This window comes from Streptomyces sp. NPDC051320, from assembly GCF_040682175.1.
Taxonomy (GTDB): Bacteria; Actinomycetota; Actinomycetes; order Streptomycetales; family Streptomycetaceae; genus Streptomyces.
In genome coordinates, this window is sequence record NZ_JBFBAL010000005.1 from 341458 (window position 1) to 399128 (window position 57671).

General features: G+C 68.7%; 40 protein-coding genes and 1 pseudogene (1 of these 41 running past the window's edge). 18 read left to right on the forward strand and 23 right to left on the reverse strand.

Annotated features, from left to right (window positions below; genetic code table 11):
- Positions 1 to 680 (forward strand): annotated as a pseudogene (locus AB0M87_RS14255) (glycosyl hydrolase); the annotation flags it as partial.
- 83 nt (positions 681 to 763) lie between these two features.
- On the opposite strand, the gene AB0M87_RS14260 reads toward AB0M87_RS14255, so the two are convergent.
- The 6 genes from AB0M87_RS14260 to rhaI all read right to left on the reverse strand — a co-directional run bounded on the left by AB0M87_RS14260 (position 764) and on the right by rhaI (position 8655).
- Positions 764 to 1489, reverse strand: coding sequence for a lactate utilization protein C (locus tag AB0M87_RS14260; RefSeq protein WP_365852459.1), 726 nt, complete (start codon positions 1487 to 1489; stop codon positions 764 to 766).
- Positions 1486 to 2910, reverse strand: a complete 1425-nt coding sequence (locus AB0M87_RS14265) for a LutB/LldF family L-lactate oxidation iron-sulfur protein (RefSeq protein ID WP_365852461.1) — start codon at positions 2908 to 2910, stop codon at positions 1486 to 1488. The genes AB0M87_RS14260 and AB0M87_RS14265 overlap by 4 nt, the downstream gene beginning before the upstream one ends.
- Positions 2907 to 3650, reverse strand: coding sequence for a (Fe-S)-binding protein (locus AB0M87_RS14270; RefSeq protein WP_365852463.1), 744 nt, complete (start codon positions 3648 to 3650; stop codon positions 2907 to 2909). Before AB0M87_RS14270 ends, AB0M87_RS14265 begins: the two co-directional genes overlap by 4 nt.
- The gene (locus AB0M87_RS14275) at positions 3650 to 5155 is read right to left on the reverse strand and encodes a rhamnulokinase family protein (protein WP_365852466.1); all 1506 of its coding nucleotides are present in this window, start codon (positions 5153 to 5155) and stop codon (positions 3650 to 3652) included. Before AB0M87_RS14275 ends, AB0M87_RS14270 begins: the two co-directional genes overlap by 1 nt.
- 232 nt (positions 5156 to 5387) lie before the next feature.
- Complete coding sequence (locus AB0M87_RS14280; protein WP_365852468.1) at positions 5388 to 7430, reverse strand: bifunctional aldolase/short-chain dehydrogenase; 2043 nt, start codon at positions 7428 to 7430, stop codon at positions 5388 to 5390.
- Positions 7431 to 7488: 58 nt separating this feature from the next.
- Positions 7489 to 8655 (reverse strand): L-rhamnose isomerase, encoded by a 1167-nt coding sequence (gene rhaI / locus AB0M87_RS14285; RefSeq protein ID WP_365852470.1) that lies wholly within the window; start codon positions 8653 to 8655, stop codon positions 7489 to 7491.
- 405 nt (positions 8656 to 9060) lie between these two features.
- On the opposite strand from rhaI, the gene AB0M87_RS14290 reads away from it, so the two are divergent.
- The 6 genes from AB0M87_RS14290 (at position 9061) to AB0M87_RS14315 (ending at position 15260) form a co-directional block, all read left to right on the forward strand.
- Entirely contained in the window at positions 9061 to 10590 is a 1530-nt protein-coding gene (locus AB0M87_RS14290; RefSeq protein ID WP_365852472.1) for a sugar ABC transporter ATP-binding protein, read from the forward strand.
- Positions 10587 to 11642, forward strand: coding sequence for an ABC transporter permease (locus tag AB0M87_RS14295; RefSeq protein WP_365852474.1), 1056 nt, complete (start codon positions 10587 to 10589; stop codon positions 11640 to 11642). The genes AB0M87_RS14290 and AB0M87_RS14295 overlap by 4 nt, the downstream gene beginning before the upstream one ends.
- The gene (locus AB0M87_RS14300) at positions 11635 to 12669 is read left to right on the forward strand and encodes an ABC transporter permease (protein ID WP_365852476.1); all 1035 of its coding nucleotides are present in this window, start codon (positions 11635 to 11637) and stop codon (positions 12667 to 12669) included. Before AB0M87_RS14295 ends, AB0M87_RS14300 begins: the two co-directional genes overlap by 8 nt.
- A 46-nt stretch (positions 12670 to 12715) precedes the next feature.
- The gene (rhaS, locus tag AB0M87_RS14305) at positions 12716 to 13795 is read left to right on the forward strand and encodes a rhamnose ABC transporter substrate-binding protein (protein ID WP_365852690.1); all 1080 of its coding nucleotides are present in this window, start codon (positions 12716 to 12718) and stop codon (positions 13793 to 13795) included.
- A 17-nt stretch (positions 13796 to 13812) separates the two neighbouring features.
- Positions 13813 to 14133 (forward strand): L-rhamnose mutarotase, encoded by a 321-nt coding sequence (locus AB0M87_RS14310; protein ID WP_365852478.1) that lies wholly within the window; start codon positions 13813 to 13815, stop codon positions 14131 to 14133.
- Positions 14134 to 14234: 101 nt separating this feature from the next.
- Positions 14235 to 15260: a LacI family DNA-binding transcriptional regulator gene (locus AB0M87_RS14315; protein WP_365852480.1), complete on the forward strand. Its 1026-nt coding sequence runs from the start codon at positions 14235 to 14237 to the stop codon at positions 15258 to 15260.
- A gap of 165 nt (positions 15261 to 15425) precedes the next feature.
- Here the strand turns inward: AB0M87_RS14315 and AB0M87_RS14320 are convergent, their stop codons facing one another.
- Positions 15426 to 18446 carry a glycosyl hydrolase gene (locus AB0M87_RS14320; protein WP_365852482.1) on the reverse strand — a complete coding sequence of 1007 codons (3021 nt, stop codon included), beginning with the start codon at positions 18444 to 18446 and terminating at the stop codon, positions 15426 to 15428.
- A 524-nt stretch (positions 18447 to 18970) separates the two neighbouring features.
- Between AB0M87_RS14320 and AB0M87_RS14325 the strand changes: the two genes are divergently transcribed.
- Positions 18971 to 21379, forward strand: coding sequence for a trehalase family glycosidase (locus AB0M87_RS14325; protein WP_365852484.1), 2409 nt, complete (start codon positions 18971 to 18973; stop codon positions 21377 to 21379).
- Positions 21380 to 21412: 33 nt separating this feature from the next.
- Complete coding sequence (locus AB0M87_RS14330) at positions 21413 to 23482, forward strand: galactosylceramidase (protein ID WP_365852486.1); 2070 nt, start codon at positions 21413 to 21415, stop codon at positions 23480 to 23482.
- Positions 23483 to 23580: 98 nt separating this feature from the next.
- On the opposite strand, the gene AB0M87_RS14335 is transcribed toward AB0M87_RS14330, so the two are convergent.
- The 3 genes from AB0M87_RS14335 to AB0M87_RS14345 form a co-directional block, all read right to left on the reverse strand.
- Positions 23581 to 26844 carry a family 78 glycoside hydrolase catalytic domain gene (locus AB0M87_RS14335; protein ID WP_365852488.1) on the reverse strand — a complete coding sequence of 1088 codons (3264 nt, stop codon included), beginning with the start codon at positions 26842 to 26844 and terminating at the stop codon, positions 23581 to 23583.
- 50 nt (positions 26845 to 26894) lie between these two features.
- Positions 26895 to 29465: a beta-L-arabinofuranosidase domain-containing protein gene (locus AB0M87_RS14340; protein WP_365852490.1), complete on the reverse strand. Its 2571-nt coding sequence runs from the start codon at positions 29463 to 29465 to the stop codon at positions 26895 to 26897.
- Positions 29466 to 29649: 184 nt separating this feature from the next.
- Complete coding sequence (locus AB0M87_RS14345) at positions 29650 to 31716, reverse strand: alpha-L-rhamnosidase C-terminal domain-containing protein (protein WP_365852492.1); 2067 nt, start codon at positions 31714 to 31716, stop codon at positions 29650 to 29652.
- Between the two features lie 562 nt (positions 31717 to 32278).
- Here AB0M87_RS14345 and AB0M87_RS14350 point away from each other — a divergent pair.
- Positions 32279 to 32449: a hypothetical protein gene (locus tag AB0M87_RS14350; RefSeq protein ID WP_365852494.1), complete on the forward strand. Its 171-nt coding sequence runs from the start codon at positions 32279 to 32281 to the stop codon at positions 32447 to 32449.
- Between the two features lie 60 nt (positions 32450 to 32509).
- On the opposite strand, the gene AB0M87_RS14355 is transcribed toward AB0M87_RS14350, so the two are convergent.
- On the reverse strand, positions 32510 to 33577 hold the full coding sequence (locus AB0M87_RS14355) for an aldose 1-epimerase family protein (protein ID WP_365852496.1): 1068 nt from the start codon (positions 33575 to 33577) through the stop codon (positions 32510 to 32512).
- Positions 33574 to 34320 carry an SDR family oxidoreductase gene (locus AB0M87_RS14360; protein WP_365852498.1) on the reverse strand — a complete coding sequence of 249 codons (747 nt, stop codon included), beginning with the start codon at positions 34318 to 34320 and terminating at the stop codon, positions 33574 to 33576. Before AB0M87_RS14360 ends, AB0M87_RS14355 begins: the two co-directional genes overlap by 4 nt.
- A 208-nt stretch (positions 34321 to 34528) precedes the next feature.
- On the opposite strand from AB0M87_RS14360, the gene AB0M87_RS14365 reads away from it, so the two are divergent.
- The 6 genes from AB0M87_RS14365 to AB0M87_RS14390 all read left to right on the forward strand — a co-directional run bounded on the left by AB0M87_RS14365 (position 34529) and on the right by AB0M87_RS14390 (position 41185).
- Entirely contained in the window at positions 34529 to 35737 is a 1209-nt protein-coding gene (locus AB0M87_RS14365; protein ID WP_365852500.1) for a CoA transferase, read from the forward strand.
- Positions 35734 to 36828, forward strand: coding sequence for an extracellular solute-binding protein (locus AB0M87_RS14370; RefSeq protein ID WP_365852502.1), 1095 nt, complete (start codon positions 35734 to 35736; stop codon positions 36826 to 36828). The genes AB0M87_RS14365 and AB0M87_RS14370 overlap by 4 nt, the downstream gene beginning before the upstream one ends.
- A complete protein-coding gene (locus AB0M87_RS14375) occupies positions 36825 to 37628 on the forward strand; it encodes an enoyl-CoA hydratase/isomerase family protein (RefSeq protein ID WP_365852503.1) in 804 nt (267 codons plus the stop codon). Before AB0M87_RS14370 ends, AB0M87_RS14375 begins: the two co-directional genes overlap by 4 nt.
- Positions 37629 to 37638: 10 nt before the next feature.
- Complete coding sequence (locus AB0M87_RS14380) at positions 37639 to 38811, forward strand: fumarylacetoacetate hydrolase family protein (protein WP_365852505.1); 1173 nt, start codon at positions 37639 to 37641, stop codon at positions 38809 to 38811.
- 74 nt (positions 38812 to 38885) lie between these two features.
- Positions 38886 to 39926: a LacI family DNA-binding transcriptional regulator gene (locus AB0M87_RS14385; RefSeq protein ID WP_365852507.1), complete on the forward strand. Its 1041-nt coding sequence runs from the start codon at positions 38886 to 38888 to the stop codon at positions 39924 to 39926.
- Positions 39927 to 40435: 509 nt separating this feature from the next.
- Positions 40436 to 41185, forward strand: coding sequence for an FCD domain-containing protein (locus AB0M87_RS14390; RefSeq protein WP_365852509.1), 750 nt, complete (start codon positions 40436 to 40438; stop codon positions 41183 to 41185).
- A gap of 85 nt (positions 41186 to 41270) precedes the next feature.
- On the opposite strand, the gene AB0M87_RS14395 is transcribed toward AB0M87_RS14390, so the two are convergent.
- The 11 genes from AB0M87_RS14395 to AB0M87_RS14445 form a co-directional block, all read right to left on the reverse strand.
- Positions 41271 to 41612 carry an L-rhamnose mutarotase gene (locus tag AB0M87_RS14395; RefSeq protein WP_365852511.1) on the reverse strand — a complete coding sequence of 114 codons (342 nt, stop codon included), beginning with the start codon at positions 41610 to 41612 and terminating at the stop codon, positions 41271 to 41273.
- A 73-nt stretch (positions 41613 to 41685) separates the two neighbouring features.
- Entirely contained in the window at positions 41686 to 42528 is an 843-nt protein-coding gene (locus AB0M87_RS14400; RefSeq protein ID WP_365852513.1) for a carbohydrate ABC transporter permease, read from the reverse strand.
- Positions 42525 to 43436 (reverse strand): sugar ABC transporter permease, encoded by a 912-nt coding sequence (locus AB0M87_RS14405; RefSeq protein ID WP_365852515.1) that lies wholly within the window; start codon positions 43434 to 43436, stop codon positions 42525 to 42527. Before AB0M87_RS14405 ends, AB0M87_RS14400 begins: the two co-directional genes overlap by 4 nt.
- A gap of 2 nt (positions 43437 to 43438) precedes the next feature.
- Positions 43439 to 44713: an ABC transporter substrate-binding protein gene (locus AB0M87_RS14410; RefSeq protein WP_365852517.1), complete on the reverse strand. Its 1275-nt coding sequence runs from the start codon at positions 44711 to 44713 to the stop codon at positions 43439 to 43441.
- 75 nt (positions 44714 to 44788) lie between these two features.
- Entirely contained in the window at positions 44789 to 46234 is a 1446-nt protein-coding gene (locus AB0M87_RS14415) for a hypothetical protein (RefSeq protein WP_365852519.1), read from the reverse strand.
- Positions 46235 to 46254: 20 nt separating this feature from the next.
- Positions 46255 to 47139, reverse strand: coding sequence for an amidohydrolase family protein (locus tag AB0M87_RS14420; protein WP_365852521.1), 885 nt, complete (start codon positions 47137 to 47139; stop codon positions 46255 to 46257).
- Positions 47136 to 48137 carry an aldo/keto reductase gene (locus tag AB0M87_RS14425; RefSeq protein ID WP_365852523.1) on the reverse strand — a complete coding sequence of 334 codons (1002 nt, stop codon included), beginning with the start codon at positions 48135 to 48137 and terminating at the stop codon, positions 47136 to 47138. The genes AB0M87_RS14420 and AB0M87_RS14425 overlap by 4 nt, the downstream gene beginning before the upstream one ends.
- Before the next feature lie 5 nt (positions 48138 to 48142).
- Complete coding sequence (locus tag AB0M87_RS14430; RefSeq protein WP_365852525.1) at positions 48143 to 49165, reverse strand: hydroxyacid dehydrogenase; 1023 nt, start codon at positions 49163 to 49165, stop codon at positions 48143 to 48145.
- Positions 49162 to 50391, reverse strand: coding sequence for a mandelate racemase/muconate lactonizing enzyme family protein (locus tag AB0M87_RS14435; RefSeq protein WP_365852527.1), 1230 nt, complete (start codon positions 50389 to 50391; stop codon positions 49162 to 49164). The genes AB0M87_RS14430 and AB0M87_RS14435 overlap by 4 nt, the downstream gene beginning before the upstream one ends.
- A 269-nt stretch (positions 50392 to 50660) precedes the next feature.
- Positions 50661 to 52091: a glycoside hydrolase family 28 protein gene (locus AB0M87_RS14440; RefSeq protein WP_365852529.1), complete on the reverse strand. Its 1431-nt coding sequence runs from the start codon at positions 52089 to 52091 to the stop codon at positions 50661 to 50663.
- Positions 52092 to 52134: 43 nt separating this feature from the next.
- Positions 52135 to 53298, reverse strand: coding sequence for an FCD domain-containing protein (locus tag AB0M87_RS14445; RefSeq protein WP_365852531.1), 1164 nt, complete (start codon positions 53296 to 53298; stop codon positions 52135 to 52137).
- Positions 53299 to 53885: 587 nt separating this feature from the next.
- On the opposite strand from AB0M87_RS14445, the gene AB0M87_RS14450 reads away from it, so the two are divergent.
- The gene (locus AB0M87_RS14450; RefSeq protein WP_365852533.1) at positions 53886 to 55772 is read left to right on the forward strand and encodes a right-handed parallel beta-helix repeat-containing protein; all 1887 of its coding nucleotides are present in this window, start codon (positions 53886 to 53888) and stop codon (positions 55770 to 55772) included.
- A 355-nt stretch (positions 55773 to 56127) separates the two neighbouring features.
- Positions 56128 to 57671 carry the 5' portion of a glycoside hydrolase family 95 protein gene (locus AB0M87_RS14455; RefSeq protein ID WP_365852535.1) on the forward strand. Its footprint extends 889 nt past the window's final position, so the window shows 1544 of its 2433 coding nt (coding positions 1–1544); the start codon lies at positions 56128 to 56130; its stop codon lies beyond the right edge, outside the window.

Here is a 57671-nt window from a genome sequence, read left to right on the forward strand (position 1 = left end):
CGCCGGTGCAGGTGAGCGGGGTGGGTCAGCACACGCTGGCGTATCGGGCGACGGATAAGGCGGGTAATACGTCGGCGGTGCGGACGGTGGACTTCACGGTGGTCGCGGCGCCGCCGCAGGACACGACTGCGCCGGATACGTCGGCCTCCGTCTCCGGCACGAAGAACACCTCCGGCGCCTACGTGGGCAGCGCCACGGTCACGGTGACGGCTTCGGACGCGGGGTCGGGAGTAGCCGGGATCGAGTACTCCCTCGACGGCGGCCCCTATCTGCCGTACTCCGCACCGGTGGCAGTGAACAGAGCAGGGAGCCACACCTTCCTGTACCGGGCCACCGACAAGGCCGGCAATGCCTCCACGGCGCTGTCGCTGTCCCTCACCATCGTCGACAGCAAGCCACCCACGAACTGCTCTGAGCAGGACGGCCGTTCGACGGTGTTTGTCGGCTCGATCAACACCGGCATCCCGAACCTCGTCACGACGAGCGGCTGCACGATCAACGAGCTGATCGAGGATCACCGGGCCTGGAGCAGCCACGGTGCGTTCGTCTCGCACGTCGAGAAGATCATCACCACCCTTCGGCGTGAGGGCGTCATCGACCAGCGGGAAGCAGGACGGATCAAGCAGGCCGCCGGCCGTTCCGACGTCGGTAAGCCGCACGCCGCTCGTACGGAACGGTGAGGTAACGGCAGGGGCGGGGGCGCCCCGCCCCACTCCCACGCGGGGGGCCGGTCGGCGACCGGCCCCCCGTAGCCCGTCACCTCCTACGCCTCACGCGGAAACCGGCGGCCGGTGACCAGTGGCCCCTGCCGCATCGACGCTTTGCTCTCCGTGAGCAGGACCACCTCCAATGTGCGTGGGCCGTGCACGCCTTCGACGCGGTCCAGTTCGATATCGCTGGTGGCCGAGGGACCTGAAATCCAGGTGAGCGGCCGTACCGGATCGAGTCTTGGCATGGCCTGCGGAACGGACGCAACGACCTGTTCCGGTGCCCGTACGACACAGATGTGGAGGTCGGGTACGAGGGTCAGCGCGCGCCGGCCCTGGCCGGCGCCGGTGTCGAGGACGATCGTTCCGGTCTCGGCGATGGCCAGGGCACACCCGGTGACGACGGCGTCGATGGTGTCGAGCTCCCCCGGAGACAGCCGGCAGCGGAAGCTGTCATGGCGCTGTTCGACGTGTGCCATGGAAAGCCAGGGCGCGGGCAGACCATCAGGGACGGCGACGCTGCGGACAGCGTGTCGTCCGAGCAGCTCGGCGATCACACCTGGAAGCTCGGTGTCGGCGCAGCGCCGGACGACGGCCCGATAGTCGACAAGGTTCTCGTGCAGCAGGTCGAGCACGGCGGCTGGGTCGTCAGGTGTGTGGGACGTGAGGTAGTTGCGTTCGATGTCGGCGGCGGCAGAAGCGTTGTGGGCGTCGGCGGTGTGAGCGAGCGCGCTGCGGACCCGGGCGAGGATGCGTTCGCGGGAATCGGGCTCGGTCGTCATGTTCGGTTCTTCCTCCACCAGTCGCGGAAGGGCTCGGCCGGCATGGGCGGCAGGTCACGGCTGTTCGTCCACTGACCGGCACCCGGCCCGGGTAGTTTCTTGGGGTGGAACCTGCGTGTCTTTGCGGCGATGCGTTCACCTGTGGCGAGGGCGGCCGGATGGTTGAGAACCCATCCGGCTGCTTTCATCGCCGCCTTTTCCAGACGGTGCCCCCGACCGCCCTCATCGGCTACTCGTTCCCGCAGATGGACCAGCACCTCGGGGATGTCGATGGCGACCGGACACACCTCGTAGCAGGCTCCGCACAGGGACGACGCGTAGGGCAGGGAGGCATCGATCTCGCTTGCCGTGCCCCGCAGTTGCGGACTCAGGATGGCGCCGATCGGCCCCGGATAGACCGACCCGTAGGCATGTCCGCCGGCCCGTTCGTACACCGGGCAGACGTTCAGGCAGGCCGAGCAGCGGATGCAGCGCAGGGCCTGGCGGCCGACCTCGTCGGCGAGAGTGTCGGTGCGGCCGTTGTCCAGCAGGACGAGGTGGAAGGCGCGCGGGCCGTCCTCGTCGGTGGTGCCGGTCCAGGTGGAGGTGTAGGGGTTCATGCGCTCGGCTGTCGAAGAGCGGGGGAGGGTCTGCAGGAACACCTCCAGGTCCCGCCAGCCCGGCACGATCTTCTCGATGCCCACGACCGAGATCAGGGTCTCGGGCAGGGTGAGGCACATCCGCCCGTTGCCCTCGGACTCCACCACCACCAGTGTGCCGGTCTCGGCGACCACGAAGTTGGCGCCCGAGATGCCGACCTTGGCGCGCAGGAACTTCTCCCGAAGGTGCAGCCGCGCCGCCTCCGCGAGCTCGGCGGGCGTGTCGGTCAGACCGTCGGGCGCCGGCCGCCCCCACTCGCCCATCTCGGCACGGAAGATGTCCCGGATCTCGCCCCGGTTGCGGTGGATCGCCGGCACCAGGATGTGCGACGGCCGGTCCTTGCCCAACTGCACGATCAGCTCGGCGAGATCGGTCTCATAGGCGGTGATACCCTCCGCTTCGAGGGCTTCGTTGAGACCGATCTCCTGCGTGGCCATCGACTTGACCTTGACGACCTCCGACTCGCCGGTCTCCTTCACCAGCCGCGCCACGATTCGGTTGGCCTCGTCCGCGTCGGCGGCCCAGTGGACGACGCCACCCGCCGCCGTGACGGTCTCCTCCACTTGTACGAGATAGCGGTCGAGATGCCGCAGCGTGTGGTCTTTGATCTGCTTGCCGGCCTCGCGCAGCGCCGCCCAGTCGGAGAGCTCCGAGACTGCCTTCTCCCGCTTGGCACGAATGGTGTGCGTGGCGTGGCGCAGATTGCTACGCAGCGTCGCGTCGTGGACGGCCTCTCGGGCGGCCTGCGGAAAGGCAGGCATGCCGACGAATGTTCCACTCATACCAGGGGCTCCTCTTGCGTGCTGGCCAGGATCTCCGCGATATGAAAGGTGCGCTGCGGAGCGTCTTGGCGGCGGAGGATGCCGCCGATGTGCATCAGACAGGAATTGTCCGCGCCGCATAGCACGCTTGCGCCGGTGGACCGCGCATTGTGTACCTTGTCCGCGCCCATCGCCGCGGAGACATCGGGATTCTTCACGGCGAAGGTGCCGCCGAAGCCGCAGCATTCGTCGGCCCCGGGCAGCTCCACAAGCTCCAGCCCCTTGACGTTGTGCAGCAACTGGTAGGGCCTGTCGCCCAGGGCCAGCATGCGCAGACCGTGACAGGACGGGTGGTAGGTCACCTTGTGCGGATAGTAGGCGCCGACGTCTGTCACACCTAGCACGTCCACCAGGAATTCGGTCAGCTCGTACGTTCTCGGGACCAGCGACTGTGCAGCTCGGGTCAGATCCTCATGCCCGCTGCTGCGCGCGACGCGCGGATAATTGTCCCGCACCATTGCCACACAGGACCCCGAGGGGGTCACTATGTAGTCGTATCCCTCAAAGGCTCGGCCCATGCGGCGCACCAGGGGTTCAGTTTCGCGGCGGTAGCCCGTGTTGAACTGCGGCTGTCCGCAGCACGTCTGGGCGGCGGGGAATTCCACGCTCACTCCAAGGCGTTCGAGTACCTTCACCGTGGCGATGGCCGTGGACGGGTAGATCGCGTCGTTGACGCAGGTGGCGAACAGGGCTACACGCATCACATCTCCCCTCCGGGCCGGACGATACGAGCTTCTGCCGCATCCCAGGACGCCTTGTTCCCGCGGGGCGTGTAGTGGCGGAGTTCCTGCGTGCGGGCGACGAGCTGACGCATGTCATGCAGGTCGCCGACACGGTGTGCGGTGCGGGCCTGGACGAGGATGTTGCCCAGAGCGGTGGCCTCAGTGGGACCGGCGATCACGCGCAATCCGGTGGCGTCTGCAGTGAACTGGCACAGCAGTTCGTTGCGGGAGCCACCGCCGACGAGGTGGACCTGACTGATCTCGCGGTCGGCGAGCTTCGCAGCTTGGCGCAGGGTACGCCGGTGAGCCAGGGACAGGCTTTCCAGGATGCAGCGGACCATGGGGCCCTGACCGCGGGGGACGGGCTGTCCCGTGCGGCGGCAGTACGCCGCGATTCGTTCCGGCATGTCACCGGGCGGCAGGAATTCCGGGGCGTCGGGGTCGATGATGCAGGCGAATGCTTGAGCCCGGGCGGCGTCGGCGAGCAGCTCCGGGAGGTGCGCCGGCCGGCCTTGCGCTGCCCACGTGCGCCGGCACTCCTCCAACAGCCACATTCCCATGACGTTGCGCAGGTAGCGGATGGTCCCGTCGATACCTCGCTCGTTGGTGAAGTTCGCCTCGCGGGACGCCTCGTTGACTACGGGCGTTTCCAGTTCGAGCCCGGCCAGCGACCAGGTGCCGCACGAGATGTATGCGAAGTGAGGCTCGGTGGCGGGGACTGCCGCGACGGCGGAGGCCGTGTCGTGGGAAGCAACCGTCGTCACCGGGGTGGCGGGGTCCAGGCCGGTGTCCGCGGCTACGTGGGGCAGCAGGGTTCCGGCCGGATCGCCGGGGGAGCGCAGCGGCAGCAGCAGTGAGCGGTCGAGAGACAGGGCGTTGAGAACGTCGTCGGACCAGGTCCCGGTGTGAACGTCGAAGAGCCCGGTGGTGGAGGCATTGGTCTCCTCGGTGCCCAGGGACCCGGTAAGCCAGTACGTGAGCAGGTCAGGGATGAGCAGCAGCGTGCGTGCGGTGTGGAGCTGAGCACTGCCTGCCGCAGAGGCAAGCTGGAAGACGGTGTTGAAGGGGAGATGCTGCAGCCCGGTGATCCGGTACAGCTCCTCCGGCCCGATCTTGGGCCAGACACTTTCGGCTCCGGTGTGGGTACGGCTGTCCCGGTAGTGGTAAGGGGGGCCGGACAGGGCGCCGTCGGCGTCGAGAAGTCCGTAGTCCACGGCCCAGCTGTCCACACCGATCGAGGTCAGGCACCCGTCAGTGGCGCGGGAGGCTGCGCGCAGGCCGTCGACCACGCCCTGATACAGGGCGAGCGTGTCCCAGTGCAACCCGTCGGGGAGCCGCACCGGTGTGTTCTCGAATCGGTTCATCTCAGTGAGCTGGAGGCGACCCGGTGAGAGATCACCGAGGAAGACCCGCCCGCTGGTAGCGCCCAGATCGGCCGCGGCGAAGTAGGCGGGGGGCGCGAAGCCGGGTGAGTCGATGGACATGTGGTGGCTCCTGCGCGGATGCGGTGGTGAGGTCGGAAGGAGGGAGAAGGAGCGAGACGGAGCGAGACGTGCGATCGTTCGCGGGCGGACAATGCTCGTGCGCCGGCCATCTCGCGGGGTCGTCCGCCGTCGCACCCTGGGGCCGGCGCCCGTGGCAGCCGGCCCCAGGGGCGTTGTGAGGGAGCCTCGCCCGGCGGGGACGAGAAGGAGAGGAGACGTCCCGCCGGGGGCGTCAGCGGAGGAAGGCGGCCGCGACGCCGGCGTCGACCGGGACGTGCAGGCCCGTGGTGTGGGTCAGCTCCCCGCCGGTCAGCGCGAATACGGCGTTGGCGACGTGCTCCGGCAGCACCTCCCGCTTGAGCAGGGTCCGCTGGGCGTAGAACTCGCCGAGATTCTCCTCATCGATGCCGTACGTCGCGGCGCGCTGGGCGCCCCAGCCGCCCGCGAAGATTCCCGAGCCGCGCACCACTCCGTCCGGGTTGACCCCGTTGACCCGAATGCCGTGCGTGCCCAACTCAGCTGCCAACAGCCGCACCTGGTGGGCCTGGTCCGCCTTGGTAGCGGAGTAGGCGATGTTGTTCGGGCCGGCGAAGACGGCGTTCTTCGAGGCGATGTAGATGATGTCGCCGCCCAGCCCCTGCGCGGTCATCACCCGCGCCGCCTCACGCGAGACGAGGAAGGAGCCGCGGGCCATGATGTCGTGCTGGAGATCCCAGTCCTTGGCGGAGGTCTCCAGCAGCGGTTTGGAGATGGAGATGCCGGCATTGTTGACGACGAGGTCGACGCCGCCGAAGGCGAGCACGGCGGCCCTGAAGGCGATCGCGATCTGTTCCTCGGACGTCACATCGACCGTGACGGCGACGGCCTGGTCGGACCCGCCGAGCTCCTCGGCCACGGCGGTGGCGTTCTCGGCGTTCAGGTCGGCGACGACGACACACGCGCCCTCGGCAACCAGGCGCCGGGCGATGGCCTTGCCGATTCCGCTGCCCGCGCCGGTCACCAGGGCCACCCGCGTCGCCAGCGGCTTGGGATCGGGCATCCGCTGGAGCTTGGCCTCCTCCAGCGCCCAGTACTCGATGCGGAACTTCTCCGACTCCTCGATCGGCGCGTACGCCGACACGGCTTCCGCGCCGCGCATGACGTTGATGGCGTTGATGTAGAAATCGCCGGCCACCCGGGCCGTCTGCTTGTCCTTGCCGAAGGAGAACATGCCCACGCCGGGTACGAGCACGATCGCCGGGTCCGCGCCGCGCATGGCAGGCGAGTCCGCGTCGGCATGCCGATGGTAGTAAGCGGCGTAGTCCTCGCGGTAGGCGGTGTGCAGTTCCTTCAGCCGGGCCACAGCCTCCTCCACCGTGGACGTCGGCGGCAGGTCGAGGACGAGAGGCCGGACCTTGGTGCGCAGGAAGTGGTCGGGGCAGGAGGTGCCGAGCGCGGCGAGCCGCGGGTGTTCGGTGCGGGCGAGGAAGTCCAGGACGGTGTCCGAGCTGATGAAGTGGCCCACCTGCGGCCGGTCCTGGGAGGCGATCGCACGGACGTACGGCGCCAGAGCCGCCGCCCGCTCCTGTCGCTCTGCCTCGGGCAGCGCACCGTACCCCTCGATTACCGGACCGAACGGCTCGGGCCTGCCGCGCTCGGTGAGGAATTCCTGGGCCGTGCGGATGATGTGCAGCGAGTTGCGTTCGCACTCCTGGGCGGTGGCGCCCCAGGCGGTGATTCCGTGGCCACCCAGGACGCACCCGATGGCCTGCGGGTTGGCCTCCTTGATCGCGGCGATGTCGAGTCCGAGCTGGAATCCGGGCCGCCGCCACGGCACCCACACCACGCTGTTGCCGAAGCACTCGTCGGTCAGCTTCTCCCCGTCAGCGGCGCAGGCGAGCGCGATCCCGGAGTCGGGGTGCAGGTGGTCCACGTGCGGGGCGTCGACCAGGGCGTGCATCGCCGTGTCGATGGAAGGCGCGGCACCGCCCTTGCCGTGCAGGCAGTAGTCGAACGCCGCTACCATCTCGTCCTCGCGCTCGACGCCTGGATACACGTCGACCAGTGCCCGCAGCCGGTCCAGCCGCAGGACGGCGAGCCCGGCCTCGGTGAGCGTCCCGAGGTCACCGCCGGACCCCTTCACCCACATCAGCTCGGCCTGCCCGCCGGTCACGGGATCACTACCGGAGCCCTTCGCAGACGTGTTACCGCCGGCGTAGTTGGTGTTGCGGGGATCGGATCCGAGGCGGTTGGAGCGCTCCAGGAGCGCGGAGACTTCGGGATGGGCGCTGGCCATGTCGGTGTTCCTTCGGCTGAGGGGCGGTTGTGCTGATCGGAAGGTGTGCGTGGGGAAGTCAGGCTCCCCAGCCGGCCTGTTCGCCGCCCACACGCTCGGCCGCGATCCGCTCCTGCCAGCCGGAGGCCCGGTAGGCGGCGACGGGGTCCGGGTGCAGGCCCTGCTCCTCGCGCAGATCGCGGAGCAGGGGACGCACATCGGTGTTGTACGCGTCCATCAGGACGGCGTTCGAAGCGAGCACATCCCCGGTGCGTTGGGCCGCGGCGAGTGCATCGAGGTCGACCAGCAGTGCCTTGGCGGTGGCCTCCTGGACGTTCATCACCGAGCGGATGACTGCCGGGATCTTCGCCTCGATGTTGTGGCACTGGTCGAGCATGAACGCCACGTTCGTCTCCTTCTCGAAGCCGCCGTTCTTGGCTACCTCGTGCAGGATCCGGAAGAGCTGGAAAGGGTCCGCGGAGCCCACCATCAGGTCGTCGTCCGCGTAGAAGCGCGAGTTGAAGTCGAAACCGCCCAGCTTCCCCTCCCGCAGCAGGAGGGCGACGATGAACTCGATGTTCGTGCCCGGCGCATGATGACCGGTGTCCACGACGACCTGCGCCTTGTCGCCCAGCTTCAGACACTGCACGTATGAGGTGCCCCAGTCCGGAACATCAGTGGCGTAGAAGGCCGGCTCGAAGAACTTGTATTCCAGCAGCATCCGCTGGTCGTCGCTCAGCCGCTGGTACACGGTGGCGAGGGACTCCGCCAGGCGGTCCTGACGGGCCACGATGTCGTCCTGACCGGGATAATTGGTGCCGTCGGCGAACCAGAGCTTCAGATCCTTCGACCCGGTCGCGTCCATGATGTCGACACACTCGAGCAGGTGCTCGACGGCCTTGCGCCGCACCTTGGGGTCCGGATGACAGACGCTGCCCAGCTTGTAGTCGTCGTCCTGGAAGGTGTTGGAGTTGACGGCTCCCAGTTCCAGGCCGCGCTCCTTGGCGTGCGTGGCCAGAGCCGCGTAGTCCTCGACCTTGTCCCAGGGGATGTGCAACGAGACCTTGGGCGCAATGCCGGTGAACTCGTGCACCCGTGCCGCATCGTCCAACTTCTCGAACGGTGTACGGGGCACGCCTGCCTGAGCGAAGACCTTGAATCGGGTGCCGGAGTTGCCGTAGCCCCAGGACGGCGTCTCGATCCGCTGGTCGGTGAGTGCGGCCTTCACCGCGGCGATGTCAGGCATGTCAACCTCAAGTTGCGTGTGCAGCCCGCGGATGAGGGCTGACTGGGGAAGCTCGAAGAAAGGATGAATCGATTCACTATCTCTTTCGAAGGTAGTCACAGGCTACGGCGACGTCAAGAGTCGGCGGGGCGCTTCGTACGCCTTATGCAATCGTGCTCCACTCGGGAGGGGGAAGGGTTGTGTGCAACGTCTGAGCACTTCAAGGTGGTTGTCATGAGCGTCCGACCTTCCGAGACCAGTGCCACCGACCGGATTCCGCTTCAACCTCTTGACCTGTGCGGCGGATGGGGCTAGCTTCCGGGCAACTCGTTGAATCAATTCACATGTGGCGGTCGGAGTACACCGGCCGCGGCCCCGAACCTCTCTTGTCGAGCACACCATTCGGCACACCCATGGAGCCATGCAATGACGCACCCTGAACCGGAGACGACTCCGGTGCTCGCGCTGGAGGGGGTGAGCAAGTCCTTCGGTGCGGTCCGGGCCCTCCGGGGAGTCAGCCTGCAGCTGTACGCCGGCGAAGCGCATGCCCTGGCCGGCGAGAACGGCGCGGGCAAGTCGACCCTGATCAAGACACTTGCCGGCGTGCACCGGCCCGACACGGGCACCGTCCTTCTCGACGACGATCCGGTCGAGTTCCACGGTCCCGCCGATGCTCGGGACGCCGGCGTCGCCGTGATCTATCAGGAGCCGACGCTCTTCCCCGATCTGTCCGTCGCCGAGAACATCTTCGTGGGCCGACAGCTGTCCCGCTCGTTCGGCCGGGTCGACCACCGGGCGGTCAAGAACGCCGCCGCGGACCTGTTCACCCGTCTTGGAGTGGACCTCGATCCCGATCAGCCGGCTCGCGGCCTGTCCATCGCCGATCAGCAACTGGTCGAGATCGCCAAGGCACTGTCCTTCGACGCCCGGGTCCTGATCATGGACGAGCCGACCGCGGCACTCACCGGCAGTGAGGTCGCCCGTCTCTTCGGCGTGGTCAAGACGCTGCGCGAACAAGGCGCGGCGGTACTGTTCATCTCCCACCGCTTGGAGGAGATTTTCGAGCTGTGCCAGCGGGTCACCACCCTGCGCGACGGCGCCTGGATCAGCAGCGAGCCGCTGGAGGGACTCACCGAGGACGACCTGGTGCGCCGGATGGTCGGCCGGGACCTCGACGAGCTGTACCCCAAGCAGGCCACCGACATCGGGGAGGTGGCACTCACCGTGCGACGGCTGACCCGGGAAGGCGTCTTCACCGACGTCTCCTTCGAGGTACGGCGCGGCGAGATCGTCGGCCTGGCCGGCCTGGTCGGTGCGGGACGCAGTGAGGTGGCGCGCGCGGTCTTCGGCGTCGACCGGTTCGACGGCGGCGAGGTCGAGGTGCTCGGCAGGAAGCTGAAGCCCGGGGCGCCCAGTCTCGCGATGGGCGCGGGCCTCGCCCTCGTCCCGGAGGACCGCAGGGCCCAGGGGCTGGTGATGGACATGTCCATCGAGCGGAACATCGGGCTCACAGGCTTCGCCGACACGACGCGTGGCGGCCTGATGAACCGCACGGCCGAGCGCAGTCGAGCCGTCGACTGGGCGGTGAAGCTCCAGGTCAAGTACGCACGCCTGGCCGATGTCGTCGGCACGCTTTCCGGCGGCAATCAGCAGAAGGTGGTCCTTGCCAAGTGGCTCGCGACCGCACCACAGGTGCTGATCGTCGACGAGCCGACACGCGGCATCGACGTCGGCACCAAGGCCGAGGTGCACCGGCTGCTGTCCTCGCTCGCCGCCCAGGGCGTGGCCGTACTGATGATCTCCTCCGACCTGCCCGAGATTCTCGGCATGGCCGACCGTGTGCTCGTCATGTACGAGGGCCGTCTGGCCGCCGACATCCCCCGGGCCGAGGCCACCGAGGAAACCGTGATGGCGGCGGCCACCGGCCGTGTGACACGAGGAAGGAACGCGGCATGACCGTGACCGCTACGCCGGTGCGCGAAGGGACCGCGCCCAGCCCCGCAGCGGGACGCCGACTGATCGACAAGGTGTTCAAGGCCCGTGAACTGGCCGTGGCCGCCGTACTCGTGATGATGCTCGTTGTCACACAGCTGTCGAACACCGAGTTCCTGTCTTCGCAGGGCATCAAGGATTTGCTGCTCAATGCCACGATGCTGGTACTGGTCGCGACCGGCCAGGCCGTCGTGGTGATCACCCGTAACGTCGACCTGTCCGTCGGCTCCGTACTCGGCATCAGCGCCTTCGCCGCCGGCAACTACCTGCAGGGCGGAGGCAGTCCACTTGCCGCGGTGATCGTCGCGGTCGCCCTCGGCGCCCTCTTCGGCCTGCTCAACGGTGCCTTGGTCAGCTTCGGGAAGGTCCCCGCACTCGTCGTCACGCTCGGCACGCTCTACATCGTCCGGGGCATCGACTCCATCTGGGTCGGCTCCCGGCAGATCACCGCCGACGCCCTGCCCGACGGCTTCATCGGCTTCGGCCACAACGGCATCCAGGTGGTGCCCTATCTCGCCCTGCTCGCTGTCGCGGTCCTGCTCGTCGTCGGTTACTACCTGCGCAGCTACCGCAGCGGACGCGACATGTACGCCCTCGGCTCCAGTCCCGAGGCCGCCTCCCTCGCGGGCATCCCCGTCCGCAAGCGGGTCATGACGGCCTACGTCGTATGCGGCGCCCTCGCGGGCCTGGCCGGAGCCCTGTACCTCGCCCGTTTCGGCAACGTCGATTCCGCTACGGGCAACGGCTACGAACTCACCGTCGTCAGCGCGGTCGTGGTCGGTGGGGTCGCCTTTACCGGCGGCTCGGGCAGCGTCTACGGCGCCGCACTCGGCGCACTGTTGCTGACCTCCATCAACAGCGTCCTGCCCGCGCTCGGCGTCAGTTCCGTCTGGGTCACCGCGATCAACGGCATTCTGCTGCTTCTCGCCATCGCCGTTGACCGGATACTGGCACTGCGAGTCGCCTCAGTGCTTCGCAAGCAGGCAGCACAGATGAGGAGCGCCCGCCATGCCTGACGTCAACACGAAGACATCCCCCTGGGCCCGGTTCGGCGGCGCAGTCCGCTGGGACACCATGGTCGGTGGGCTGTTGCTCACCCTGCTGATCTGCTCGTTCTCGTTCGTCGGCAACTTCGGGAACACGCTGAACATCTCCTTCCTGATCGGCAATACCCTCCCCATCGCACTGATCGCCCTGCCGATGACCATGCTGGTCGTCTCCGGTGAGGTGGACCTGTCCGTCGGTTCCACCGCCGGGCTGTCCGGGGCGGTGATGGGCGCCCTGTGGAACCAGGGCATGGCGATCGAGACGATCATTCCGGTGTGTCTGCTGCTCGGGATGGTGTGCGGCCTGGTCAACGGTCTGCTCGTCACCCGACTCGGTCTGCCTTCTCTCGCCGTCACCATCGGCACCATGGCGGCCTACCGTGGCATCGCCCAGATCGTGCTGGGTTCCGATTCCGTCACGGACTTCCCCACGCAGTACTTGGACTTCGGCGCTGGCCGCATCGGTGACACGTTCATCCCCTACGCGGCCATCCCCTTCGCCGTGCTGCTCGTGATCGCCGTCGTGGTACTGCACGCCACTCCCGTCGGCCGCTCCCTGTTCGCCATCGGAGCGAGCGAAGAGGCCGCGCGGTTCGCCGGCCTCCGGGTCAAGACGCTGAAACTGTCGATGTTCGTCACCACGGGTTTGCTCTCCGCGCTCACCGGGGTCTTCTGGGCGTTGCACTACGCCAGCGCCCGCTATGACAACGCCACCGGGCTCGAGCTCTCCGTCATCGCCGCGGTGCTGCTCGGCGGCATCGATTTCGACGGCGGCAAGGGAACCCTGGGCGGCGCGATCGCGGGTGTCTTCCTGCTCGGCGCGCTGCAGAACGTGATGAGCCTGCTCAACGTCTCCGCCCAGTCGCAGATCGTCGTCACCGGAGTCCTGCTCGTCGTCTCGGTCCTCGCCCCGCGCGTCAGCCGTGAAATCGCCCGGGCCAGAGCTCGCAAGAGGGCGGTGGTCGCGTCCCTCGCAGCATCGACTGCCGTCTCCTGAACCACGCACCGTCCCGCACACACCCCGAAAAGGAACCACCGTGTCTCTGCTCACCACCAGAACTCGTCGGCTGACTGTGGCCGTTTCCGTGACGGCCGCCCTCGCCCTCGGTGCCACCGCTTGTGGGGGCACCACCAAGAGCGACGCCCAGAAGGAAGGCGGGGCTGTCTCGGCAGGCAAGGCGGACCCGAGCGCCGCGACGAAGAAGGGCCTGACCGTCGGCTTCCTGCCCAAGCAGGTCAACAACCCCTACTTCACCTCCGCCGACAACGGCGGCAAAAAGGTCCTGGCGGAGTTGGGCGAGAAGTACAAGGAGGTGGGCCCGTCCAGCGGTACGGACACTTCCGGCCAGGTCTCCTACGTCAACACCCTCACCCAGCAGCAGGTGAACGCGATGGCTGTGTCCGCGCAGGATCCGGGCGCTCTGTGCACCGCGTTGAAACAGGCCATGCAGAACGGCATCAAGGTCGTCACCTACGACTCCGACACCAAGGCCGACTGCCGCAACGCTTTCGTCTCGCAGGCATCCGCCGAGGACCTCGGCCGCACCCAGGTGCAACTGCTTGCCCAGCAGATCGGCTACAAGGGCGAGATCGCGATCCTGTCCGCCGCGCAGACCGCGACGAACCAGAACACCTGGATCGACTACATGAAGGAGGAGTTGAAGGACCCGAAGTACAAGGACGTCAAGCTGGTCAAGGTCGCCTACGGCAACGACGACGCCCAGCAGTCCTTCCAGCAGACCCAGGGCCTCCTCCAGGAGTACCCGGGCCTGAAGGGGATCATCTCCCCGACCACGGTCGGTATCAAGGCCGCCGCCCAGTACCTGTCCGGTTCCAAGTACAAGGGCAAGGTCAAGCTGTCCGGCCTTGGTACCCCCAACGACATGCGCAAGTACGTCAAGAACGGCACCGTCGAAGCCTTCGAGCTGTGGGACCCGGCCAAGCTGGGCGAGCTCGCCGCACGCACCGCCGTCGCACTGTCCTCCGGGCAGATCAGCGGCAAGGAGGGCGAGACCTTCAAGGCCGGCGCGATGGGGGCGTACACGATAGGCAAGGACGGGGTGATCAACCTCGGCAAGCCGACGGTCTTCAACGCCAAGAACATCGACCAGTTCAACTTCTAGTCCGGGAGCGGTACTGCATGCAGCGCGTCTGTTTCGTCCTTCAGGTCCGCGAGGACCGGAGCGCCGAGTACCGCGAACGTCACGCCGCCGTGTGGCCCGAGATGCGTGCCGCGCTCTCGGCCGCCGGCTGGCACCACTACTCGCTCTTCCTGCGCGACGACGGCCTGCTCGTCGGCAATCTGGAGACCGAGGACTTCGAGGCCGTCAAGGCAGCCATGGAGGCCACCGACGTCAACTCCCGCTGGCAGGCCGAGATGGCGCCGTTCTTCGAAGCACTGGACGGCGCCCGGCCCGACGAGGGGATGAAGCCCCTGACCGAGGTGTTCCACCTTGCCTGACCCCGACAGCCCCGTGTGAGGAGATGTGCCGTGGCGATCCCCCGCGCTGAAGTTGAGATCAGGCTTTCCGCTGTCCCGCATCGATCAGGAGGATCCGTCTGATGGCCCAGTCGGTGGGGATCAAGGACGTCGCCCGCGCCGCCAAAGTCTCGGTCGGGACGGTCTCGAACGTGATCAACCGTCCGGATACGGTCGCCGCCGACACCCGGGCGCGGGTGCTGTCCACGATCGACCGGCTCGGCTACGTCCGTAGCGAGTCCGCCCGCCAACTGCGTGCGGGCCGCAGCCGGATCATGGGACTGCTCGTCCTCGACATGGGCAACCCCTTCTTCGTCGATGTCGCCCGCGGCGCCGAGCGGGCCGCACGCGAGGCCGGGCTCGGCGTGATGGTCTGCAACAGCGCTCAGAACCCGAACGATGAATCCGAGTACCTCTCCCTCTTCGCCGAGCAGCGGGTGCGCGGTGTCCTGCTCACTCCGGCCGACGCCACCGGCCGCAGCATTGAAGCGTTCCGCCGCCATGACATCCCCTTCGTACTGGTCGACCGGGTCGCGGACGGATCGGCAGGATGCTCGGTCTCCGTCGACGACGTCGCGGGCGGTGCCCTGGCGGTCCGCCACCTGGTGGACGCCGGGCACCGCTCCATCGCGTATGTCACCGGCCCGCCCGGCCTGAACCAGATCCTCGACCGCCGCGCGGGCGCCCTGATGGCTCTGGCCGAGGCCGGTCTCGGCTCCGACGCCCTGCGCGAACTGCCTACCGAGCGCCTCGACGTGGCCGCCGGCCGGGACGCCGGCGCCCGCCTGCTCGGCCTCGCCGACCGCCCGACCGCCGTCTTCTGCGCCAACGACCTCCTCGCCCTCGGCCTCCTGCAGTCCATGTACGCCGCGGGGGTCAGCGTTCCCGGAGACCTCGCCATCGTCGGCTACGACGACATCGAGTTCGCCGCTGCTGCTGCCGTGCCCCTCACCTCCGTCCGCCAGCCGGCCGCCACCATGGGTGCCCTGGCGGCCGAACTCCTCCTGGAGGAAACCGAGCAACGGGCCGGCGCGACGATCCACCAGCACCGCCAGGTGGTATTGCAGCCCGAGTTGGTGGTTCGGCACTCCAGCCTGCGGACCCGCTGACCGAAGCGTCGGCCTGTCGGCTCACCTCCGCCACGGAACAGGAAGCGCGGTCTGTTCCGCGCCCAACCCACTCGCTCACGGGCAACGCATTACGAACCCACCGCCGGGGACGCGGACAGCCCGAGGACGCACTCGCCCGGCTGACCGCATCTCCCGGGCGGAGCCTCAGCCGACGCGGGCCTGGCCGTACGGCACGAGCCGGACCGGGCCGGTCAGTCCGTACTGCTGACGAGCGAGCCCGCCGTAGACATCGGGATCGGTCACCCGCAGCCGGTTGGCGAGGGCGGTTGCCACCTCGACCTCGATCGTGTTGTCACCCCGCTTCAGCCACGGGCCGACGTCCACCACCGGGTTGATCTGGTCGACGGCGTCGAGCCGGTTGCCGTTGACGGTCACCCGGCAGGTGCCGTTCAGCGGGCCCAATTCCAGGTAGGCGCCATATCCACCGGTCCACGACCGTTCCAGGGTGACGGTGGTGCGGTAACGGCCCACTCCGGAGACGTCCTCCAGGCCATCCAGCTGTGACCACGGTGCAAGAGCGTCCAGCAACAGGTCGTGCCCTGTCACGGTCGTGGTGGTCAGGGCACCTCCCGGTCGCCAGTCCTCCACATGCAGCTGCCAGGCCGACAGCACCCTGGGGTCGGGCACCTCACCGATCGTGGTGCGGACGGTTCGGCCCTGGGACAGTACGGTGTCGACGGTGCGTGCGGCCGAGTGGCGGACCGTCAGTTCACCGTCCACGAACTCCACGGATTCGGCCTGGCTGCTCACGGCGTGCGGCCGCTTGCCGGCTCGGTCGCCGAACAGGCCCGGCCGGCCGATGGCCACGAGGGCGGTCTCGGCGGGCTGGAGGGTCACGCGCAGCCGGATGGAGTCGTCGTCCTCCACATACCGGCCGATACGCCGGGCCCTGCCGGTCCACAGGTCGAGCAGATAGGGGACGCCCTCGGGTCCGGTCCGGCGCAGAGTCACCTCGTGGTCAATGGGGGCGACCGGTGGCTTTACGTTCTCGGCGTGCTTGCCGTTACACAGGTAGTAATAGTCGACGCCGTCGGCGACGCGATGGGCGTTGAGCAGGGTGGAAGCAGTCGCGTACCGGACGGCCGGCTGCACACCCAGATCGGCCAGCGCCGCCCCGACATCGGCCTTGTCCGACACCCTGCGCACCCGGGGCTGGGCGAGCAGCTTGCTGACGACCGTCCGCAGTCGCTCGTTCTCGCCGTCAGCGGGCACACCGGGCACCGTCGCGGTGTCCCAGGCGCCCAGCATGACGATGGGAAGACCGGCCATGGTGAAGTCCAGCAGCCGTTCGGCGTCCGCTACCCGGAGCGTGCAGGTGGAACCCGAGAAGAAGTCACCCTCGATGAACAGCGCCTTATAGGCGGGGCCGTCCGGAGCGAGCCGACCGCCCGAGACCTTCGCATGGGGCAGTTCCAGTAGCGGGCCGCTGATGAACTGGTGGGTCCAGCCGAGCGGAATGCCGCTTGCGGTGAACCATGACGCTCCGATCCCGGTCGCGGTGTACCCGGTCTGGCGAAACACCGCGACGTCGGCCCGGGTGGTGCCGGACTGCAGAACCTGGTGGATACGGCTGAGATAACCTGATACGTCCGGGATATGCTGCCAGGTCGGCTGCCGGGGCCCCCAGGACTCCCCGTAGCCGACCTTGCCGTGGTATGGGGTGAACGCCGCGTAGCCCGGCCACTTTACGCCGGGCACCGTGGCGTACGAGAAACCGTGCACCACGGTCTGGTTCACTCCGGCCGCGTAGGCCCCGCCCATCGTGGTCAGGAACTTCTGCCATGTCGTGTTGTAGGCGCCTCCCGTGTAGGCGCCCGACTCGCAGGACAGGATGGTCCGGCCGGCCATGTCGCGTGCGCCTGCCAGGCACCGGTAGTCGTCGAGGTTCTTGAACCCCAGTGATTCTCCTTCGGGTATGTCCAGGATCGAAGCGGTGGCGATCGCGTCGGTCTGCAGTCCGTACGGCTGCATCCGGAGCTTCAGACCGAGGGAGCGCGCCCACTTCTTCAACACGGTGACATGGTGGTCGTTGAACAGTCGGGAGACCGTGTTCCAGAAGTCGTGCCGGACCTGGCGGGTCAGCGCGGCGTCGAAGGCGAAGACCTGGTTGCTCTTGCTGAGGATCACCGCGGGCAGGTAGGGCTCCAGCGCGTAACCGCAGTACTTCTCGAAGGCAGCGGGCAGGCCGGACGTCCACTGGAGCGCGTCGGTCTCGATCTCCAGTGAGTCCTCGAACAGGGCGCCGCCGGCCTTCTTGAGCAGCCTCCGTACCGGGGCGGTCAGGATGTGCGCTTCCCAGAAGTCGATGACCGCCTGGATGCCGGCCTCGCTGAAGTGGTCGACGACGTACGCGGCGGGGGAGGTATGGGGACCCGACTCCGGGGTCTGACCTGAGCCGCGCATCCAGTAGGCGATGAGGACCCATTCGCCGTCCGACGGCGCGGTCCAGTTGATGGTTCCTTCGGCGACCTGGTCGGTCAGATCGCGCACCGAAGAGAAGCTGAGCCCGGTCTCCTTGCGCGTGGAGTTGGCGGTGTCGATCTGCGCAGCCTGCACGAGCACCAACTGCTGCCGGGTGACACCCGAGGCGGCAGCTACCACGGGCGCCGGAACCGGGCCCGTGTAGGTCGTTCCGCCCGCCACCTGCACTGCACCGTGAGCGAGTTCCTTGACGGCTGCTTCGCTGTCCGCAGTGATGGAGGGGACTGCCGTCGGCCAACTCGGGCCGACGGTGAGGTCAACGGTGATTCCACGCTTGGCGGCCTGGTCCAGGGCGGCCTCGACACGGGCCGTCCACGCCGGGGTGCCCCAGCCGTTCTCGGCCACGTGGAGCACCGTCTTGTCGTCCAGGCTGTGGGTGACCGCGGCGATCTCCACGCCGCCGAACCCGGCGTCGGCGATCTGGTTCACCTCACGTCTGATCTCGCGCGGGTCCACCAGAGCGTCCGGCCACCACCAGCGGAACTTCGGCTGCACCGGCCGTCCGGGATGCGCGAGCCAGCCCGCATCGCCGGTGCGAGCCGCCGGGGGCCCGGGAGATGCGGCCAGCGCGGTGCCGGCCGGGGCGCCCCAGGCCAGGGCGGTACCGGCCCCGGCGACGGCCGCGGTTCGCAGTAGCAGTCGGCGCGTGAACCCGTACTCATCCCGGGCATCGGCATCACTCATGGTGGTCTGTCTCCTTGCTGCACGTGCCACGCCGACGAGCCGGGCACTCGCATGAGCGAAGCCGCTGGAGAGGGACCGTCGGTGCTTTCCGGTGAACGTTATGAATCGTTTTAACTCTGCAGGACGCTAAGGCGACGTGGCTTGGGAAGCAAGGGTTCTGCGACCGGCCGTCGGAACTTTCGGGTTACTTGCTGGTAGAAAGCTCGCGCCTCGGTAGCCGACCCGGCACTCCCCGTTGACTCTCTCGCCAGAGGGTGTTGAGAATGAGTCCGTCAGTGAAACATTTCACACAGGCCTTGTCAGGTCGCCGTCCTGCGCACCCCGCGCCCTGCGGGTGCTTTCCCATGCCCGGACGCCGGCCTGTACTTGAGGAAGCAAGAGGCGAAATGACGCACGGTCACCTTCCCAGACGCAACTTTCTCCGGACGGTGGGCGCCACCGGTCTCGGCGCATCGGCGGCGGCCCTGGCGGCCGGCTCGGGCATAGCCCAAGCTGCCCCGCCCTACTCGGCACCAGGAGAGCGCATGGCCCACGGCCACCGGACGGCGTTGCCGTATCCCACGATGCAGCGACCGTTCGCCATGCCGGGCATCAAGGACCAGGACTGGACCGGGGCACTCTTCGTCGGTGAGGGCGAATCCAGATTCGCGCTCCGCATCGGCCTGCTCACCGAGTCCGGCAAGGTCATCCGCGAGAAGATGACGAACAACCTCTGGCGGATCGGGCCGATGGCACCCGACGGTGCCTACAAAGAGGTCCAGGTCAGCACCGACGACCGCAAGCTCACACCGGCGCATCTCCAGGCCCTGCGCGAGGTGATGGCGCACCCGGAGCAGTGGTCCGCCGATGAGGTCTCCGACGCGACCGCGAAACTGCCGTCGCTGCAGCAGCAGTACGACGACGCGCAGCGTCAGAAGCACACCATCCGGGTCCGCTACGCCCGCACCGACGACGGCGGTTCCGTCATCGGAGCCGTTACCGCACTCGACCACGACACGACCATATTCCTCGAGGTCACGACGCCCTGGGGCGAGGCTGCGGCCTTCGCACTTGACGGTCAGGATGTCACCGGCAGCGCGCCGGGACTGCTGGAGACGTCCCGCACCGGCCACTTCCGGCTGGCCCCCACCGACCCCGCCGACAGCAGCGGCTGCTACGCGTCGATCGCCGATATGACCGCCGCCATGACCGGCGCCACCGGCGTACCCGGCACCACGGCGGCCGCCCTGCGATACCGGCTGAGCAAGGGCCAGACCCTCACCTTCGCCGCCGCTGTCGGCGGGCGGCCGCCCCGGCTGGATCCGCCGGAGCCTCATGATGCGGAGCAGATACTGGCCACCGCCGAGGCATCGGTCCGGAAGGACAACCTGACGGGGTCCGGTCCGGCGGGGCGGGCAGCGGACGCGGTGCGGGACGCACTGTCCCTCAACACCAACTACGACAAGAACCACCAGCGTGCCTTCGTGATGTGGGGATGGGGCGGCGGGGGCGGCCTTTTCACCGGGTGGGACTCGGCCTTCGATGCCATCGACGCCGCACTCGTGAGCAGGCCACTGGCAACCCAGCACGAGACGGACATCTTCGACGCGGACGCACCACCCAACCAGGTCCCGCTGAAGGGGCCGCGCTACGACCAGCAGAACTCCGGCCCGATGCACGCGTACGCCGTCTGGCGCCTGTACACGAAGTTCGGCGATGTGACCGTACTGAAGAAGGCGTATCCCACGCTTGTGGCCTACTACGATCTGTTGCCGGAGTGGGACGCCGACGGCGACGGGCTGCTGGAGGCCCCCTACTTCGGCGACCGGGTCGGCGGCCGCGGCAACCACCTGGGGCTGGACGACAGTCCCGTCTACGCCGACTACCAGCGCATCCAGAAGAAGGGCGGCAGCGGGGACTCCCGCGACAACACCAACCTCACCGATGTGGCGCTCAACTCGTACTACGCGCTGATGGCCGAGACGTTGGCCAAGATGGCCCGCGTGCTGGGCAGAACAGCGGACGCGGCGCGGTTCGCCGCGCAGCATGCAAAGATCTACCGGCTGATCAACGACCGGCTGTGGCATCCGCAGCGGCGCCTCTACCTGAGCCGCTACCTCGACGGAACGTGGAACGACGTCGTCACGCCGACCGTCTTCTACCCGCTGTTCGCCGGTATCGCGACACCGGACCGGGCGAAGACCCTGGTGCAGGAGCATCTGCTCGACCCCAAGGAGTTCTGGGGGGAGTATGTCGTCCCCAGCGTCGCCCGCAACGATCCGGCCTACTGCGGCGGCGGCCCGGTGCACCCCGGCTCCGAACACTTCAAGTTCTTCGACCGATACGGTGAGGACACCGCCCCCGAGCAGTGGAAGGGAGCGGTGTGGCCCCCCATGAACGCCACCGTGTACGACGGCGTCAAACGGTACGGCTTCGACGACGTGGCCGGCGAGTTCGCGGCCCGGAGCACCGCTATGTACCTCGATGCCTGGGACAAGGACAACTGGTTCCCCGAGTCCTTCGACCCCGAGCCCGGCCAGTCGATCATGGACTCCGCCGTCGACACCGCCTGGCGAACCTACTCATGGTCCAACGCCATGGCCGTGCAGAGCCTGCACGAACTGATCTCCGACAACCCCTGGGAGGGCGACCCGTCCGGCATCATGTTCGGCAGCCTCTCGCTGCCCGGTACCAACAGCATCGCGAACGTGCGCCTGCGTGAGCACACGTACTCCGTCTCTGCCGGACCGAACCGGACCACACTGGCCCGGGACGGCAAGGTCGTGTTCCGGGCCACCGGTGCGCGCGTCGCGGTCCGCAACTTCCTGCTCCACACGTCCGGGGCCTCCTTCGACCTCAACGCGGACGGCCCGACCCGGATCGAGGTGTCCCCGGAGCGCGGCCGACCGCGCCGGACACAGGTACGAGCGGGCCGCACCCATGTCGAGCTGTGAAACCCGGACCCCCGGAACGAGAGGAGAGACCCCATGCTCAGCACCGGAACACCGTCCCCCGGCCGATGGCGGCGGCCCGCTTGCCGTTCCCTGTGGGCGGTAGGAGCGCTGCTCATCGCCTGCGTGGCCGCGCTCGTCACACCCACGGCCAGCGCAGACACCGGCTCCGATACACCCCCGGTCCAGTCGATCAGCGTCGACAGCCGCGGCACCGGACGGGTCTTCGACGGAATTGGGGCGATCAGCGGGGGCGGCGGCACATCCAGGCTGCTCGTCGACTACCCGAAGCGGCAGCGCGACCAGATCCTCGACTACCTCTTCAAACCCGGATACGGCGCCTCGCTGCAAATCCTGAAGGTGGAGATCGGCTCCGACACCAACTCCAGCAACGGCGCCGAACCCAGCCACATGCGCACACCGACCGACGTCAACTGCAACCGGGGGTACGAGTGGTGGCTGATGGAGCAGGCGCAGCGGCGTAACCCGCAGATTCAGTTCTACGGACTCGAATGGGGCGCGCCCGGGTGGTTCGACGGCGGCTTCTGGTCGGCGGACAACATCAACTACCTGATGCAGTGGATCGGGTGTGCGAAGAAGCACCACCTGGACGTCAACTACCTCGGCGGCTGGAACGAAAAGGGATGGGACGCCGCCTGGTACGGCAAGCTGAAGGCCGCGCTCGTGAAGAACGGCTACGACGACGTCAAGGTGGTCGCCGCCGACAACGCGGGCTGGCAGGTGGCCACCGACATGAAGAACGATCCGGCCTTCGCCAAGGCCGTGGACGTGGTCGGCATCCACTACCCCTGCTCGGAGATCCACTGCTCGAGCTCGCCGGACGCCCTCGGCCTGGACAAGCCGCTGTTCGCGAGTGAATCCGGCTGGAACAATTACCTCACCGGCGCGCCCCGGCTCGCCGCGGAGATGAACCATGAGTACGTCGACTCGCGCATCACGGGGTTCATCAACTGGCCGGTGGCCTACGCCTGGTACCCCACCGTCCAGATGCAGGGCAGTGGTCTGCTGCGCGCCAATGAACCGTGGAACGGCCACTACGAACTCGGCCCGACACTCTGGACCATCGCCCAGACCGCGCAGTTCACACATCCCGGCTGGCGCTACATCGACTCGGCCAGCGGTTATCTCGACGGTGGTGGCACCTATGTGACGCTGCAGTCCCCGGGCAAGCGGCCGGCCTACACGACAGTGATCGAGACGACGGCCGCCACGGCCCCGCAGACGGTCACGGTCACGCCGACCGGGCACCTTCCCCGTGGTGCGCTGCACCGGTGGTCGACCACACTGCGGTCCACCGACCCGGCGGACTGGTTCGTCCGCGGCGCCGACGTGCACCCGGATGCCCGGGGCAGGCACACCGTCACCCTTCAGCCCGGCACCGTCACGACGCTCACCACGATGCCCGGCGGGAAGGGGGCGGCTGTGCAGACGGCGCCCCCGTCGAAGACGATGGCATTGCCCTACCGCGACACCTTCGACGGATACCGGGACGGCGTCACCCCCCGCTACCTCTCCGACATGGAGGGCGCGTTCGAGACGGCGCCCTGCTCCGTCGCACCTGAGGCCGCGCCCGGCAGCAGCGGAACCGGCAGGTGTCTGCAGCAGGCCATCACGACCCAGCCGATCAAGTGGTCAAGGGTCACCAGCCCGCTGACCCTGGCCGGGGACAGCCAGTGGACCGACTACACGGTGTCCGCCAAGGTGATGATCCACCAGTCCGGCACGGCGTCGCTGCTGGGAAGGGTGGTGAACCAGCTCAACTCGGTCGGGCCGCACCACGACAACGTATGGGAGGCCTACTACTTGAAGCTGTCGGACGCCGGTACCTGGTCCCTGGAGGCCGTCCTGCCGGACAAGACCACCCGGGTCTTGGCCCACGGTGACCTGCCGACCGCCGCAACGGACACCTGGCACCGGTTCGCCCTCGGCTTCTCGGGCGAGCGGATCACCGCGACCGTCGACGGCACCCAGGTCGCCGAGGTCACCGACACCACGTACGACCACGGCCAGGTCGGCCTGGGACTCGGCTCCTACGGAACCTCCCAGTTCGACGACATCGCAGTCGCGCCGGAGGTGAGCCGGTAGGGCGGGGGCCGGGGCCGATTCGGGCCCGACACCACAGCGCCGCCGACTCCCTCGCAGGGGTCGGCGGCGCCGTGTCGTTCGTCGGCCCGATGGCGGGGTCAGTTCCCGGCCGGGGCGTAGGTGGAGGTGAAGGACCAGTCACCGGAGCCGACCTCGTACACCGCTGTGCCGCCCTCGGTGCGCAGCAGGGTGGCACCCCTATCGGCGCGAACGGTCCCTGAGGTGACCGGCACATGGACCTCTGCCTTGGTCCCCGTGGGCACGGTCACCCGCAGGCGGTAGGCCGAGCCGTCGTGGTGCCAGGAAGTGGAGACCTTGCCGTAGGGCGTGGTGTAGGAGCCGGACGCGGAGGCCAGGTCTCCCACGACGGCCGGCGCGACGAGCAACTTCTCGTAGCCGACCGAGCCGGGCGCCTGCTGGATCCCGGCGAGGCGGCTGGTGAACCACGAGTCGATCGCGCCGAGCATGAAGTGGTCCTGCGACTGGCCGGAGCCGCCGTCCCAGGACTCGCCCAACGCGGTGTTGCCGTGCACCACCTGGTAGCCGTAGCTGGGACTGCTGGTCTGCGTGGCGATCTGGTACACGACGTCGTCGCGGCCTGCTGCGGACAGGACCCGGAACGCCGCGGGCAGCGAGATCTCACCGAGGTTCAGGTGGTAGCCCGCGTCCCGGATGCTGCCCACGAGGTGGTCGAGCAGCCGCTGCCGCTGGTCGTCTGGGACCGCGCCCATATCGAGCGCGAGCGCCTCGGCGCCCTGGCCGCCATTGCCGAAGGTCCCGGTCGCCGTGTCGTAGTACTTGTCGGTGAGCGCCTTGGCGCTCGCATCGGCTTCGCTGCGGTAGGACGCCGCGTCGGCGTCGTCACCGAGCACGTCCGCGATCCGGCTGAGCGCGTCCACCACCCGCCAGTAGCCGTAGGTGCCCGCGACCGCACGCGGGAAGGTGCGGTCCGGGGTGAACCAGTCGCCGAGCCCGTAGTCGAGGATGCCGTCGGAGACCTGGGTCTTGAGGAACGCCGCGTACCTCTTCATGGCCGGGTAGTAGGTGCGCAGCGTGTCGGTGTCGCCGTACGTGGTGTAGAGCTGCCAGGGCACGAGGACGAATGCGCCGCCCCAGTTGGAGTCGTTGCGGTAGGCGCCCGGCAGGCTGGTGTACTCCGGCACGGTGCTCGGGACCAGGCCCTCGGTGGTCTGTGCGTCGGCCATGTCCCGCACGATCTTGCGCAGGTAGGCCTGCATGTCGTAGTTGGCGGCCAGGGCCGGGAAGACGAGCTGGTCCTGCTCCAACCAGCCGAGCTTCTCCCGGCTCGGGCAGTCGGTGAGCACACTCATCATGTTGTTCTCGATGGACCTGCGGATGATCGAGTGGATGCCGTTGACCAGGTCGTTGGAGCTCTTGAAGTCACCTGCGGAAGCGTTGTCGGTGTGCAGCACCTTTCCGCGTACGGAGATGGTGGCTCCGGCCGGCAGGCCCTTGACTTCCAGGTAGCGGAAACCGTGGTAGGAGAATTGCGGGTGCCAGGTCTCGCTCTTTGTGCCGCGTGCGGTGTAGCTGTCCCACAGGGGGGCGCCCACGTTGCTGATGGACTGGAAGGCGTGGCCGTCCTTGAGGCTTTCCGCGGGGTAGACGCGCACGGTCGTCCCGGCCGGGGCGTCCAGTGTGATCTCGGGCCAGCCGGCGATGTTGCGGCCGAGGTCGAAGATGCGGCTGCCCGGGGCGGTGCCGGAGACCTCGGTGCCCTTGAGGGCCTCCTCGACACGGATCGGCTCGGTCTCGCGGGCACTGAGCTGTGCCGGGTGACCGGGGGTGCCGGGGCCGTCGACGGTGACCGCCTGAGACCAGTCCGATCGGTTCTGATGCGGTTCGTCCCAGTGCGGTATCTCGCGGCGGGCGTCGTAGTCCTCGCCGCCGTACCAGTTCGAGGACGTGGTCGGTCCCAGTACGGTACGCCAGTCCGCGCCACTGGCGATGCGCTTGACGGTGCCGTCGGCGAGGGTCACCTCCAGCTGGGCGATGAGCTTGGGGTCGCTGAGGTTCCCGTAGAGCTTGCGGTACCGGTCGGCGGTGCTGACCACGTTGGACATGCCGTTGCCGAGGGCGACGCCGATGGTGTTGTCGCCGTGCCGCAGCAGGTCGGTGACGTCGTACGTGGCGTACTGCACCCGGTCCGCGAACGTGGTGTTCGCGGGCTCCAGCACGGCGTCGCCGACCGGCCGGCCGTTGACGTCGGCCGTGTAGATGCCCAGGCCGGCCACGTGGAGGCGGGCGCTGCGCACCTTCTCGCCGAGCGCGAAGTCCTTGGTGAACAGCGGGAGGCCGGAGGGCAGGTACGGCTTCGGAGGCTGCTGGCCGGTGACCTTCGCGGCCGAGGTGAACGGTCCGGTGGCCGCGTCCCCGGTGGAGAGGGTGTAGTCGACGGGGAAGTTCGGCACGCGGCCGTCGTCGGTGAGGACGTCGGAGCGCGGATAGAGCACCACCTGGTCGAAGGTCCGGGCAGAATTGAGGTCGAGGGTGAGAGTGATGGGCGAGGACGACAGGTCGGCGCCGGGGTGGGCCTGACTGGAGTAGCCGGCCGCGGTCTGCAGGGCGCTGTTGGTCAGTCCGTCGACGGCGAGACGGGGTTCCCAGGTCTTGCGCAGGGTGTTGGACTCCGAGGCGGTGATGGCCGCGCCCTGAGCAAGGTCCGTGTCCGGTGCGGCGGAGTCGCGCACCTCGATCTCCCCCAGCTGCAGCCGCCAGGAACGGTTCGGGAAGTCGTCGGCCAGCGGCAGGCCGAGCTTGGTGACATCGAGCCGGACGTAGCGGGCGGTGGTCTTCGGCAGCCGGACGACGACCGGCTCCACCTTCCGGGTGCTCAGCTTCCAGTCGGGGTTGGTGATCCAGTGCGCGGACCAGTCCTGCGGGTTCGTCAGTCCGGTCTCGAAGACGGCGGTGTCGCTCCAGCGGGACGGGCGGTTCGTGGTGTTCGACCACACCGTCACGCGCCAGTAGACACGGGTGCGCGAACCGAGCTTCTTGCCGGCGTACGTGGTGCGCGGCGTGTCGGAGTCGATCCGGCCCGAGTCCCACAGGTCGGGACGGCCGCTGGTGAGCAGGGCGCGGCTGGTGGCCACCTGGACTCGGTACGCCTGCTGGATGACGTCCGTGCCGCTGCCGCTGAGCTGCCAGCTCAGGTCGGGAGTGGTGTCGTCGATGCCGAGTGCCTGGCTCAGGTGCTGGGTGCGCAGCGTGGTGGCGGTGACGCCGGCGGGCGCCGCCTGAGCGGTCACGGCCGGGGGCAGGATGGTGACCAGTGCGGTCAGGGCGGAGGCGGTGACGAGGGCCGGGCGGCGCCGGACACGTCGGGGGAAGGCTGCGGACACGGGGTCTCCTGGATAGTGCGGTGGACGGGGTGTGGCGTGGAGGCGCGGGGTCAGGCGTCCGCGCGGAACAGCGCGGCCACATCCGTGGCGGACAGCGCCCGGTTGTGGACACGGAAGCCGTCGACGGCGCCTTGCAGATACGGGTGCTTGGAGTTCTGCGAGCGGCCGAGGTAGTTGTGCGTGGTGGCGCCCAGAAGCAGCGGACTGCTCACCATCGCGTCGTTGCGCCCGGACTCCACGCCGTCGACGTACAGCACGCCGGTGCCGCCGCCGACGGTCAGGGCGACATGCGTCCAACGGCCCTGCGGCAGGGCGTCGGAGGCGTCGATGAAGTCCTCGGCCTCCATACCCGCGATCTTCAGGGCGGCGCGGGCCTTCCCGGTGCCGGTGCGCACCGTGAGGAAGAGGTAGGTGTCCTTGTGGTAGCCCAGATCGAACACCCGGGCGGAGTTGCTGAGCGAGTCGGCACGCACCCAGGCGCTGACGGTCAGCGCCTCCAGACCGGTGAGCAGACCGGGCGGCAGGACCACGTGGCCGCCGGCGCCGTCCAGCGCGACGCCGGCGCCGGTGCGGCCCGCCGTCCAGCCGGCGCCCGCGGCCAGTTCTCCGTCGGGGAAGGAACGCAGGGAGTCCGCGGTGGTGCTTCCGCGGCCTTCGTCGAAGGCGTAGTGGGCGATCTCGCGCTCGTGACCGGTCTTGAGCGAGACGGCCCAGTACACGTTGTAGTGCTGGTGCTGGATCCGGTGAAAGGGCAGCAGCGACACCGCTGCGCCGTCGGCGGTGGCGGTGAAGGCCGTCGGACGCCCCGGCAGCCGCCGCACCGAGGCGGGATCGACGTTCGGGATGGTCCGGGACACGGTGCTGCCGTACGCGCCGGCCAGGACCACCGGGCCGTGGGACAGGGAGCGCACCTGCGGGTTGTCCGGCGCCGGACGCCAGACCGGCTCCATCGGCAGCGTCACCTCGACCACGTCTCCGGGGCGCCAGTTCCTGGCCAGCGTGAGGTACGTACCCGGTTCGGCGTGGGCGCCGGCCGGGTGACCGTTGACCCGGACCCGGGCGTGCGAGCCATGGTCGGCCAGCCAGCCGGGGATCCGTACCTTCAGGGTGAACCGGCCGCCTCCGGAGGTAATCGTGAACTTGGTGGTGTCCGCGTCGGGATAGCGGGTCTCCTGGCGCAGCGTCACCCCTCGCTCGGCCCATGTCACCTGGGACGGGATGAACAGGTTGACCCACAGGGCGTCCGCGGTGCGGAAGTAGATGCTGTCGGCGAACTTGGTATGGGTCTCCATGCCCGTGCCGTGATCGCAGGAGAAGTTGTCGTAGTCGCTGCTGTAACTGCCGGGCGCGGCCCCGAGCCCGCCCTTGACCTGGCGCTGCGAGCCCGCCCACAGGCCCGTGTAGTACGTCACGAAGCCGTGCTCGGAGTCGGGGTCCTGCTCGCCGAGCATCTGGTTGTACAGGGTCCACTCGTAGTGGTCCATGTACGCGGCCTTGCCCGGGTCGTGCAGGAAGAGCTGCCGCCCCAGCTTGAGCATGTTGTACGAGTTGCAGTTCTCGCAGCTCACCTCGGAGAGCCGGCTGACGATCTCGCCGGGCGGACCGAAGAACTCCTGGTTGGAGTTGCCGCCGATGGCGTACGAGTGGTGATGTACGACCGTGTCCCAGAAGTAGCCGGCGATGTCGCGGTAGCGCTGCTCACCGGTGGCTTCGTACTCGCGCGCGGCGCCGACGATCTTGGCGATCTCGGTGTTGGCGTGGCGGCCGTCCAGTTCGTCGCGGCCCGCGGCCAGCGGTCCGTACAGGTCCTCATGGTCGAACCGACGGGCGGTGCGCAGATGCGACGGGTCCCCGGTGACCAGGTAAAGGTTCGACAGGACCTCGTTCATGCCGCCGAACTCCACCCGGAGGACCAGCGTCTGCATCTGGTCGGCCGTCAGACGCGAGGTGCGGGTCCCCACCCAGGCAGCCATCGCACGCACCACGTCCAGGGCCCGGTCGTTACCGCTCAGCAGATACTGATCGAGCAGGCCGGCCATGATCTTGTGGATCGTGTAGTACGGAGCCCAGGGCCGGCCGCCGGCCTCCAGTTGGTCGAAGACCTGCTCGGGGAAGGCGGAGAGGTAGCCGGGCGTGTAACCGGCGCCGGATGCGGCGGCCTGGCAGGCCGCGAGGGCGTCGACGATGACCCGCCCCTGGGCGGCGTAGGCGTCGTCCCGGGTATTGGCGTGGGCCTGGGCCAGCCCGGAGAGCAGATGGCCGGTGCTGTGACCGCGCAGCTGGACCGCCGGGTCCTCCCAACCGCCGCAGGGTTCGGCGGACGACGGCAGGCCGGCGTTGAGACGGAAGGTGTGCAGCAGCCGATCCGGATCGATGAACAGCAGATAGGCGCAGGTGCGCCGCATGTTCTCGCGGAACGGGCTGTCCAGGAGCGCGACGGATGACAGGGGGAACGGGGTGAGCCGCGGCGGGACCGCGCCGACGGGAGCCGGACGGCCCTGGTCGGCGGGGCGGGCCGCGGCCCGGGCGGGGGCCCCGAGGCTTAGCGCGACGGCGGCGGCTCCGGCAGCTGCGATGAAGTGGCGGCGGTTGGGGCGTACGGGAGGGTGCGGTGCGTTCATGACGGCAGGGCTCCTGGTGGATGCGGGGAATCCGCCGAGCGAGATGGGTGTGGAGGTGTCGCTCGGCGGCACGAAGCCGAACGGGCCCGTGACGCTCCGTGCGACGGGGAGTGGAGCGCGGGCCGCCCGGAAGGCCGCGCACACCTCATGCCGGCCGGCGTGAGGTGTGCGCGGCGTGATCGTCTCAGTTGTCGTGCTGGTGGCTGTCGATCACGTGGTGTCCGGCGAGCGCTTCCAGGTAGACGTACTCGCCGTCGGTGTGCGCGTCGTAGGCCTTGGCCTTCGTGCCGTTCCAGGCCAGCTTGCCGTCGACGAAGACCGAGATCTGCTTTCCGAAGGTGGGCACCGCGACGCGCCCCTCACTGCCCTGGGGCGCGGTGAGCTCCGCGTGGTACTGACCCTCCTTCCGGTTGACGCGCCACGAGGCGTCGACCGGGCCCAGCGTCGTGGTGATCCGCCCCTGGGCGAAGGTGAGGTCAGCGGTGTGCGGGACGAAGTCGAAGGCGCGTCCGCCCGCGCTGGTCGGCTGGAGCCCCAGCACGGAGAACGTGAGCGCCGTGGTCGGCCCGGTCGCCCAGGCGTGCGCGAGGCTGACGTAGGTGCTGCAGATGCAGCCGTCCGGACGCGACGACTCCCAGAACGTGCTCTTGGTACCGAGCGGGTCGTCGAGCATGGCGCCCCACTGCCGCCGGATCAGATCGACTCCCGCCTGGTCGGCCGCTGTTCCGCCCGCGGCGAAGTGGGCGTTGACCTCCATGGACCCGGCGAAGACCCCCAGGTTCCCCTTGTTCTCCGGGGAGGTCGACCCGCGGTCGTTCCAGTTGGTCGTGAGGTACGAGCTGATGCGGCGAGCCTTGCTCTGGTCGGCCAGGCCGTACCACACCGCGAGCGAGTTGCCGTCCTGGGCGTAGACGTCCGAGTCGGGGTAGAACCGGTATGCACCCTTCTTCTCGTCCCACAGACGGCTGTCGATCGCGGTATGCAGCGCGACCGCCCGTTGCGCGTAGGACTGCGCGAGCGTGGTGTCGCCCTCGACCTTCGCCAGCTGCGAGCCGGTCGTGAGCACGCGCCACATCAGGACGTTGGCGATCAGGTTCTCGCCCTTCGGCAGGCTCCGCACCGAGTCGGCGGTCTGGTCGATCGACAGCAGGCCCTGGTCGTCCATCTTCGCGCCGATGTAGTCGACACCCCGCTTGTACTGGCCCCAGATGCCGTCGACCCACTTCCGGTCGCCGGTGTACCGGTAGTAGTCCCAGGACGCTGCCAGGGTCCACATGTGGTAGGTGTCCGACCCGTACTTGTTCATCATGGGCCCGGAGTACGGCAGTTCACCCGTGATCTTCTGGTGCTGGTAGAGCGTGGTGAGGGCGTTGCGGGCCGACTCGGTGTCGTCAAAAGCCGCGTAGGCGGAGGGGATCTCGACACCGAGGTCACCCGGCCAGACCGTGCGGTCCCGCTTCGCGCCGTCCACCAGAATGGTGTCGCCCACGCCCACGTCGCCGGTGTTGTCCCACGTCTCGGCGGGAGCCTCCCAGACCCGTCCGGTCTTCGGGTCGATGGTGTTGAGCTGGATCGTGTAGGCCCCGGCGTACCAGATCCTGTTGAGCAGGTCGTCACTGGAGTAGAAGTAGTTCGCGTAGGCGCGCGGGTCCTGCATCTTCGGTGCGGCCGTGAAGTGCGCGGTGACCGCGTCGAGGTCGGCACTGCCGGCGGAGTCCATGAAGACGGTCAGGTACCGGAACCCACCGCGCAGGTTCTTCGCCGGCATGGTGTAGGTCGTCGGGCCGTCTACGTCCGCGTAGAGCGCTCCGTCCCGGCTTCGCGGACCGCCGGTGGAGGCGTCGCTCGTGGAACCCACGTACTGCGAGGACTCGTTGAACGCCAGACCCACGCGTTGCGGGCCGTCGGAAGCCGCGAAGTGGAGCGTGACCAGACCGCTGACGTCCTTGCCGAAGTCGAAGGTGACAGCGGATCCGGAGCCGCTCAGCCGGGTGGACTTGCCCGAGAGCACTCCGGAGGCGTCCGTCACCGAACCCACCGTGCTCTGGATCGCCACGGGCTTCAGCGTCCGGGACTGCGGTGAGTAGTTGTAGGCATCCCAGGGATGCCCGGCGGCTGAAGTAAGCGTTCCGGAGAACGCGGTGGCGGGGGCCCCGTCTGCCGCCTGTGGCGCGAGCATCGCCATCACCACGAGCGCCGCCGACGTTGCGCTGGTGAGGGCGGTCCGGTGTCTTCTCTTCCAGGTGGTCACACATGCCTCGCAAAGCTGGATGGGATGCGGAGAACGAGAGGGTGGAACGGGTGCCGCGGTCCGGGGCGGGCCGCTTCGAATGCCGAGCGCCCGGCACAACAAGGCGGTTCCTGTCCCGGCAGACCTGTTTCCACTGCCGGACCCGGCGGCGGGGGCCTCCCTGGTGTGGCGTCCCCCTTTGTCGTTCTCGCCGGTAGGGCGGGAATGAATCGTTTTAACCAGTCGGGACGTTATAGTCAGGCGTTGCGGCGGTCAAGGGCCATGACAAGGCTCATTGGCCCACTTGAATGGCGTCCGTCGCTCGATCGGCGATTGTCACGATTCAATGACTAGCGATGGATGGACTCGCCGTGACTGACGGAACGAACGCGGAGAAGCGCGCAGTTCGAGGCTGGGGCATGAACGATGCAGCCCGGGCCCATCGCTCACCGTCTCAATCTTGGAGTCCGCTCCGGAAGGCGAACTCACCGATCACCTGGGGCCGCGAGCCCGGTGAACGGGCCGAGGGCGGCCGGGAGAACTACGCCATGCCGGTGTGGACGAGATGGTCCTGAATGGCCGAGTGACATCAGCCGCTGGACCGCACTCGAGTTCCATCGGTGGCTGCGAACTCGCTGGGCCGCTCCCCGGATTCCCCTCCGGCGGAGTGCTGTGCGCCGGCTTCGCGGGCGCCGCGTTCCCCGCCGGACTGGTCCTGCTCCCGCACTGGAACCGGCTGCCCCGTGCCGCGTAGCCACAGCTCCCGTCGCCCGGCATCTCCCGTACACCGCATTCCGATTGCCGGGCCGCCTGATCAGCGGGTCCGGCCCACCCGCAAAGTCGTCGTGTACAGGCGTTCCTCGCCCGGTTCCAGGAAAGTCATGGACCCGTCCTCCCTGGCGGCGGTCTCGCCCTGCACATGGTGCGTGGAGGGCTCAAATCCCACTGCGTACGCTCCCTCGCGCAGGTGCATCCACTGGAAGAAGGACGGGAACTGCACCGCGTCGTACTCCAGCTCGAAGTACATGCCCAGACGGTCGTTCACCAGCCGCGGCCGTACGGAACCGTTGGCGTCCGGTTCCAGCTCGTGCTCGTAGACCTGCTCGACGAACCCGGACAGCGGGCCCTGCATGTCGGTGTTCGAGACGCCCTGCTCGGCGACGCTGTCGCTCTCCCACAAGGTGCGGCGCAGCGGCATCTGGTAGCGCGCGCCCTTGTCCAGGAAGGGCCAACCGATGTTGATGTGGTACAGGTACATGTGCGGTGTGGGGTCGAAGCCCGCGTTGCGCACCCGGTCGATGAGCCGGATTTCCGTGCCGCCGAGGTCGGCCTCGATGCGGCGGGTGAGCCGCAGATGTTCACCGAAGATCGCCGCTTGGCGCACCTCGCCTTCCGCCCAGAGCACGCAGCGGTCGTCGTCCTGCCACTGCTCGCCGTAGCCGGTGAGACGGGCCGGTAGGTTGGCGACCCGGCCGTGCAGTCCGTGGGAGACGGTACGGCGCGGCGGATAGCGGTACTGCGAGGCGTCCACCTCGGCGCCGAACAGTGTGTGGTCGAGCCCAGCGGTGAGCAGCAATCCCGAGAAGCTGCGCATCATCGACAGGCCGTCGTCGTCGCGGTATTCGTGCAGGCCAGGATGGCGGAACCCGGTCGCGGAGCGCCAGCCGAAGCCGCGGCCCTCGAACTCCGCCCTGCCAAGGTCCATGGCCCGGTCCACGAGAACGTCGAAGGAGAGGCCCGAACCGGTGCGGAACTCCAGCGTGCGGATGCCGCGTTCTGAACCGTCGTCCAGGACGACGGACCGCACGCCGCCGGCTGCGCCGAGGTCGCCCGCGAGCCGGGCGAGGGCATGGCGGTCGTAGTCGCGTCCGTTCAGCTTCACGCCATCACCCACCCTCCGTTGACTTCGACGCACTGGCCGGTGACGAAGGAGGCATCCGGTCCGGCGAGGAACGACACCACGGAGGCCAGCTCTTCGGGACGGCCGCGACGCTTCAGCGCCTGATGATCGAGCACGTGCCGCCTGTAGATTTCCGGGTCGTCGTGGATCTCCTCGGCCGCGGTGGGGAACGCGCCGGGGGAGACGCAGTTGACGCGGATCTCCTCAGGTCCCAGCTCGCGGGCGAGTGCGCGGGTGAACGCGACGGCTGCGCCCTTCGTGGAGACGTAGGCGGCGAGCGAGTCCCAGCCTCCGTGCATGGTGATCGAGGCGATGTTCACGATCGCCCCGCCGCCTGTGCCGGCCATGCGGCGCGTGGCGGCCTGCGCCGCGACCCAGTAAGCACGCTGGTTGACCGCGACCACTTCCTCGTACTCCGCGAGCGGTACGTCGAGGAACCGCCGGCTCGGGTACACGGCGGCGTTGTTGACCAGGACGCGCAGCGTTCCCAGCTCGCCCGCGGCCCGTTCGACTGCCGCCTCGATTGCCTCCGGGTCGCGCAGGTCGGCGGTGAGTGCCAGCGCGCGGGCACCGGCCTTCTGAACCTGCTCGACCGTCTCTTCCAGCGATGCGGTGTCGCGGTCAAGCGCGGCGACATCGTGGCCGTCGGCGGCCAGGCGGCAGGCTATGGCCCGGCCCAGGGCGCCACCGGCGCCGGTCACGAGTGCTACTTGTGGTTGTTTCATCGGTGGTCCCATCTTCCCGGTTCCGACCGGGTGCCGCGGGGGCGGATCGAGGCGTTGACACTCCGAGCGGTGCCCGCCTAGCGTGGATGTTAGCGCTGCCGGTAGCGCTAACAACAGAGCCCGGGAACAACAAATGCCGCGATGAGGTGGCGTGTTCTGCCCTCTTCACCCTCGCCTCCCTTTCCGCTTCCTTCCTCCAAGGAGTCCCATGACGACGCGCGACACGCCCGGGATACTTGCCGGGTACCGGGTCCTCGACTGTTCCATCGCCATGGCCGGTCCTTTCGCGGCACAGCGGCTCGGCGACCTCGGGGCCGACGTGGTCAAGGTCGAGCCGGTCACCGGTGAGTGGCAGCGGCACGCCGCGGCGGGTGGTGCGGCCGGCAACCGGATCAACGTCTCCTTCCTGTCGCTGAACCGCAACAAGCGCTCCGTCGCCGTCGACCTCAAGGACCCGGCGGGCAAAGAGGTGCTCCGCCGGCTCGTGGCCGGCGCCGACGTCTTCCTGCAGAACTACCGGCCCGGCGTAGCCGACCGCCTCGGCGTCGACTACGCCTCGCTGGCCGCGATCAACCCGTCACTCGTGTACGTCTCCATCTCCGGCTACGGCGAAGACGGGCCCTACGCCCAGCGCCCCGGCCAAGACCTGCTGCTCCAGGCGATGTCCGGTGCCATGCTCTCCACCGGCTGCGCCGGCGAGGCGCCGCGGGCCGCGGGGCAGTACCTCGTGGACGCCGTAACGGCGTCCACCGCGTTCGAGGGTGTGCTCGCCGCGTTGCTGCACCGCGAACGCACCGGCGAGGGCCAGCTCGTAACGGTGAACATGCTCGACGCCGTCACTACCCTCCAGATGCAGGAACTGTCGGTGCACACCGTTGGCGGACTGGCGCAGTCCCGATCCGCGGAGCCGCACGCGCACGTCTACATCCGCGCGCCTTACGGCGCGTTCCAGACCGCCGACGGCTACATCGTCCTTGCCTTCCCGCCCCTGAAAACGCTCGGTGAGCTCCTCGGCGAAAACAGTTTCCTGTCCATGGAGGACGAGGAACACAGCTGGACCCACCGCGACGAGATCTTTTCCCGCACCGCGTCCCGGCTGCTCGCCCGGACCTCGCGCCACTGGCTCGACGCTTTCGAAGCCGCGGGCATCTGGGCCGGCCCGGTCTACGGCTACTCGGACCTGGTCGAGGACCCGCAGATCCGGCACAACGGCACCTTCGTCACCTACGACCACCCCACCGAGGGCCGCGTGAAGGTGCCCGGATTTCCGTACAAATTCTCGGCCACTCCGCCCCGTATCGACCGTGGCGCGCCGCTCACCGGCGAACACACCCGCGAGATCCTGGCCGAAGCAGGCCTCGACGAAGGGGCGATCGAGGAACTTTTCGCCTCCGGCGCCGTGGCGGAGACGTCGTGACCCACACCGGGCTGACGTGGGACCATCCACGCGGCCACGACGCCCTCGCCGCCGCGGCCGGCGACCTCGTGCACTGGTCGGTCCAGCCGCTGGAAGGCTTCGAATCCCACCCCGTCGACGAGCTCTGCGCCCGTTACGACCTCGTCGTGCTCGACCATCCCCACCTCGGTGAGGCGCTCGCGTCCGGCTGTCTTCGCCCGCTCGACGACCTGTTCGGCCAGGAGGAGCTGGACCGCTGGCGCACCGGCTCGATCGGTCCCACCATGGGCTCGTACACCATGGACGGCAGGCAGTGGGCGCTCCCGCTGGACGCGGCCACGCAGGTCGCCGCCACCCGGCCCGATCTTGTGGGGGAGCCCCCCGCCACCTGGGACGAGGTGCAGCGCCTCGCCCGCCGTGCGCCGGTGGCCCTGTCGCTCGCCGGACCGCATGCCTTCCTCACCTTCGCCTCCATCGCGGTCGCACTCGGCGAGGAGCCGGCCGCAGACCCGGACGTGCTGATCAGCGACGGGACGGGACGCGCGGTCCTCGACCTCATGGCGGCCGTCGACGCTCTCGCACCGGCCGAAACGCGCGCCCTCAACCCGATCGGGCTGCTGGAGCTGATGTCGCGCACCGAACGCGTGGCGCACTGCCCACTGGTGTACGGCTACGTCACCTACGCCGACCGGCTGGCGTTCACCGACGCTCCCGCCGCGCGACCGGGAGGACGGCCGGGCTCCACCCTCGGCGGCACCGGCCTCGCCGTCAGCTCCCGCTGCACCACCACTCCCGAACTGCTGGATCATGTCCGCTGGCTGATGTCCCCATCCGCCCAGCGGGAGTTCCTGCCCGAACACAACGGGCAGCCCAGCGCGCGTGCCGCCTGGACCGACCCCGCGGTCGTTGCCGCGGACTTCTACCGCCGCACCACTGCCACCTGTGAGCAGGCCTGGGTCCGCCCCCGGCACGCCGGCTACATCGGCTTCCAGGCAGCGGCCTCGGCCGTCGTCCGGGCCGTCCTCGCCAAGGAGACCAGCCACCGGGCCGCACTCGACCGGATGCGCGTCCTCTACCGCACGAGCCGGACCACGAAGAAGAGGCGAACATGATTGACACTGTCAGTACCCCGCCCGGCCTCGGTACCGAACACGTACTGCTCGACGTGGCCAACCGCGTGGCCACCCTCACCCTGAACCGGCCCGAGAAGCTGAATGCCGTCACCCCTGAGATGTCCTGCGCCTTGGTCCGTGCCGTGGAGTGGTGCGATACCACGGACGACGTCCGTGCCGTGGTCCTGACCGGTGCGGGCGGGCGCGCCTTCAGCGCCGGATCGGACATCCGCGAACTCGACGGCTATCGCACGCCGTGGGAGTTCCGCAACCGCCTCGACTACTGCGACGCCATTCGTGAGGCGCGAACCCCCACCATCGCGGCGGTCGGCGGCTACGCACTCGGCGGCGGGCTGGAGACCGCCCTCTCCTGCGACATCCGTCTCGCCTCACGGACGGCGTCCTTCGGGGCTCCGGAGATCACGCTCGGCTGGATCGGGGGCGGCGGCATGGCCGCCTTCCTCAGCCGCGCAGCAGGCCCGAGCAATGCCGCACTCATGCTGCTCACCGGCGAACGCATCGACGCTGAAAGGGCGTTGGCATGGCACCTGGTCAGCGAGGTGGTTGCCCCCGAAGAGCTGCTTGACCGGGCCCGCGCCCTCGCTGCAGTGATCGCCTCCCGGGCCCCCGTGGCGGCGGAGACCGCCAAGATCAACCTGCGGGCCGCTGGGAACCTGCCCGAGGACCAGGCTCTCGCCTACGAGCGGGACCTGCAGACCATCTGCTTCGCCACCGAGGATGCCGCCGAGGGCCGCCGCGCATTCGCCGAGAAGCGCCCGCCCGTCTTCCGCAAGGCCTGAGAGGAACGTCATGAAACACTGGCCCGACGCCGCGACCACCCTGCCGGGCGACGGTACCGAGGGGGCACTCGTCGGCCGGGTCTGGCGACCCGGCATCGGACCCTCCGTCGTCGCGGTCCGCGAGAGCGGCGTGCACGACGTGACGGCGTCCTTCCCGACCGTCCGGGATCTGTGCGAAACACCCGACCCGGCCGCGCAGTTGCGGGCGGCCGACGGCGAGCGCATCGCCGGACTCGACGAATTGCTGGTCAACACCCCGCCAGGAACGCGTGATCCGGAAGATCCCTGGCTGCTCGCACCGGTGGACCTACAGGCGGTCAAGGCCGCCGGCGTGACCTTTGTGGCGTCGATGCTGGAGCGGGTGATCGAGGAACGCGTACGGGGCGAGGCGTCCGGAGCAGCCGAAGTGCGCGAGCGTATCCGCGGCCTGCTCGGCGACGACCTGGCGTCCCTGCGGCCCGGCTCCAAGGAGGCCGCCGCGCTGAAGGAGCTCATGGTCGCCCGGGGAATGTGGAGCCAGTACCTGGAGGTCGGCATCGGGCCTGACGCCGAGATCTTCACCAAGTCCCCGGTGCTCGCAGCGATCGGTGGCGCGACGGACGCCGGGGTCCTCACTTCGTCGCGGTGGAACAATCCCGAGCCGGAGATGGTGATCGTCGTCTCCTCCGCCGGGGCCGTGGTGGGCGCGACCCTCGGAAACGACATCAATCTGCGAGATGTGGAGGGTCGTTCCGCCCTGTTGTTGGCCAAAGCGAAGGACAACAACGCCTCGGCGGTCCTCGGGCCGTTCGTGCGGCTCTTCGACCGGAGCTTCGGCATCGACGACGTGCGGAAGGCGGCGGTGACCCTGACCGTCGAGGGCGACGACGGGTACCGGCTCGACGCGGTGTCCTCGATGTCTGCCATCAGCCGCGATCCCCTTGAACTCGTCGGCCAGTTGATCGGCCCGCACCATCAGTACCCAGACGGCGCGGTGCTCTACCTCGGCACGATGTTCGCACCCGTGGAGGACCGTGACACACCGGGCGAGGGCTTCACGCATCACGACGGTGACCTGGTCACCATCGCCACGCCCCGACTCGGCGCACTCGTCAACCGGATCAGGCCGAGTGACGCCTGCGAACCGTGGAACTTCGGCCTCGCCGATCTGATGCGGTCGCTGTCCGCTCGGGGAGCACTGTGACGCACGGCGTGACGACCGGTCGGCAGCACCGGGAAGAGGGGGCAGCGGCGGGAGCACTGGATATCGTTTCCGGTGTGACTCAGCCGCCCCTCCGCCCCCGCAAGCGTTCCGCGACCCGTTCCGTGACCCTGTCGGACGTGGCGGCGGCGTCCGGTGTGTCGGCCCAGACGGTCTCCCGTGTCGTGCGCGACCCGCGGTCGGTGCCGGACGCGACCCGCGCCAAGGTCGAGGCGGCCATCGCAGCGACCGGCTATGTGCCCAACCTCGCAGCCAGCAACCTGGCGTCGAACCGGAGCCGCACCGTCGGTGTCCTGGTTCCGCAGATCAACGCGTCGGTCTTCGCGGACACGGTCCACGCCTTCTCGACCGCCCTCGCTGCCGATGGCTACCAGATCTTCGTCGGCACGACCGACTATCAGCCGGAGCACGAGGAGGACGTGCTGCGCAGCTTCCTCGGTCGGCGGCCTGACGGACTGCTCATGGTGGGGACCGACCATACCCCGGGTACCCTCGCCCTGCTGGGGGCGGCCGGAGTCCCCGTGGTGGAGACCTGGGGCTGGTCGGACGAGCCGGTGGATCTGCTGGTCGGCTTCTCCAACGCGGCGGCGGCGTCCGCGATGGTCGCGCATCTCGCCGGGCGGGACCGGCGGAGGATCACGTTCGCGGGCCGGCACACCTCCGGCGATCCCCGGGCCGCGGAACGCCTCGACGGCTACGCGACCGCCGTCCGCGAGCTGCTGGGGGCGGCCCCGCGCACGGTGGACGCGGGACCGGAGCCGGTCACCATGGATACCGGCGTCGCCTTGCTGGACCTGGCGCTGGAGCGGTATCCGGACTCCGACGCTGTGATGTTCTCCAGCGACGTCTTCGCCGCCGGAGCCCTGCAGGCGTGTGTGCGGCGGGGGATCGACGTGCCGGGCACGCTCGCTCTGGCCGGTTTCGGCGACTTCGAGTTGGCCCGGCATCTCGTCCCGGCGCTGACCACGGTGACGGTACCCAGTACTCTCATCGGCGAGCTGGGGGCCGAGCTTCTGCTGAAGCGGATGCGCGGTGCCCCGGTCAGCGCGCCACACCGTGACGTGGGCTACCGGATCGTCGCCCGCGAAAGCTCCTGATGGAGCGGACCCTCCACTCCGGGCACCGTCCACCATCCTCGCCGTCGGCGGCACTTCCAGGTCCGCGACGCGGTGGCCGGACCCAGCGGCGCGTCCAACCACGGGGAACTCGTCCGGTTCGTCCCACCGGCCGTCGGCGGGGGAGAGGACCGAGGCGTCAGCACCCACCGTATGTCCCGGTCGATGCCGAGCCCGCCTTCGACGTTCGCGCCGGTGAGTGAAGCCCACCGTTCGTGAAATTCGACCGACTCGCGTCGCGCGGTCGCAGAGTGCCAGTTCTGCCGTGGAAGCCCCGGCCGGGCCTGTGCGAGGCGCCCGTCGCGAGTGGCCCCGGCGGGGAGCGCGTGCGCCCTCACCGCGGATGCGGCGCGGTGCGGCCGTTCCCCTCCCAGGAGCTATCGCTCATCACTTATGATACGAGTGATGACTTTGCACGTTCCGTTAGCCTTGAGTCCTCGTACCGCGGGGGCCGGGCACACCTGCACCACACATGGGGAGTCGCTGACCAGATGAGTAATCCATCCGCGGACGCCGTTGCCGTGTCCCGCCATCAACCGCGCCGGCCGCCCCTCGCCGCTGCCGTCGTGCAGAGCCTGGCGACGGCCATCGTGCTCGGCGAGTATCCGCCCGGGACCGCGCTTCCGTCGGCGGGCGACCTGTGTGAGCAGTACGAGGTGAGCCGCACCGTCATCCGTGAAGCGACCACGACGCTCTCCGAGAAGGGCCTCGTCGCGACTCGCCAGGGCTGGGGGACAGTTGTGCTCGATCAGGAGCAGTGGAGTCTTCTCGACCCCCTGATCCTCGACGCTCTCTTCCAGCGGAAGGACCGTTTGTTCTTCCTCGACAACCTGATCGAAATCAGGACGACTCTGGAGTGCGCCATGTCCGCACGCGCCGCCCGGGTCATAGAGGACGCGCAGTTGGCAGCGCTCTCGTCCAAGCTCGACGAGCTCGCGACCCTCCGGGACGACCCGGCGGCCTACTCCCGCGCCGACATCGAGTTCCACGAGATTATTCACCGCGCGTCGCGCGACGCGTTCGGGCGCGCCATCGTGTCGAGCATCCAGGGAAAGGCCGTGCGCTCCCCCCAGTACAGTGGCGACCCGACGCGCGAGGACATCGAGCTCACGCACCAGGCGCATGCACGGGTCGCAGCCGCGCTGCTCGCCCGGGACGCCGACGCAGCGGCCGAGGCGATGCGGGACCACATCACTTCCGCGTGGGCTCGACGGCGGCCGCTCGGCACGTCCGGGACCTGACGCGAGTCCATCCACGGGCGCACCTGGCTGTCCGCAGACGTCGCCGGAGCGCCGGAGAAGACCGGACAGAGCGGAGGATCGCGGATCAATCCAGATGGAAGACCTCTTCGGCTTGCACCCAGCGTTCCCCGGGCTCCGCCGAGTCCAGGGGCTGTTGGCAGGGATCGGTGAGTGTCCACCACCGCTGGGTGTCCGGATCGGCGGCGACGGCGGCCATGTCGGCTTCGTAGTCGTCGCCGGTGTGCTCGTAGTAGGCGAACAACGTGTGGTCGCGCAGGAAGATGGAGTACGAGGTGATGTGGGCGCGGGAGAGGGCGTCCAGCACCGGCTGGGGGACCACGCGGTGCAACTCCCGGTACTTCGCCTCCTGTTCCGGGAGCAAGCGGATCACCGAGGCGACGCGGCGCGGGGCATGGGGTGCGGGCATGGCAGGGGGACTCCTTCGGGGAGGCAGGGCCGGTTCGGGAAGGACCTCCGCCGGCCGGGCGCGGTGGCCGGGATCATCCCTTCACGGCTCCCGCCGCGAGGCCGCTCATGACGTGACGTTGCATCACGATAAAGATCACCAGGATCGGGATCACGGCGAGCAGCAAGGTGGGGAACACCTTGGTGTAGTCCGTGGAGTACTGGCCGACGGCCGCGTACACGCCGGTGGTGACGGTGTAGACGCCGCTGCCGGGACCGAGGATCATTTGCGGGCTGGCGAAGTCGTTCCACACGCTCAGCGAGTTCAGGATGAACACGGTAGCGATGATCGGCCGCATCAGCGGCACGATGATCCGCCACAGCGTGTAGTACTTGCCGGCCCCGTCGATCGACGCAGCCTCGTCCAGCGACCGGGGCAGCATCCGGATGTAGCCGAAGAAGACGAACAGCGTGAACGGGATGGTGGTGGCCGTCATGAACAGGATGAGACCGGGCATCGTGCCCATCAGCCCGACGGCGCGGAGCACGAAGATGACCGGCACCAGGATCACCTGGGTCGGGATGAACATCCCCGCGATGAAGAAGAACAGCAGCAGCCGGGAGACCGGCGTCGGGGTGCGGGCCAGTACGTACGCGGCGGGGGCGCACACCACCATGGCCAGTACGTTCACGCAGAGCACCAGCGCGATGGTGGTGCCGTAGCCCTTGAGGATGCTGAAGTCCGGGTTGTTCCAGGCGTCCGCGAGGTGCTGGAACGTTGCCGTACCGAGGTCCAGCGTGAACGGGTTGCTGAGAATGTCCTGTTGGCTCTTGAAGGCGTTGACCACCAGGATGTACATGGGCACGAGCATGCCGACGGCGAGCAGGGTGATGAGCGCCACCCGCAGGGTGGCGGCCGAGGTGAGTGTTTTCTTCATCCGATGGACTCCGCGTCGTCCTCGGCGCGCCTGCGCAGGAAGAGGACCGTGAGGGACAGGACCGCAGCCGCGAGGATCAGCAGCACGGCTTGGGCCGATGCCAGGCCGATGTTCCGCTGCGGGAACGAGACAGCCAGGATCGAGTAGGCGAGGGTCTTGGTGGACCCCGCGGGACCGCCCCCGGTCAACGACACGACGACGTCGTAGGTCTTCAGCAGCGAGATACCCGAGGTGATGACGGCGACCGTCACCGTGGACGCCAGCGAAGGCCAGGTGACGGCACGGAAGGTCTGCCACCGGCCGGCGCCGTCGAGCTTCGCCGCCTCCAGAAGATCCGCCGACACGGCCTGGAGCCCCGCCAGATAGAGGACCAGCTGGACGCCGAACAGGGACCAGACGATGACGAGGATCATCGACCACAGGGCCCAGTCAGGGTCGCTGAGGAAGGGCAGGCTGTCGGTGCCGACCTTTTCCAGCATGGTGTTGACCACGCCCTGGGGCCCGAGGATGGCCTGCCACAGGAAGCCGACGACCAGCGCGCTGAGCACGTGCGGGTAGAACATGACGACACGGCCAAAGGTGTTGAACCGGTTGGTGCGCTGCAGCAGCAACGCGAGACTCAGCGCCGCGAGATTGACGGCGATCGCCCCCACCACGGCCACCACGACGGTGATCACCATGGTGCTGGTCATGTCGTCGGAGCTGAAGACGGTGCGGTAGTTGTCGAGACCGATGAACTCGGGGACACGGGTGGGGAATCCGTTGTACTCGGTGAAGCTGTAGTAGAACGCGTAGATCACCGGTACGACCAGCAGGGCGGCGTATATCAGAACCGCGGGGACGACCATACTGACGGCGGCGCCCGCGTGGCGCCATCCCCGCGGCTTCGAAGAGAGTTTGCGTGCCATGGTCAGCGGTTCTCGTCGACCCACTGGTCGATGGCCTTGGCCGCGTCGGCCGGGCTCGCTCCCGTGTAGAGGCTCTGCGCGACCTCCGTGAACTTGGGGTTGAAGCCGGTCACGGGCAGCCGGACGTTGCCCTGGCCCTCGCCGACGGCGACCAGCGCCGGAGCATCGTCCAGAATGGCCTGGATCTGGGAGCCGACACCGGTCTGCTTGACGTCGGAGTCCTTGCGGAACACCCCGTCGGAGCCGAGCTGCGCCTTGATGGCCGCCGGGTCGGTGACCAGGAACTCGACCAGCTGCTTGGCGCCGTCCTCGTCCGCCGCGCCCTTGTGCACCATGTACGGGTTGGCCATGGTGGCGCCCTGCGGACCGGGATAGCTCTTGCCGTCGGCGGCCGGCGGGGAGAACACGCCCACATCGAAGGGCAGCGTCCCGGCCTTGGCCAGAGTGGCGGCGAACCAGCTGCCGTTGGTGTAGAGACCTGCCTTGCCGGCGACGAAGTTGCCGTCCGCCTGCGAGGGGTTGAGGCCGACGTCGCTCTTGGCTATGTAATGGGCGTCGATCCAGTCCGCGTACATCTGGAATGCCGGCTTGTACGTCTCGCCGACGGTGAGCTTCTCGTCCTTGACGGCGCTCTGCCACTTCGGGTGGAGCTGGTTGAGCGTCGGGTGGTAGATCTGCTGGAGCTGGAGGCCGGTCTGGTAGTCGCCGGCGGTCTGCATCGGTGTGTAGCCGGCCTTCTTCAGCTCGCCCAGGTCGTCGGTCAGCTCCTTCCAGGTCGTGGGAGTCGCGGTGATGCCGGCCTTCTTGAACGCGGACTTGTTGTAGTAGACGAGTGACTGCGGCTGCGTGCCGACGCCGACCGCGTAGTGCGCGTCACCGATGGCGTACTCGTCGAACATCGGGGTGTTCTTGGCCCAGTCCTCACCGCTGAGGTCGACCAGCTCCGGCGCCGTGTCGTCGTCCGGAAAGATGGACTGGATGACGTCGGGAGCGGTCCCCGCGGCCAGTTGCTGAGGGAAGGACTCGGCGACGGACTTGCCGGTCGGACCCTCGATCTTCACCTTCAGACCGGTCTTGTCCTCGAACGGCTTGACCAGCTTCTCCCAGTAGGACTGATCGAGGTTGTCGGTCAGATTGACCATCATCCGGATCTCGCCGTCCTTGCTGCCGGACGCGCCGGTGCCGGACGAGCAGGCTGTGAGGAGCATCAGCGGAACCACGGCGGCAACGACGACGCCGCGCGCCTTGCTCCCTCGGTTGGCAGACATCATTGTCATCTCTCTTTTCCTCGGTAGGGAAAGCTGGGGATCAACATCCACTGGACGGTGAGGGGTGGTCATTGGGGTCGGGCGTCACAGCCGCCCCCGGTAGGGCAGGGGGCCGACGGCCGTGATGTCCGTGGGGGCCTCGTCGCCGTCGACGCGGTAGATGCCGTCGTTGGCGACGAAGAATTCGGGTACACCCGGGTAACGCAGGTCCTCGGGCAGCGGCTCGCGGTCGGTCCAGGCGAAGAACTCCCGGGTGAAGGTGCCTTTGTCCTTGCGGCCGTAGATGTGCAGGTCGCCCGCGGTCAGCGGGGAGCGCACGCACCAGTGGACACCGGACTCGGCCCAGAACGCGCGGTCGCTGACCAGCACCGACTGCCGGTCCCTGGGTGCGAGTACCTTGTCCCAGAAACCTTCACCCGGACCGAGCCTGGCCAATAGGAACATCAGATCGTGGGCGTGCCAGGCGGTGCTGGGGGCGATATCGGCCTCGTTGTGCCAGCCGCTCGCGGAGGCGAAGTAGCCGCCGGGCGTCTGGTAGCCGGCATAGGTCGCCAGGCACGCCTCGGTGAACGCTTCCAGTTCGGGGTCCGGTCCCTCGGCCAGCACCTCGTGGATGCCGTACAGAGTCAGCCCCATGCCCGCGATCAGCATGGGCGTGTCGGTTTTCAGGAGACGGTCGCCCTGGACGTACCAGTAGCGGTGGTAACGGGTGGCGCCGGTGGTGTCGGTCCAGGCGGAGCGGGCCACATGCCGACACAGGCGCTTCGCCTCGGCCAGCAGCTCCGGGTCGCCCTGAGCGCGGTAGCCGAGCACCAGAGGGACGATCATGAGGCCGTAGTACTCGGCCGGTTCCAGAATGCCGCCCTCGGCGCGGTCCCGTACGGTGCGGAACGTGCCGGCACTGTCCGCGTCGGGCACGCCGCGGCGGTGGAAGAGCCGGACCAGGGTGTCGAGGTCCTCGGGTATCTGGTCCGCGTAGGTCTTGTCGTCGGAGAGCTCCGTGTAGAGCTGCTTGACCCAGACCCGGGCGTACTCCTGGTTGCAGGTACCGTCTTCGCCGGCCCGCCCGCCCCCGTACATCTCGCACGCGTCGAGATTGTGGCGGACGGCTGCCAGCGCGGCGCTCACCTCGACGGCGGGCAGCAGATGGCGGGCGTGCTTCAGGGCGAGCAGCATGCCGAGGCTGCCGACAGCGTTGTGGATGAGGCCGGTGGTGGCCGACTCGCCGACCTGGAAGCCGATGTGCTGGTACTGGCCGTCGGGCTGCAGCTCGACGGACTGGTAGCGCAGCAAACGCCGCAGCAGCTCGATGCCGCGCTCGTCGGGCTGCTCGGCCACGGCCTGCCCGAAGGCGCCGACGGCCGGGCCCGCGAAAGTGCTGTGTCCGCAGGTGAAATCCAGGAAGGTGAAGGGGTTTGTGCCCCACACACTGTGGTTGTGGAAGCCGTTGATCGCCCCTTCGTCCGTCACCCAGGTGTGCAGCCAGCCGGCGAGTGCGGCCGTGTCCGGCCTGGTCGTGCGGTGTTCCATGGCGTTCCCTCCGGGGTGGTTTACACGGCCGAGTCGCGTGCGGCATCCAGCAGACCGGCATTGATGCGGTAGAAGCGGGCGGCCGTGCCGCCCAGCACTGCCGCGCGGTCGTCGGGGTCCAGCGGGGCGAGTAGTTTCCGGCACGCCTCCCAGGTGCGCTCGTAGCCGCCGGCCAGCAGTGAGACGGGCCAGTCGCCGCCGTACATCAGACGGCGGGGACCGAAGAGTTCCAGCGCGTCCTCGACGAACGGGCGCACCTGTTCCGCCGTCCACGCGCCGAGGGGCCCGGAGCTGGAGTAGAGGCCGGAGACCTTGGCGTGGACGCCGGGGTGGCGCGCGGCAGCGGCGATCAGCCGTCGCCATGCGGCACGCTCCGCGGCGCCGCCGCCCACCGGAGGCTTGCCGAGGTGGTCGATGACCAGACGCAGCTCGGGATGACGGGCGGCCAGCTCCGGCACATGGGCCAGGGCCGCGGGCGACGAGGTGACGTAGTCGAACGTCATACCCGCTTCGGCGAGCAGCGCTAGTCCCTGGCCGACGTCCGGGCGGAGTATCCGGTCCGGGTCGGGATCCTCGTGGACCAGGGCGCGTACGCCCACCACGTGGGGGTCCCGGCGCAGCGCCGCGAGGCGGGTGCGGGCCCGGCCGGGGGCGTCCAGCGGAACCCAGGCGACGACGGCCACCACTTCGGGGTGCGTCGCCGCGGTGGCCAGCATGTGGTCGGTGTCGGCGTCGTTGTCGGCGGCCTGCACGAGTACCGTAGCCGTGACGCCGGCTGCCCGCAGCGCGGGCCGCGCGTCTGCGAACCCCATCGCCCGGTCGATCGGTGCCATGGCAGGGCCGAGCCAGTCGTACGGAGCGCGGATGGGGTCCCAGACGTGCTGGTGGGCGTCAATGACGGTCATGACCGTCCTCCCGCCGCCTGCGCAGCGTACCCGTCGGGCAACAGACCGAGGCGGGTCAGTTCGTCCCAGAGAGCGTCGGGGACGGAGGCCGCCAGCCGGTCGGCGTTGGTACGGGACTGGCCGGCGTCCCGCGCGCCGAGCACCACGGAGATGACCGCGGGGTGAAGCAGGGGGTAGGCGATGGAGGCCTCCGGCAGGCTGCAGCCGTGGTCTTCGCAGACGTCGGCTATCACGGCCGCCTGGGTGAGCAGTTCACGAGAGGCCGGCTGGTAGTCGTAGGTGGCGTGGAGTGGTGGGCGGGGGGCCGAAAGCAGCCCGGAGTTGTAGACGGCGGCGGCGACGACGCCCACGCCGCGTACCTGCGCAAGCGGCAGCAACTCGTCCTGGGCCGCGTGGTCGAGCAGGGTGTGACGACCGGCCACCATGACGACGTCGACATCGCAGCGCCGGACGAACTCGGTGAGCATGGCGGCCTGGTTCATGCCGACGCCGACCGCCGTCACCACGCCTTGGTCACGCAGTTCGGTGAGGGTGTCGACGCCGGTCGTGGACGCCTCCTGCCAGTGGTGGTCGGGGTCGTGGAGATAGACGATGTCGACGTGGTCGAGGTTGAGACGCTCCAGACTGCCCTCCAGGGACCGCAGGATCCCGTCCCGGCTGAAGTCCCAGCTGCGACGGAAGGCCGCAGGCACCGCGAAACCGCCGTCGTCCAGTTGGTGTGCGGTCTGCGGGCTCGGCACCAGCAGTCGGCCCACTTTGGTGGAGACGGTGTATTCGGCCCGGGGGCGCTGTGCGAGCGCTGCACCGAGGCGGCGTTCGGACAGTCCGAGCCCGTAGTGCGGGGCTGTGTCGAAATAGCGGACGCCGCTCTCCCAGGCCGCGTCGACGGCGCCTTGGGCGTCCTCGTCGCTGGTCGTCCGGGCGAGGTTGCCCAACTGGGCTGCTCCCAGGCCGAGTTCGGTCAGTGCGAGGCTGCGGGCGCAGGTACGGGTACGCATCCTTCTCACCGAACCCTGGCGCGCCCGGAGGCCGCGAGGTCCTCCGGGTGGGCGAATGGGAGGCCTGCGGCGAACCGTTCCACCTCGTCGGCGACGGAATCGCCGATGCGGTGCAGCTCACCGCCCATGGAGCCCGCCATGTGGGGGGTGAGAACGACGTTGTCCAGTGTCCACAGCTCGCTGTCGGCGGTTGGCGGCTCCGGATCGGTGACGTCGAGCACGGCGTCTATCCGGCCGGTGCGCAGCTCTGCCGTCAGGGCGTCCTGGTCGACTACGGCTCCCCGCGCGGTGTTCACCAGCGTCGCTCCGTCGCGCATAAGGGCGAGCCGCCGTGCGTCTATCTGACCTCGCGTTTCGGGGGTCAGCGGCTGGTGCAGGGAGATCACCTGACTGCTCCTCATGAGTTCGTCGAGCGTCACCGGCCGCGCATCGAGGGAGATGGCCTCTTCCGTCGTGAGCGTGGGGTCATACAGGAGCACGTCCAGGTCGAAGGGGCGGAGCAGGGCGAGCACCGCGCGGCCCACGGTGGAGGCTCCGACGATGCCTACGGTCTGCCGGTAGTTCCCGCCTGTCGGGGGTGCGGCAAAGTGGTCCGGAAGGTTCCTGGCCCGCCGAAACTCCCGCGCGGCGGGGAGTACCCGTTTGCCGGCCAGGAGGATCACGGCGAGCGTGTACTCTGCCACGGGCCCGGAGTTGGCGACGCGGGCGTTGGCCGCGACCACGCCGCGGACGGCGAAGAATTCGGGCTCCTCCAGGCAAGTCGCGGCGACCCCGCCCGCGTAGACCACGGCTCGCAGCCGGGAGACATACGGCAGATGGGCCGCCCGGACGACGGGCGCGTCCCAGCCCGCGACGAGAATTTCCGCCCCGGCCAGCGCGTCCCGCGACTGCGGGGATTCCAGCTCCGTGAGGACGAGGTCGGTGTCGATATCGGCGGCATTGCGCATGCGGGTGAGAGCGTCTTCGTCGAAGAGGGCGCGGGTCAGGCCCGGCGGGTTCATGGCGAAGACGGCGCGGGGCCGCGTCACGGGGCAATCCCCCTCTCGGTGTGACCGTCGCGGGGAAGGCGTTCGACGGTGGCTCGGACACGGTCGCCGGCAGCCCGGCCGTCGAGGCCGGGCTCGGCCACAAGACGCAGACCAGCGACGGACGGACGTACATGGGGTCCGTCGGGCTGGGCCCAACCGGCGGTCTCGTTCAGTCGCGCGACGGCTGCTTCGTCCACCGTGATGCCGAGGCCCAGGGCATCGCCGAGTACGATGCCGCCGTCGGCGATCACCTGGTCCACGGTGAGTCCCACCGGGGCTGAGGTGTCCTGCACTTCGGTGACAAGATGGTTGGGGGCCGCGGCGGCAGCGTGTGCCAGCGGGTTGGCCTCGTAGCCGACCGGGCTGACCGGCAGGTCGTGTCCGTGAGCGAGGGTGGCGACCCGCAGGAAGTGCGTGATGCCCCAGACGCTTCCGGTCTGCACCACCTGCACGGCGTCTCCGGCCAGCAGGGGACGGAATTGTTCCAGCCCGGTCAGGTTCTCGCCGGTGGCGACGGCGGTGCGCGCGGCACGGCTCACGGCCCGGTTCCCTGCCACGTCCCACCGGCGTACCGGTTCCTCGATCCAGGTGAGATCGACGCGGTCCTCGATGCGGGCCAGCAGCCGTACCGCCTGGTGCCTGCCCCAGGTCTCGTTGACGTCGAGCATCAGGGCGGGAGAACGGGTGTTGGCGCGCAGCACCTCAGCCACCGCGCTGAGCCGCAGGATGTCGCGGTCCGTGTCGAGACCGCCCTTGATCTTGGCGCCCGTGAAGCCGCGTTCGGCCCAGCCGGCGTACAGCGCAGCCAACTCTTCGTCGCAGAGGGCGATGTCCAGGCCGGAGGCGTAGCCGGGAACGAAACGGTCGGCAGCGCCGAGTGTGCGCCACAGCGGTTCGTCGGCCATCTTCGCCTTGAGGTCCCACAGCGCCATATCGAAGGCGCCGATGGTCCCGAAGGCGGCGCCGCCGTGGCCGCTCTTGAACGTCTGGGCCAGCATCCGGTCGTAGAGGGCGGTGACGGCGCGCGGATCCTGGCCCTCGATGGCGGGGAAGATTCGTTGCGCCTCGGCGTGGGCGCCGAGACCCACCCCGGTGAGGCCGCCGTCGGTCTCGACCAACACGACCGGGACTTCGGTGACACCACCCGCGACGAAGCCGTTCGCGTCCCCGACCGGACGGCCCCAGTTGTGGACGGTCCGGAGGGTCCGGTATCCGGTGATCTTCATCTGCTCCCCCTCTGTGTGCTCGTTCGCCGTCCCCTGGGCGGAGGCACCTTCGCCTCCGGGACACCACGGTGGTGGCTGATGCGCTCCGGGCCGGTGACTCGTAGTCCGGAAGCTCGGGCGCGGACCGTGGGGGAGTGTGCCTGGGCACGTGGCCCGCGCTCGATGACCGCACCTTGCTGATGTTTCGGGGTGTGTGTCCTTCGAGCAGGGAAATGGCGGTGCACGGCCGGGGGGAGGCCCTGCACCGCCCCCTCAACAGTCGTAACGTATCATACAAGTGATGACCTGATAGGCCGACTTCGCACGGGACCTTCCAGGAGGCGGCCGTTGACCGTCACGCGGTGCATCGACAGGTCTGTGACGGACTGGAGCACCATGCCCTGCGCGGCGTCGCCGAAGGTCAGCCGGTCGAGCCGGACATCGCTGACCGGCGCTTCGGGACGGGCGCGGACACGCACCGGGTACTCGCAGCGACCGCCCACCGACCAGCGGGCCACAGACAGGCGCGACACCTCCGCGGGCAGCGCCCCGCCGGTGTCCCCGGCGTACTGGAAGGTGACCTCGAAGGGTACGTAAGTCCAGGCGGGCGCGTCGACGTCGGTGACCCGGACGTTCCGCACGTACCCGCCTCGGGTGGGCGTCGACTTGACGGCCAGGACCGAGGCGACGGACGCCTCGTCCAGATCCGGGTTGAACGGCAGGCTGAGCCGCCGCGCGACCACGTCCGATACCCCGCCGCTCATCTCGCTACCGATCGCCACCGCGGCCCCGCCGCTGAGGTACACGCAGTCCTGGATACGGATGTGTCGCGAGGGGACCCCGACACGCCTGCCGTCCTGGTCACGGCCGGACTTGATGGCGATGCAGTCGTCGTGCGTGGCGAAGGTGACCCGCTCGATCATCACGTTCTCGCACGAGTCGGGATCGCAGCCGTCGCTGTTGGGGCCCTGGCACTCCACGCGGACGTCACGGACGGCGATGTTCCGGCTCAGCACCGGATGGATGTTCCAGAACGGGGAGTTGCGCAGTGTGACGCCCTCGATCAGGACATTGCTGCACGCATAGGGCTGGATGAAACTGGGGCGCAGAAAGTGCCCCTCGCCCAGGACGCGCTCGGTCACCGGAACTCCCTGTGCGCCCCACTGCTCCAGAGTCGCCCAGTCCGCACGCTCGTTGGGCATGCCCGTCTGCCATCCGTACTGTCCGGAGCCCTTCCAGGGCCACCAGTGCGCGTGGTCGCTCTGTGCGTCGAGGACCCCCCGGCCGGTCACGGCGATGTCGTGCTGGCCGTAGGCGTAGACCAGGGGCGAGTAGTTGTGTACCTCGATGCCCTGCCAGCGCGTCCGCACAACCGGCAGGTAGGCGGCCGGATCGGTGCTGAAGTGCACCGTCGCTCCCTCGGCGACATGCAGGTCGACACCGCTGAGCAGGTGGATCGCGCCGGTCACCCAGCGGCCGGCGGGTATCAGCACGTGTCCGCCACCGGCCTCGTGGCAGGCGCGTAGGGCCGAGCGGATCGCGGCGGTGCAGTCGGTGACGCCGTCGCCCACGGCGCCGTGGGCGGTGACGGGAATCCAGACGTCGGGGAAGCGGGGGCCCGGCCGGCCGGCGGCCGCCGCCCCCGTGGCGTGGGCCAGCGGGACCGCGGCGGCGGCCATGGCTCCGAAGCGGAGGAGTCTTCTGCGTGTCGGATCACTCACGGATGTGTCCTTCGGTGAGATGGGCTGGTGGTCCGCGGTCGCTCTACTGCCCGGAAGGGCCGCCGGGTTCGGCCGGATCGGGGAGGTAGCGGTCCACCTCGCCCGCTGCATGGGCGGCGAACATCGGCCCGGCGACATCGGGGTCGCCGGAGCGCAGGACGTCCAAGAGCTCCGCGTGGTGCTCGGCCAACGCGCCCCAGCCGCCGACATAGCGGGGGTCGCCCAGCACATGGAGATCCCACAGACTGGACTCGATCATGCGCCACAGGCGGATCAGCGCGTCGTTGCCGGAAGCCTCGCACACGTGGCGGTGAAAGGACATGTCGGCGCTGCGGAAGGCTGCAATATCATCCTTGTCCACAGATCGGCGCAATTGCGTCACGTCGTCGGTCAGCAGCCGCGTGTGCTCGGCGTCCAGACGGCCGACGGTTCGGCGGGCCACATACTCCTCGAACATGACCCGGATGTCCCGTACGTCCTGGGCCTGCTGCTCGGAGATCCGCGCGACGCGCGAGCCCCGGTGCGGCTGGGAGATCACCAGACCCTCGTACGCCAGCCGCCTGATCGCCTCACGGGGCGGGGCCTGGCTGGTTCCGACCCGGCGGGCGATCTCCGACTCCACCAGGCGCTGACCCGGCACGAGTTCACCACTGACGATCCAGTCGCGCAGCAGCGTGTACACGTGGTCGGAGAGCAGCTGGCGCGGCATGCGAGCCGGGACCGGCGCCGGTCCGTCCCCGTCCGGCTCGGCCCCCGGGCTGGGCCCGGCGTTCCGCGGCCGTGTCGGCTCGGGCAGCTCGGCGGCCTGTTCGCGCCAGATGCGGGCCACTGTCGACTGGGACAGGCCCAGCGTGTCCGACAGGGAGCGGGTGGAGGGCACCGGCGAGCCGTTATCGGCCTGCGCGAGCACAGCGGCGATGCGCGCCTCCGCCTCCCGCCTGGTGACGCTGCGCGGTCGGCCCGAGCGGGGTGCGTCGCTCAGCCCGGGCATGCCCCGACGCAGGTAGCGGGCCCGCCACTTGGCCACGGTGGCGGGACTGACCTGGAGCCGCTGGGACACCTCCACGTTGGTCAGCCCTTCGGCGCAGGCCAGGACGATGCTGCTGCGCAGCCGCAGTGTCCCGGGTGGCTGACGTGAGTAGTCGGACAGGGCCGCCCGGTCCTCCTCGCTGAGCTGGGGAAACGCCTGCGGATCGGGAACTGTCATGGCATCGCCACTCCGTAGTTGCGTGGATTTATGACTCGGAAGGCCGCAGTAACGCCGTCCCGCACACATCAACTTATTGTTCGTGCCGGTGTATTGACGGAGCCTGGGCCCGAACATCTTACTTATCGTGCTCGATCAGTGACCCACTAGATCGTGCGCCGCGATGCCCGCCGAGGAGGAAACGCTGCGTGAACGAAGGACCGGCGAGGTGGGGCCCGGAAGAGCCGGCGCCACGTTGTCCGTCCGCTCTGAACACCATCCCCAGCCCGGCCCAGGACACCTGGAATCCACCGAAGGGGGCAGCTGCCCCCCGTCATGACGGCCCACGCGACGGCACACCGTGCCCGCGCATGCCCGGCCGAATCCATTCCTGCGCCCATCACGTACGTATGGCCCGGCGGAGCGTTCCTGCTGCCCGGTGACCGCGAGCGACGACAGGCCGAACGTGAAGCCGCGGTGACGTGATCAGACCTCGTCACCGCGTACAGGAGCACGCCCGGGTGCGGCACGACCTGTGCCCGCACCTGGCGTCCACCCGTCCAGGGCCGAACGACAAAGCCACAGAACGCACGTGGCAAGGAGGCTTCATGCCCATCAACACCCTCGTAAGTCGAAGGTCAAGACTTCCGCTGCTGCTTGCGGCCGGCGCCCTGCTGGTCAGCGGGGCGACGCTGAATGTCCCGCACGCGAGCGCGAATGCGAAGCCGGCCGACTGCAAGGCCACCGATCTCTTCGTCGCGCCCGACGGGAGCGACAAGGCCGACGGCACAAAGAGCCGCCCCTTCAAGACCATTGCAGAAGCCCGCGACCACATCCGCGACAAGGGTCTCAACCGCTCCGGCCGGATGCACTGCGACATCAACGTCAACCTGCGCGCGGGCGACTACCCGGTCTCCAAGACCATCGACTTCGACGACCGCGACTCGGGCGTCGATGGCCACCGGGTCGTGTACCGCTCCTACGACGGCGCCGGCAAGGCCCGCGTGATGGGCGCTGCTCCGGTCACCGGATGGAAGGAGTACAAGGACGGCATCTACCGTGCCGACGTCGGTACCGACAAACCCTTCTACACCCTCTTCGAGGACGGCAAGCGTGCCACCACGGCCCGCTACCCCAACCGCAGGTCCGACGACGAGTGGGCTCCTTACATGACCTCCGTGCTCAAGGAGCCGGAGAAGGAGGCTGTCCATCAGTGGCTGTACTCCAAACCCGGTGACTGGAACGCGAGCTGGGACCTCAGCAACGCCCAAGCGGTCGTCTGGTCGGGCGGTAGCTGGAGCTGGTTCACCGACACCGTTCCGATCCATGACTGGAACCCGGCGAAGAACCAGATGACGCTGAAGTACTGGACCCGCTACGCACTCATGAACTCCCGCGGCGGCTCACGCTACTTCCTGCAGAACTCGCTGGACTTTCTCGACCAGGCGGGCGAGTACTACATGGACTTCAAGAAGGGACAGGTCTACTACAAGCCGCGCGGCGACATCAATGACGTCACCGTGCTGCGGCCCACCGTGAAGACCCTGTTCAATCTGGCCGGGCCGGACCCCGACCGGCGCGTGCAGAACATCTCCCTCGACGGGCTCTCCCTCCAGTACACCGACTTCGTCGACTGGTACCGCTACGGCTGGATCAGCGACGGTGACTCGGGTGAACCGCACAAGTATCCGGAGTACGACCGGCAGATCGAGCTGCCTCGCAACCGCTTCGGCGCCGTCACCGTGACCAACAGCAAGGACATCACTCTGTCCCGGCTGCACATATCCGACACCGGGTACCACGCGGTGTACGCCCTCTTCGCGAACGACGGACTGACGGTCCGGGACAGCCTGCTGGAGAACATCGGCGGCGACGGGATCAAGGTAGAGGGGCCGTATCCGGGCGAGGGCAACACCTCCAACGGCCACCTGCTGACCAACAACTACATCACCCACTACGGCGAACTGGTGCCAGGCGATGCCTCCGGTATCGAGCTCCAGAACACCGGTCACAACACGATCAGTCACAGCCACATCAAGCACAGCGCGCGCTACGGCGTGAGCCTCGAAGTGCGGCCCGAGGTCGCGCCCGAGGACGACTACGCCCATGACAACACCTTCGAATACCTGCGCATCGACGAAACCGGCCTGGACAGCGGCGACATGGGCGCCTTTTACGCCTACGGCGTCAGCAACTTCGAGCCGCACACGATCGACAACCATGTGCGCCAGGTCGTCATCGGTGACGTGATCCCGGACAGTTCCATGCCGGACAGCGGTACCCGCGGCGTGCACATGGACGCCGGCGGTTGTGGCTTCAGCTTCGAGAACATCGAAGTCGGCAAGGTCACCGACCAGAAGTACCAGAGCTATCAGTGCAACGACGTCAAGAACGCCAACTGGGAAGACGGCTTCGACACATCGAAGATGGAGTACGAGAAGATCGGCGTCACCGCGTCCTTCCCGTACCCGCTGCCCGAGGGCGACACCCAGTGACCGGTCGCTGACCGGACACCCCGAGGAGTACGGGCCCGGTCGCCGCGACCGGTGACGGTCCGGACGAACGGGCCCGTCCCCCCGGGGGCATGCCACGCCGCCGAACTACGCGGGCTGCCTGGGACCACCACCCACGCGGCGGCGCCGCGCCGGCCGGGCGCCGGAGCACATGCGATTCCAACGGTCCGCTGCCGATGGCGGCTCTCTTCGAAGTGACGCGCGACGACACCGGTCCGGTGGTCGCGCGGGAAGCCGGCCTGGCTGCGCCGCCGCCGGGCCGGCTGCGGACGGCACCCGCCGCCCGCGCGGCCGGATCGGCACGCCTACTGCCCGCACAACACAATGGAGGCACCCCATGTCCGAGTTGTCCCGACGAAACGTCCTAGCCGTTGCCGGAGCATCAGCTGCGGCGGTCGCCCTGAGCGCGGGAGCCGCGCAGGCCGCACCGGGCGTGGCTGACACCGCCGAACCCCCGGACGCCGGCTCCGTCCACGGCCCCAACCCCATGCGCCTGTGGTACGAGGCTCCGGCCGCGGAGTGGCTGGAGGCACTGCCGGTCGGCAACGGCCGGATCGGCGCCATGGTCTTCGGCGGTACGGACACCGAACGGCTACAGCTCAACGAGGACAGCGTGTGGGCCGGCGGTCCGCACGACTACATCCGTCCCGGCGCTGGAGCACACCTGGACGAGATCCGCCGCCTGGTGGTGGAGGAGAAGTGGAACCAGGCGCAGCGGCTGATCGACACCAAGTTCATCGGCACCCCCTCCGAGCAGGTCGCCTACCAGGTGCTCGGCGACCTCGAACTTACCTTCACCGGGACGGGCGAGGTGACCGACTACGAACGCGAGCTGGACCTGGAGGAGGCGGTCGTCCGCACAAGCTACACGCGCGGCGGTGTACGCTATGTGCGCGAGGTTTTCGCCAGTACCCCCGACCAGGTCATCGTCGTGCGGATGACCGCCGACACCCCGGGTGCCATCGGCTTGACCGCCCGCTTCACCACCCCTCAGCGGGCGACAGACTCAGCCGTGGACGCCCGCACCGTCGCGCTCGACGGCGTCAGCGGCGACTGGTATGGCCTGCCCGGTTCCGTTCACTTCCGCGCACTTGCCCGCGCGCAAGCGGAGGGCGGCAAGGTCTCCACCGATCAAGGGGCGCTGATCGTCGAGGGCGCCGACAGCGTGACCCTGCTGATCTCCATGGCAACCAGCTACCGCAACTACCGAGACGCCGGCGCCGACCCGAAGGCCAGAGCCCGCCGGCACCTTGATCCAGCGGCCGGGCGGCAGTACGAACAGCTGCGAACCCGGCACGTGGCCGACTACCGGAGGCTGTTCTCCCGGGTCGGTATAGACCTGGGTCTCTCGGAGCGGACCGGTCTCCCCACTGACCAGCGCATCCCGCTCTTCGCCGACGGAAAAGACCCGCAGCTCGCCGCGCTCTACTTCCAGTACGGCCGCTACCTGCTGGCTTCCTGCTCCCGCTCGCCGGGCCAACCCGCCAACCTCCAGGGTCTGTGGAACGACAGCCTCAACCCGGCCTGGGAGTCCAAGTACACCGTCAACATCAACTTCGAGATGAACTACTGGCCGTCGGGCCCCGCCAACCTGGCGGAGTGCTGGGACCCCGCCGTGCAGATGGTCCATGAGCTGGCCGAGTCCGGAACCCGCACCGCCAAGGCGATGTACGACGCACCCGGCTGGGTACTGCACCACAACACGGACGGCTGGCGGGGGACCGCGCCCGTGGACGCCGCACAGTACGGGATGTGGCCGACCGGCGGCGCCTGGCTCTGCGTGATGCTCTGGGACCACTACCGCTTCACCGGCGAAAAGGGCGCTCTGAGCCGCAACTACCCGGTGATCAAGGGCGCGGTGGAGTTCTTCCTCAACACGCT

What these genes read in the sequence shown, in the direction of transcription:
- AB0M87_RS14260 (WP_365852459.1), bottom strand. Translation starts at nt 1,489, where the DNA reads ATGACGACCGAGCCCGATTCCCGCGAACGCATCCTCGCCCGGGTCCGC.
- AB0M87_RS14265 (WP_365852461.1), bottom strand. Translation starts at nt 2,910, where the DNA reads ATGAGTGGAACATTCGTCGGCATGCCTGCCTTTCCGCAGGCCGCCCGA.
- AB0M87_RS14270 (WP_365852463.1), bottom strand. Translation starts at nt 3,650, where the DNA reads ATGCGTGTAGCCCTGTTCGCCACCTGCGTCAACGACGCGATCTACCCG.
- AB0M87_RS14275 (WP_365852466.1), bottom strand. Translation starts at nt 5,155, where the DNA reads ATGTCCATCGACTCACCCGGCTTCGCGCCCCCCGCCTACTTCGCCGCG.
- AB0M87_RS14280 (WP_365852468.1), bottom strand. Translation starts at nt 7,430, where the DNA reads ATGGCCAGCGCCCATCCCGAAGTCTCCGCGCTCCTGGAGCGCTCCAAC.
- rhaI (WP_365852470.1), bottom strand. Translation starts at nt 8,655, where the DNA reads ATGCCTGACATCGCCGCGGTGAAGGCCGCACTCACCGACCAGCGGATC.
- AB0M87_RS14290 (WP_365852472.1), top strand. Translation starts at nt 9,061, where the DNA reads ATGACGCACCCTGAACCGGAGACGACTCCGGTGCTCGCGCTGGAGGGG.
- AB0M87_RS14295 (WP_365852474.1), top strand. Translation starts at nt 10,587, where the DNA reads ATGACCGTGACCGCTACGCCGGTGCGCGAAGGGACCGCGCCCAGCCCC.
- AB0M87_RS14300 (WP_365852476.1), top strand. Translation starts at nt 11,635, where the DNA reads ATGCCTGACGTCAACACGAAGACATCCCCCTGGGCCCGGTTCGGCGGC.
- AB0M87_RS14310 (WP_365852478.1), top strand. Translation starts at nt 13,813, where the DNA reads ATGCAGCGCGTCTGTTTCGTCCTTCAGGTCCGCGAGGACCGGAGCGCC.
- AB0M87_RS14315 (WP_365852480.1), top strand. Translation starts at nt 14,235, where the DNA reads ATGGCCCAGTCGGTGGGGATCAAGGACGTCGCCCGCGCCGCCAAAGTC.
- AB0M87_RS14320 (WP_365852482.1), bottom strand. Translation starts at nt 18,446, where the DNA reads ATGAGTGATGCCGATGCCCGGGATGAGTACGGGTTCACGCGCCGACTG.
- AB0M87_RS14325 (WP_365852484.1), top strand. Translation starts at nt 18,971, where the DNA reads ATGGCCCACGGCCACCGGACGGCGTTGCCGTATCCCACGATGCAGCGA.
- AB0M87_RS14330 (WP_365852486.1), top strand. Translation starts at nt 21,413, where the DNA reads ATGCTCAGCACCGGAACACCGTCCCCCGGCCGATGGCGGCGGCCCGCT.
- AB0M87_RS14340 (WP_365852490.1), bottom strand. Translation starts at nt 29,465, where the DNA reads ATGAACGCACCGCACCCTCCCGTACGCCCCAACCGCCGCCACTTCATC.
- AB0M87_RS14360 (WP_365852498.1), bottom strand. Translation starts at nt 34,320, where the DNA reads ATGAAACAACCACAAGTAGCACTCGTGACCGGCGCCGGTGGCGCCCTG.
- AB0M87_RS14365 (WP_365852500.1), top strand. Translation starts at nt 34,529, where the DNA reads ATGACGACGCGCGACACGCCCGGGATACTTGCCGGGTACCGGGTCCTC.
- AB0M87_RS14375 (WP_365852503.1), top strand. Translation starts at nt 36,825, where the DNA reads ATGATTGACACTGTCAGTACCCCGCCCGGCCTCGGTACCGAACACGTA.
- AB0M87_RS14380 (WP_365852505.1), top strand. Translation starts at nt 37,639, where the DNA reads ATGAAACACTGGCCCGACGCCGCGACCACCCTGCCGGGCGACGGTACC.
- AB0M87_RS14390 (WP_365852509.1), top strand. Translation starts at nt 40,436, where the DNA reads ATGAGTAATCCATCCGCGGACGCCGTTGCCGTGTCCCGCCATCAACCG.
- AB0M87_RS14395 (WP_365852511.1), bottom strand. Translation starts at nt 41,612, where the DNA reads ATGCCCGCACCCCATGCCCCGCGCCGCGTCGCCTCGGTGATCCGCTTG.
- AB0M87_RS14400 (WP_365852513.1), bottom strand. Translation starts at nt 42,528, where the DNA reads ATGAAGAAAACACTCACCTCGGCCGCCACCCTGCGGGTGGCGCTCATC.
- AB0M87_RS14405 (WP_365852515.1), bottom strand. Translation starts at nt 43,436, where the DNA reads ATGGCACGCAAACTCTCTTCGAAGCCGCGGGGATGGCGCCACGCGGGC.
- AB0M87_RS14410 (WP_365852517.1), bottom strand. Translation starts at nt 44,713, where the DNA reads ATGACAATGATGTCTGCCAACCGAGGGAGCAAGGCGCGCGGCGTCGTC.
- AB0M87_RS14415 (WP_365852519.1), bottom strand. Translation starts at nt 46,234, where the DNA reads ATGGAACACCGCACGACCAGGCCGGACACGGCCGCACTCGCCGGCTGG.
- AB0M87_RS14420 (WP_365852521.1), bottom strand. Translation starts at nt 47,139, where the DNA reads ATGACCGTCATTGACGCCCACCAGCACGTCTGGGACCCCATCCGCGCT.
- AB0M87_RS14425 (WP_365852523.1), bottom strand. Translation starts at nt 48,137, where the DNA reads ATGCGTACCCGTACCTGCGCCCGCAGCCTCGCACTGACCGAACTCGGC.
- AB0M87_RS14435 (WP_365852527.1), bottom strand. Translation starts at nt 50,391, where the DNA reads ATGAAGATCACCGGATACCGGACCCTCCGGACCGTCCACAACTGGGGC.
- AB0M87_RS14445 (WP_365852531.1), bottom strand. Translation starts at nt 53,298, where the DNA reads ATGACAGTTCCCGATCCGCAGGCGTTTCCCCAGCTCAGCGAGGAGGAC.
- AB0M87_RS14450 (WP_365852533.1), top strand. Translation starts at nt 53,886, where the DNA reads ATGCCCATCAACACCCTCGTAAGTCGAAGGTCAAGACTTCCGCTGCTG.